We start from the raw sequence: 56,114 nt of genomic DNA, 5'->3' as shown, positions 1-56,114 counted from the left end.
TTGCTGCAGCTCTTGCGACAGAGTTTGCAGTTGGGTGGCGCTACTGGCTGTTTGCGCCGCAGTATTTCGGCTATCACTGGTAAGGTTACTAATTTGTGAGGCATTAGCAGCAATTTCTTGCGATACCTGCGCTTGTTGCTCGGTAGTAGCAGCAATGGTTTCCGACTGGCTAGCAATACTAGTAACTTGCTCGGTAATGCCATTTAAGGCTTCACCAGTTTGCGCTGCATGCTCGGTAAAAAACTCACCGCGTTTCTGGCTCTCGCTCATCATGCTCACCGCATTGCTAGTGCTTGATTGCAACTTGGCGATAATGGTTTCCACTTCTTTAACAGATTCTTGAGTACGTTGGGCCAGCGTTCTTACTTCATCTGCAACCACTGCAAATCCGCGCCCTTGCTCTCCGGCTCGCGCCGCTTCAATAGCTGCATTAAGTGCTAATAAGTTGGTTTGGTCGGCAATATCGTTGATCATTTTAGTGACATCTTGAATGTTGTTACTTTCTTTACCTACTAACTCAATGGCCTCTGCCGAGGATTTTAATTGGTCATTAAGTAAATCAATCTCTCCCACCATTCGAGCGACCAGTTTTGCCCCTTGCTGGGTATTACCGTCAGCAGCGCGCACGCTGCTAGCAATGTCTTCAACCTGTTCAGCTACCGACGCCGCAGAGGATGACATTTCTTCAATAGCCGCTGCTACTTGGTCAACCTGCGCTTGCTGATTATCCAACTGGCCTAGGCTATGCTCCGCATCTTGGTAAACACCACTGGAGCGCTCTTGCAGAGCACTACTGGTATTTCGAATACTTCCAACCAAGTCGTTTAGTTTACTAGCCATCTCTTTCGCGCCAGCACTTAACTGCTCAACTTCGTTGCTTGATTCTGCTCGGCCATCTTGAAAACTAACGCTAATTTCACCGTTACCCATGCGCTGCATGTTTTCGCTTAATACCTCTAAGGGTTTAGTCATTTGTTTTAGTAACAAGGCTAAACCCAGTAACACCACTACCGCTACCGAAACCGATACTAAAGCAATTAACACCAGTAAATCGCGGCTAGCTTTAGTGATTTCACTAACAAAGGTGCCACCCAGTATTTTCCAATTCCAACCTGGTACTTCGGCAAATACCAAGTATTTCTCACCCACTACACCATTGTATTCATAAGGGTAAAACAAACGACCAGAAGGCTGCTTAAAGATTTCTTTAAATGGCTGATTACCGTCGTAGTCACGGCGATCAATAATCGATTCACCTGGTTTAATTTCTGGGTGTAATAAGTAGTTACCAAGTAAATGGCTAGCATCGTTGTCTACCACAATGGTGTAACCAGTATCGCCCCATTTAATTTGTGAAAGATTATCGAAGATTTCTTCTGTGGCTTGGTCGATAGGTACCCCAATAAAACTTAAGGCGGCTACTTTGCCCTGTTGGTTTTTTATCGGCTTATAGTAGGTGAGATAGTCTTTTCCAAATAAAGTAACTTTTGCATGAAAGGCTTGGCCACTTACCAAAGTGCTATAGCCAGGGTGATTTAAACCCAACTTAGTGCCAACAGCACGCTGAGCTTGGCTATTTTTTAATGAGGTGCTCACCCGCACAAAATCGTCGCCAGAGGCACTAAACAAAGTAGCAACCGCGCCGGTATCGGCGGTAAAACGGTCCACATAGCGACTGTTATCAATCAGTGAGGCACCACGAATATGAACATCTTTAACGCTAAACTGCTCAAATTGAACAGTGCGTTCAGCCACTTCTACGCCACTCAAATAGCCATTTCGAAACGTAGCTTCTAAATCCTGAGCTCGCTCTAAATAAGACGCAAATTGCCCTTCAACCATAGAAGCAACCGCTTTTACTTTTGATTCATGATCAGCCATCGCTTGTTCAAACAGCGCTTTGGAGGCTTTGTTATATACCAGCGCCGCCATTAAACCCAAACCTAACAAAATGATCAGGCCAATAACTAACTGCAACTGCAATGAGATACTGCGACTTTTAAACCCACTAATCATGCCAAACTCCCTTTCTTAAAATTGACTAAAAAGTCAACAATTCACTTACTAAAGCTAATTTAAGCAAAACAACTGGTCAAGTAAATATCACAAAGGCATCACAAGAGCTTTCCTTGTTTTATATCAACAAGCGCTCTACACGGGCATTTTTTGTTAATAAGTGCAATATTTTATCGGCGAGAATGCTCACAAAAACGTTTATATGACAATTGCGTCACATAACGTTTTATTAACATATTTAAGGGAGTAAGAACCAAAGCAGCTGGATGCTACTTTGGCTAAGTAAGATAAAAGAATTAGTTAGCGGCTGCCTTGCTAATGCCCGCTAACGCACCAGCGATTTTACCAAACACCGGATCGCAACCAGCTACCTGGTGACGCTTAGCGAGATACTGAGGATCGTTATAAGAAATCCATACTTTCCCAGCTTCATCTTGCCAAATAAGTGCTTTTTGCGGCAAATCTAAGGCAATCAGCTGTTGGCACTTCATTAGAGGTGAACCGACTTTAGGGTTACCAAATATAATCAATTGAGTATCTCTAAGCTCAATACCCACTTTCTCTGCGCCATCAGAATGCTTAACTTGGTTAAACACTGTCATGCCTTTTTGCTCGAGTATGCTCAACATACGCTCTGCGGTTTGGTTTACATCATGCTGGCTGGCCACACTGATTACGCCATCACTAGCAGCATTTGCAGCAAATACACTGCAGTACATGATCAACAGCACGCTCATCTTACTGATAACGCTTTGCCCGACTTCCTTCATCTGCCCACATCCTAATTGATTAATAAATACTGGAAAAACAAGCTAGTGGCTGTTTTACCGTCCACCATCAAGTCTAGTGCATTATTTGTTTTGCAGATCCACAAGCGACTTTTTGCGCTGCTTTAAATGTTTACTGCGGCAAAAATGAATTTCTCTAATTCCCCAATTTCTTAGTTAAAGCCACTATTCTGAGGCCATCAATAGCTGGCCTCAAAAATAGATGCCAGCGAGAAATAGTTTAAGCCAGGAGAGTCTAGTATGTTCAATCTTAAAACCTTTAGAAGCACCACCTGTGTGGCAGCCCTTAGCTTGACACTGCTAAGCCCATCGCTTCTGGCCATTCAATCTAGCACCCAAATCCGCAATACTCCGACGCCGATTGGCGTATCGAGCACAATGGCAACAATAATTGAAAATCGTCAAGTTTCTAACAGTGAACTAAAAGCGCCAGATTCAACGAAAGCTTGGCTAGAGGTACAACAACAATTAAATAGTGAGTTTTCTAAACTTGCCCTAAAAGCCGCAGAAAGCCTACCTGTAAGCTATCAAAAAAAGACCATTGCTGGCGTAGATACTTTTGTAGTGACGCCAGATAAAATTGACCCTCGTTACGCTGGCCACTACTTCATGCACCTACATGGTGGAGCCTTTGTATTTGGCGGAGAAGAGGCAGCACTGCGCGAAGCAATTTGGATGGCAAACGGTCTTAATGTAAAGGTAATTTCGGTAGATTACCGCAAGCCTCCTTTACATCCTTTCCCCGCCGCCATCGATGATGCTGTTGCAGTTTGGAAAGAGATTACTCGCCAGCAACCTGCCAACAAAACGGTGTTATTTGGCACTTCTGCAGGCGGTAATTTAACCTTGGCGACAACCTTACGGCTAAAAGAGCTGGGCTTAGAACTACCTGGAGCGCTGTTTGCTGGTACTCCAGCCACCGATTTGGCTCACACTAGTGATAGCTGGCACACCTTAAAAGGACTTGATCCCTTAGGTAGCCGTGAAGGCTTAATTCAAGGCACTTTTGAGATTTATGTCCCTTCTAGCGATTTTAACAACCCTTTAGTGTCTCCTATTTATGGTGACTTAAGCGGCTTCCCACCAACCCTATTAATATCAGGTACTCGTGATTTACTGCTTAGTGACACAGTTCGTATGCACCGTGCTCTGCGCGCAGCAGAAGTAACCGCAGACTTACATATATACGACGGCCAATCACACGGTGATTACATGATGGGACTGTTTTATGACTTACCAGAATCTGATGATGCTCTGGCTGAGTTAGGAAGCTTTTTTGACACTCACCTTAACTAAATAACTGGCGAGCCTCATGGGGGGCTCGCGGGTCTTCTAATACACGGGGCATTGCTTAATATGACGCGCTTACTCATTGCTATTACCTTACTAAGCCTTTCAGTTTCAGCAATGGCGAGTGCTGCCTCAACAGAAGACCCAGTCTCAGCGCAACGCAGTATCGATTTATCCTCTCCTCAGCAAACCTTAGACAGTTTCCTTCGTAGTTCTAAGCAAGTTATTAGCGCATGGCGCTCCGAACAATTTAACTCTTTAGAAGGGCAAATTGCCTTTTACCAAGCCAGCAAAGCTCTCGACTTATCCACCACAGCCAACCGCAATCGAAATGTTGTAGTAATGGAGAAAATCGTATTACTAAGGGAAATACTTAATCGTATTGAATCCAGAGAGTCAGTTCAATTTACTCCCCTGCCCGCAGATGAAGCAGGCCTAAAGTCACGATGGCGCATTAGTGGCACCGACTTAATCATTGAAAAACAGCTAGAGGGTTTTAGAGCAGGCCAATATTTGTTTTCAGCCTTGTCAGTTAACCGCTTATCCCATCAATACTTTCTATTTGCCATTAGTGAGAAGCAAAACTTAGCGCACCAAGATCTCTATCAAGAATTTATCTTAAACCCTGGTCCGCTGCTATCACGAAGCTTAGTAATGTCTCTTCCCGCGTGGAGCCAAGAGTTGCTTGCGGGACTGCCTATTTGGCAATGGATAATGTTACTAAGCATGTCACTAGTAAGCTTTAAAGCGATTAGGTTCAGTTTTTTGTTAGGCCAGCTATGGAATGCGCGCTTTAACAATACCAAACGCCATTGGCAATTTGGTAAGCAACTGGCACTAATATTTAATATCTCGTGGATGATGTTGTTTAGCAAAATCATAGACGATGGTATCTGGCTCTATGGCATGGTCTACCAGATCAGTTCAAGCTTGATCCTTAGTGTACAGTTTGTGCTTGTTGCTTGGTTTGTCTTGTCTATTTTCATCTATATCGCAATCCTTATCACCACCAAAAAGTATCAAGATACACCCTTAGAATCATCCCCAGATTCCTCACTCATCTTGGTGCTAGCTAAAATTTTAGGCGGCATAACCATTGTGTTGCTTGGCTTGTACGTCTTGGAGTTTATGGGCGTATCTATATCTCCACTGGTTGCTGGTTTAGGTGTCGGTGGTTTGGCAATTGCCTTAGCCATTCGCCCACTACTTGAGAACTTAATTAACGGCTTAACTCTATACGCTGATGGCGGCATTAAAATTGGCGAGCTATGTCGCTACGGCGACAAGAACCTTTATGGTGTTATCGAGAATATTGGGCTGCGGGCAACTCGTATTAGAACATTAGAACGCTCAGTAATTACCATACCTAACTCTGAATTTGCCAATATGGAAATCGATAACCTAGAACGGCGAGACAGGCGCCGTATGGAGCACATACTCAAGCTAAGACCAGAAATAAGCGTAGAGCAACTGCAAGTACTGCTGGTGAATTTACGGCGCGACTTTTTGCGCCACCCCAAAGTAGAAGAGGAACCAACTCGCGTAAGATTTATGGGCTTAGGCAGCTATTCACTTAAAGTCTCGATCGTACTGTACATTCGCTGCCGAGATCACGACGAGTTTATGGCACTGCAAGAAGATTTATTATTTATGCTGTACAAAGCTGTTGATCAAGTTGGCGCAAAACTGGCGTTTTCAACCCAGCACCAATATGCCGGTCGGCTTAAAACTATTGAAGAAGAACAAGTTCTTAAAGCACAACAAACCGTGCAAAAATGGCATGAAGAGGAAAGCTTCCCCTTCCCTAACTTTAGTTACAGCTACCGTTATGAAATTAAAGACACCTCTATCTTTCCTGTCCTCACATCGGCAGTAAGAAAAGACAGCCAATTCAACTAAATATGTAGGCAAAGACGAGTATATGAATTGCTGAAATACATATACTCATTGCCCCATATAGGCAAAATAGAAGTCAAATATTTATCCTTAACTTCTATTTGGAACAACACCATGACAGCTTTCTTGAAACGCGAACACATACTAATTTTTGGGATGCTACTTGTTGCTTTTCTTAAGCTAGGTGGCGACAGCTTTCTGGCTCCCACTAGCGGCATTGTTGCTTACTCGTTCACTACACTTATTCTGTTCGGTATTGTATTGGCAGCTATCTTTGCGGTAGTTCGTCACTCCGATGCGCTAGCCATAAAACTGGGTGACCCCTACGGCACCTTATTGCTGACTCTCTCGGTGATTATTCTTGAAGTTGTGATGATTTCATCGGTGATGTTAACCGGAGACGCCAACCCTGTACTAGCCCGAGACACGATGTTTGCGGTGATTATGGCGGTACTTAATGGCTTACTCGGTATTGGCTTAGTGCTAGGCGGGCTGCGTTACCATACTCAAACCTTTAGCCGTGAAGGCATTACCTCCTATATGGTGGCCATTATTCCACTGTCGGTATTGTGTTTAATTTTACCTAACTTTATTCCCAGTAACAGCGCAGGCGCAATGCCACTCATTTTCACCATCGCACTAATTGTGGTGTCGGTCGCCTTGTATGCTGTTTTCCTTTACACCCAAACTAAAAGTCATAGCTACTTCTTTGTAGATGCTAAAAATGAAGACGAACACGAAGCGCACGGCCCATTAAAGAGCAATCTCTATCACTTCTTACTACTCGTGGGTTATCTAGCGGTGATTATCTTACTGGCTAAAAACTTAGCCATGCCTATCGACCACGGCATTAGCAACCTTGGTGCGCCAGCAGCACTAGGTGGTTTAATTGTTGCTTTGTTAGTGCTAGCGCCAGAAGGCCTTGGTGGGGTTAAAGCCATCATGAAAAACCAATTACAGCGCGCCATGAACCTATTCTTTGGTTCGGTACTAGCCAGTATTGCCCTCACGGTGCCTACAGTATTAGTGATTTCAAGCTTGATGGCTGAGCCAATTACTCTAGGTTTAGGGGCAATTGATACTACCTTGCTTATTGCTACCTTGTTAGCCACTTCTGTGAGCGTGGTGAGCGCCAAAACCAATGTACTTAATGGCGTTTCTCACTTAATACTGTTCAGCATGTATTTAGTACTGATTTTTGTATAAGGAGAGGTGCTAAATGCTTGAATTATTGTCGATGATTTATAACAGCGACTTTGAATCATTACGCGATATGAGCTCAACAAACTGGATATTGTTTTTGCTGTTCATGATCTTGTTTATTGAATCTAGCTTTATATTTCTGCCATTACCCGGCGATAGCTTAGTGCTATTTGCTGGAACCCTTATCGGCTTAGGCATACTGGATTTTACCAGTACCTTTGCATTACTAAGTTTAGGAGCAGGTTTAGGAACCTGCATAGCTTACTTACAAGGTCGTTACTTGCAAAAAACCAAGCTAATGAGCCATGCTAAGCGAGCAGTTCCTAGCGATACCATGCAGCGGGCAAATACCTTGTTAAGGCGTTTTGGTTTTATCGCCCTGCTGGTTTCTCGCTTTATTCCTTTTGTACGCGTGGTCACTCCCATGTTGATGGGAGCAGCAAGGTTTAAATCGTCAAAAACTGTGTTGATGAGCTTTACCAGTGCCTTAATGTGGGTTTGCCTGCTGCTCCTAGTGGGCAAATGGATCACCATTAACCCACTCGTAGATGCTTACCAACATCTACTCACTCGGATCTTTATCCTCAGTAGCCTAGTGCTTATGTTAGTAGCCATAGCGGGTACACTGTATCGCCTAAGCAGCCGAGGTAAGCGGATTAAGTCTTTGTAAAAGCTATTGATAGCAAGGGATTGCTTTCCTCTTCTTCCTATTCCACTAGCATTGCTAAGCTGTCTATTCGTGTTTATTATCACCCTATTGCGCTAACATTTTTGTAACCAGCAGGGTAAACATGGATAAACAACTGGCCGATCTTGATTTAAACCTCATAAAGTTACTCAAGGTAGTTGTAGAAACCAAGAATACCCACCAAGCAGCCAAAGTTTTAGGCATTTCTCAGCCCAGTGTCAGCCGAGGTTTAGCCAAATTAAAAGAAACCTTCGGCGAGCAATTAGTAATAAGAAAAGCCCACGGTATAGAACCCTCTGAGTTAGCCGAAAAGTTAGCTGAAGCCGCCGATGACATGCTGCTACCGATCAGTAAAGTTATACAAACTTACCAAAACTTTAATCCTTTGGAGTTTGATGAAGAGGTAAGCATAGCCCTTACCCCAACTTTGTTAGAAGTATTTGGCTCTGAGCTCTATCAGGCTTTAGAAAACGCTCTGCCTAAAGCAAAATTTCAGCTAGTTTTTATTAACTCAAATAGCTTAAATTACCTGCTCAATGGCAAGCTAGACTACATTGTCCAAATCGGCGAGCTTAGCTTACCGCAAGAGGTATACTCCCATGCTTTAAAACGCGTTAAATTAGCGATTGTTGCAAGAGAAGCTCACCCTGTACTCAGCCAAAGCTCGGAACTTGCCGATATTCACCACCTGCCTGTTGTACGTATGGCTCCAGAAAATCAAGGCTCAAAGCGCTCTGCTTTACATGAGTATTACGCAGCAAAAGGCTACTCAGCTCAGGTTATCTTAGATACTCATGAAATTGAGTTAATCACCGAAAAACTTAAGCGCTCAGACGCCATAACTTACTCTAGCAGCTTTATCACTTACAATAACCCTAAGCTAAAATGCTATCCACTTCCTAGTAATACTCCTCATAGCCAACGCGAGATATCAATTGTGGGGAACTACTTGCAAACCCGACGCGGCTCACCACTTAGCCAACTAATCCATCAGATACTTAGCAGCTGTTTTAATAGTTTTGAGCAACCCGAGAGCTAAATTTTTTTTCAGCACACACCACAGCCAAGGCTTTAACTGTTCACTTGCTAGATCTTGTTTTCTGACAAAAGACACCTGGTATACAAAGCTATAACTCGCCCAGCTAACTAAGGTAAATGAATCACTGTTATTCATCGCCTCCGCGCTTATCCCTCAATACACTGCTTATCAACTAAACGGGAATACTCTTTCACCTGTATCCCAATTTACCAACGCAATATAGCGGCAGTTGCTTAAGCCTTATCACTTAACGCTGCTCTCGGATACGACAACATAATCAGGTTCTAGAAAGATGAAGATAACAAAGGCTGTTAAACCAATAAGTGCCAGCTTAATCAGTTTGGCTATTGCCGGGGCAGTGTCTGCTGCACCTAATCAATACGGCATGTCTCTGCAACAAGAGCTTGTGACTACCGAAAATGGCGCTATTACTGCTCGCCCACAAGCCGCAGTGAATACCGCTTGGAATGTGGCCGAAAAACAAGTAAATCAAATTAGCGAGGGGGTGTATCGCATCGCCGGCTGGGGTATTGGCAACATCATTGCTTTAGAAGGTCCTAAAGGATGGATCATTATAGATACCGGAGACAACATTCAATTAGCAAGCGAGCAACGAGCAGCACTAGAGAGAAAAGTAGGCCAGTCAATTAAGGTAGCTGGCATTCTCTACACCCACTCTCATTATGTACATGGTGCTAAGGCTTGGCGGGATGAAAACACCCAAATTTTTGGCCATGAGGAACTCACCGCTAACTTACGAGCAGATGAGGGCATAAGCATATTAAGCGGTAACTTTAAAACCAGAGCCGCTATTCAGTTTGGCATGCTTCACCCTCAACAGGGTAAAGATGCGTTTCCCAGCATGTTAGGTTTTAGTCCAGAGAAACTGAGTGGTGAATCCGGGTTTATTCCACCTGACAAAACCTTTAAAGACGGCGTAATTGAAACTTACTCCATTGCAGGCCTTGAGGTAGAAGTACTGCCTAGCCAAACCGACGTGCTCGATTCTGTGGCATTCTATTTCCCACAGCATAAGTTGCTGGTTTCTAATGCGATGAATGATGACAGCCTATTTAATCTTTATACTCTGCGAGGCGATATCTACCGAGATCCTATGCGTTTAGTCAACGCGGCTGATTTAGCCTTGAGTCGCGATATAGAGCTACATATAGACATTCATGGAGCAGCTAACATTGGTAAAGACAAGGCCCGCCAAGCACTCGAGTATTTTAGAGACAGCATGCAACTCATCCATGACCAAACCTACCGCGGAATTGCCATGGGTAAAGATGCCCAAGAAATTGCAGAATGGATCTACATGCCCAAGCGCTTACGTGCTAATCAAGAAACCTATGGCCAGGTTGAAAGCTACGCCAAGCAAGTATACAACGCTCGAATTGGCTGGATGGGTTGGGATGTCTACGATATCAATCCACTTCCCAAACAGCTACAAGCGCAGAAAACCGTTGAAGCAATGGGCGGTGTAGATGCAGTTATTGCCATGGCACAACAAGCCCAGGCCAAAGGCGATATAAACAGTACACAGTGGAGCTTATTTTTAACCACGCAGTTGCAAAACATGGGAGCATTAACAGAGCTGGCCAAACAAACCCGAGCCGATAGCGCCCGAACACTTGGCCAACATACTAGCTCAGCTAACGCTCGTGGCTTCTACATTTCCGAAGCCTTATTACAGGAAGGAAGTCTTAGATTTGGTAAACACACCATCACAGACTATCAACAACTCAGTGATAGCTTCGCAGCATTAGATGCGCAAAAGCTCGCCAGCTCTCCATTAGATGATAACGTTCACTACCTACGTTATATGCTTGATACCCGCTTAGCCGAAGATAAGGCGCTACAGTTTAATCTTCATTTTGTAGATGAAGATGCACATTATGCGATTGCGCTAAGAAATGGAGTGATTGCGATTACCCAACAAGCGAATAAAGGCAAGACCTTTGAGCTAACAAAACAAAAGTGGGATCAAATGCTACTGGGTGAATTGACTTTCTCGCAGCTAGATAAAGAGCTAAAACTCGTTGACCAGGTTATCGGTCGCTAAGCCTTACTCGCCAGTTTATACTGCCTCCTTGCTCAGCCCACGCGAGCAAGGAGCTTAGCCCTCCCAGTAAGCGGAAACGCTGCTTCTTTGCTACAGCTCGATTCAATCACTTAAGTTTAATGCCTTGCACTAAGCGGCTCTATCCCATCTAGCCTCGCCCTATGAAATACACATATGAATTTTTGATATACCTGTGAGATTTATGGCTTAGTTACTAAAATTCTCTTCTTTTTATTAAGAGGAGAAACCATGATAAAGCCTGTTGCGGCGGCCCTTGCCTTAACATTTAGCACCACTAGTTTTGCCGAAAGCAGTTCAAGCAATCTATTTCCTGAAGTTACCTTGTTTAACGCTGCAAATGGCGAAGACCAAGAGCGTCTATGGTCACAAACTAAGTTAATGTTTGGGCTTGGAGCAGGCGTAATTGGTGCTTTATACCTAATGCCAGAGTCCGTGACCAACTGGGATAAATCAGAAATAGGCCGCGGCAACATGGCGCAGAAATGGTGGGACAATGTAAGACAAGGCCCAGTATGGGACGACGACCATTGGGCAATAAATTACATTGGCCACCCCTACTTTGGCGGGGTGTATTATCAAGTTGCCCGAAAAAGCGGTTACGACCAGTTCAACTCCTTTCTCTACACCACCCTCATGAGCACCTTATACTGGGAATATGGTATTGAGGCCTTTGCCGAAGTACCGTCTATTCAAGATCTAATTGTTACTCCCATCGGTGGCTGGTTATATGGTGAATGGGCCTATCAAACCGAGCAGCGCATTCGCGCCGGTGGCGGTGAGGTAATGGGTTCTACTAGGTTGGGGAACGCCTCCTTGTTTTTACTGGACCCAGTAGAAAGTATTGGTAAGGGGATTAACCGAGTTACAGGGAATGACACCATAAAAACAGGCATTACTTTTAACACCAGCAATCCAGTGCAAACGCCAAGTGAGGTTCGCGCTAAAGAATCCTACTACGGCTTCACCCTACATTTTCATTACTAATTAACACTAGCCATCTAACAGTCACGGACGACTTAAGTTCACTTTTCTCCACCTTCCCTTTGGTAATAAAGCCTAAATAAACTCGGCCTCATTGCTTGCCAATACCATTGCTTTCTCATTCATTTAAACCAGCTAGCGTCACTTTCAATTAGGCTTACTAGAGCTAAGTAAAACCGCAACAAAAAACGACACCCAAAGGGTGCCGTTAACGAAAACATCTCAGCTTAGTTAGCGCTAGCTTTCTTGAATTAGCTCAATGCTCAACTCATTACCTAGGCTAGGGTCAGGATTGACTAAAGAATGCGTCAGTCTTGGTAACACAATAAAAAGTAACAACATAAAGGCAATAAAATAGCTTTGTTTCATCTTTTATCCTCCAATCTTTAGCCAACTCGGCCATTTCTAGTTGGCTCTATAAGCTGATAGTCAGACGCTTGTAAGCCTAATACTTTTGGCAAGGTGGCACCAATGCCTACCGAGGAAAAGGTGCCTATAACAATTCCGCTAAATAAGGCGGTAGCAAAAGCTTGTAGCGGAGCGCCAGCCAATAACCAAATACAAGCAACGGTTAACAAAGTAGTACCAGATGTCACCAAAGTGCGGGTCATTGTCGACACCAAAGCACGGTCAATTTGGGTATCGAGTTCTATTTTGCTGCTGGCCCGTAAGTACTCTCTTATCCTGTCGCCAATCACTATCGAGTCATTCAGGGAGTAGCCTATCACCGCCAGAACAGCTGCCATTACCGTTAGGTCGAATTCAATCTGTAACCAGGCAAACAAACCTAATACCAGCAATACATCGTGAAAAAGCGCAATCACCGACGCTAAGGCTAATCGCCACTCAAAGCGGAACGACAAATAGATCATCATCGCCAGCAATGAAGCAAAAATTGCCAATCCGCCCATTTCAAACAACTCGCTACCTACCTGCGGACCAATAATCGAGCTACCCAGCAACTCAACTTGCCAAGCATCTGGTAACTGGCTGTGCCAATTGGCAGTAACCGCCTCGCTAATATCCAACCCTTGGCGAATGATCCAATGGTTGGAACCAGAGCGGCTCATTGAATACCCATCGACCAGCAGCAGGTCCAATTGCTTAGCCATTTGCTCTTGCTCCGGCGGGTAATGAGTAGCTAATTCGGTCACTACTCCGCCAGTAAAGTCGACGCCAAAGCTAATCCCTTTTGTGACCAACCCCACGACAGAAGCCAGTACCAAAACCACCGACAGGTTCAAAGCCCCTTGGCGCAAAGCCGTAAGCGAAAAACGGTTTATCCAAGCTTTCATGATGCAAGCTCCTGTAGTTGTCTTAGCGCAGCTTTTCGACGCCAAGCAAGTTGTAAATTGACCAAAGAGCGCGACACATACACGCCGGTAAACATGCTGGTTAACAAGCCAAGGCCGAAGGTAATGGCAAAGCCTTTAATCGGGCCAAAACCTACCGAAAACAAAATTGCTGCAATAATCAGTGAGGTAAAGTTGGCGTCAAAAATAGTGCTAAAAGCATTTTTGTAGCCATGATGTACCGCCATTTCTTCACTTAAACCACGGCGCCTTTCTTCTTTTATTCGCTCAAAAATGAGTACGTTGGTGTCGGTTGCCATACCAATAGTAAGCACAAGGCCCGCAATGCCCGGCAAAGTGAGTACAGCCCCCGGCACCAAAGAAAGTAAACCAATCAAACAAACTAAATTAAGCACCAAGGCGATGTTTGCAATTAAGCCAAGGCCTCGATACCACACCAACATAAAGGCCAGCATTAAGCCCATACCAAGGGCAAGAGCCGCAAAGCCATTGCTAATATTTTGCTCACCTAAACTGGGGCCCAATAGCCGTTCTTCGACAATTGAAATAGGTGCCGACAAACTGCCAGCTTTAAGCAATAAGGCTAAGTCTTGGGTAGCTTGCACACTGTCCATACCGGTAATGGTAAACCTAGATCCTAAATGCGCTTGAATGGTAGCAACACTAATTACCTTGCTATGTCGCTCCAATACGCCAGCTTCATTTTCTAGATACTCGGTATAGAGCGTGGCCATTGGCTGACCGATATTTTGTCGGCTAAAGTCAGACATTCGGTTGCCACCAGCACTGTCCAAATTAATCAACACTTCAGGCATGCCAAACTCACCAAACTGAGCACTAGCATTAGTAATTTTTTGACCAGTTAAAATGGGCCTAGTATCGATGCCAACAGGCTCACCAGAAACGTTTTGATGGACATCGCCGTTAGCACTAAGTGCGTGAAAGCTAATGGTAGCTGTGGCACCGATAACGCGTTTTGCTTGCGCGGGGTCTTGTACGCCAGGCAACTCAATTCTTATAAAGTTATGGCCCTGGCGCTGCACTACTGCCTCGGTAATGCCGAGGGCTGCTACGCGATCTCTCAAGGTTTGCAAATTTTGCATCATCAGCGCTTGATGAAAATCTTGATGACCAGCTAGGTTAATGGTGAACAAACCCGCTTGTTGCTGTCTCACTTCATGCTCTGGGAAGTTGCTTTGAAAGGCATTAAGTGCTGCCATTGTTTGCTCTGCCACTCTTGCAGGGAAGCTTAATTCAAGTTGTTGCTGCTCATTACTTAACACTCGTGCGCCACGCGCACCTTGTGTTCGTAGTAGCGTATTTAGTTCACCTCGTTGCTGTGCTAAAGACTCATTAATCGCTTGTTGAGTATCAACTTCTAGTAAGAATTGCACACCACCACGTAAATCCAAGCCAAGTTGCAACGGTGATAAACCTAAGCGCGCTAACCATGCTGGCCCACTAGACTGCATAGCAATAACTACTTCAGCATGCTCTCCGAGATGCTTGTTTAATACTGCTTGAGCGTGCTGCTGCTCGCTGGTATTCGCCAGAGTGAGCGTAGCTTGGCTATCACTTATTTCAGCAAAACTTATCTCTATACCTTCCTCGTTCAACCACTGGTAAAGCTGAGTCCCCACTAGCTCGCCAGACGCTGCTTGCTTATTAGTACTGACTTTAATCACTGGCCGTTCGGCATAAATATTAGGTAAGGCATTTAGCATCAAAAAGCCAAGGCTAATTAAGATGACCAAGTAGTGCCACAAGGAGTAGCGATTAAAGGCTCTTGTCTGTTTGCGCATTTAAATCTCAAAGATTAAGAAGTTGATATGCAGCTAAGTTATCGCGAACAAACTGGATTGAAGAGGTATTTCAGTGATTCATTAATGTTGCTTTTGGCGTCGAGACGTAGCCTAAAAGGTGAACAAAAACGAATCACTCAAATACATCGAGTTAAGCCAGAAATTCATCAACAATGCCTGCAACACGGTGGCTAACTCACCTAAACCTTAACGCAATCAACCCAAAGAGACTGATATGCAGATTGAAACTATTTTTACCGTAGCCGGCTTAACCATGCTGGCCTTACTCCCCATGGTTAACCCTCCCACCTCGGCCACCCTTTTGCTGGGTTTAAGTAAAGGACATGGTAAAAGCTATCTGTCGCGCCAAGCCAAGCTGGCCAGTTTGTTTTTGTTTATCGCCTTAACCGTTACCTTTTTTATCGGTTCTTCTATCTTGGAATTATTTAGTATTTCGATGCCTAGTTTACGTTTAGGCGGTGGACTGATAATTGGTGCAATTGGCTTTAAGATGCTATTCCCAGCACCGCCAGAAAAAATTGAGCTGCCCAAGCAAGACTCCATTGCATTTGTACCGCTCACCATTCCGTCTATGTGTGGCCCAGGTACCATGGCGCTAGTGATTAGTGGCGCGTCTGAAATTGCCAGCTTACCTGAGGATGTAAGCAAACCTAGCGTTTACTTAGGCAGCTTAATAGGCTTTGCTGGCGTGGCCTTGGTTGCATGGCTAGTACTTAGCATGGCTTATCCAACACTTAAATTACTAGGCAAAAACGGCATCGACGCCTTCACCCGTATTATGGGCTTCTTGTTGGTGTGTATGGGCGCTCAGTTCCTGGTTAACGGCCTCACCGAAGTTTATCAAACCATGGAGCTGGTGCTGTAAGCCCTACTCGCCGTCAAATAAAGAGATAGCCAATGAGCATAACAGTAATTAAAAAAACGGCCGGAGTGTATAAACAAGCGGGCCTTGAACTAGTCGCCAGCTTTAACCCAAGCATAGATGAGTTTTTGTGGATAGATATTTCGGGTGACGTATCTAAGGAGCTGCAACAACAATTGGTTCACCTTGGTTGTCATGAGCTGGCGCTTGCCAGCTACTTCCAACAAAAACAAACAGCCAGAGCCGAAGCATTTCCCGGCACTACCTTAATCCTATTTAAAGAAGCAGTTAGCCTAGCCGATGACTATGAACTACGTGCACAAAATATTGGTTTAATTTGTAAAAGCCGAATGATTGTTAGTCTGCATCCGCAACCTTCGCAAGCCATTGAAATGCTACAAGCTAACTTAAGTAAAGAGAACAATAAAACCACCGAGCACTTGGCGGTAGCACTAATGCAAAACGTGGCGAACAATTACTTACACAAGTTATTAGATTTTGACCAAGAAATCGAACGAGTAGAAGATGAATTACTCGCTGGCGATAAAGTTAACAGCTTAAAAAAGCTAGTTAATTATCGATACCATTTTCGCAAACTCAACCGCGTTCTAGAGTTTAATCAAAATGTTGTTGATCGCCTAAGCTCCGACGAACTGGCGTACTTTTCGACAAAATCAACCAAAGACCAACATGAATGGCTAAAACTATATGAACGCAGTAAGCGCATATATGGTTTGTCTAAAATGTATTACGAACTGTGTGGTGACTTATTAGACGGACATATTTCCATTAGCACTCACGACCTAAACAACACCATGAAAGTACTCACCATGATTACCGCCATCTTTGTTCCCTTAGGTTTTATCGCTGGGATCTACGGCATGAACTTTGAGAACATGCCTGAGCTCGCGTTCACCTATGGTTACTACTTCACCTTAAGTGGCATGGCGATTATTGCCGCATCGTTTTTTGCCATCTTTAAAGTGAAGAAATGGATCTAAGGCGGTACTTGGTCAACAAAGTGCAGCTTAAGTCATCTGGTTTAGGTTCCACACCATCACCTTTGCTAGCTTCTCAAATTCCTCAATTTGCTGTTCACTGAGGTTTTGACACATTTGGCTTTGCACTTTGCTTTGGGTCTCTTCAATTAAGCTTGCCAGCGCTTGTCCCTCGTTAGTGAGAGACAAGAGCTGGCTGCGTTTGTCTTCTGGGTTGGCGGTTTTTCTCAACCAATCTTTTTCAATCATTTCTTTTAGCAAACGGGCGATTTGCGCTTTATCACGAGAAAAGTGATTAACAATGTCGTTAGCCGTGCAATGGTGGCTTGCGGCAATAAAACTTAAACAACTCACATGCATGGCATTTAAGCCTAGTTGTTGGGCTTTTAAGCCAGAGCGCATAGCAATTCTATATGCTTGAACCAGAGCAAAAACCGAATCAGAAATTGATTGCTGTTTCATAAGACCTCAAATAATAGTTGACTAAGTCTACCTTTAAAAATATAGTTGATTTTATCAACCTATTAAACAATGTACAAGTCATTAGGAGTAACGATGAAGCCAAAAATGTATCCGGTTCAGGTATCACAGCTTATCCCACTCTCTCCTCACCTACTGCGGATTGTAGTAAAAGGCAGCAGCCTTAAACGCTTTCCTGAATCTAAGGAAGGGGCACACGTGAAGGTGATATTGCCAAACAGCGATGGTTCAAAACCTAAAATGCGCTCCTACACCATTCGTTGGTTTAACTCGGCGAGCCAAGAGCTTGCTTTGGATTTTGTAATAAATCGGCACAGCGGGCCAGCGACTAACTGGGCGAGCCAAGCAAAGCTAGGTGAGCACTTAAGCATTGCTGGCCCTGGGCAACTAAAGCTGACCCAGTTTAATCATCACAGTTATTTGCTACTAGGGGATATTACCTCGGTTAACGCCATTAATGGCTATGTGCCAAGGCTTAATCCACAAGCCGACCTTAGAGTAATAATCTCTGTTCCCACTCGCGCAGACATTATAGAGCTAGACTATCACGCTGCAGAGAACACCCACTGGTATGTTGAGGATGAAGCAACTATTAGCTTTGCAGAGCAAGTGCAAACAATCGCCGCAGGTATGGCTAGCGATAGTCACATATTTATGGGCTTAGAAGCCTCACAGATCCGCTCTTTACGGCCGATGTTGCAGCAAGACTTAGGTTTTGATCGCCTAAACACCTTTGCAGTAGGTTATTGGAAACAAGGCGTAGATGCTGATCGCTTTGGCGCACAAAAAAAAGCGGCTCCCTTATAGCCGCTTCCGTTTGCTCTATTGAAGTGATTCACTGAGCCTGCAAATTAATTACCAGTGCTTAGGGCGATTTACAGCTTTCTTCTAAGGTATTTGGCAAGCGGTAGATACGTGATGAATCAACGTCAAGCCCATCCCCCACTATCAGCCAGCCACTTTCAACAGTCACTAACTTCCATTGTATTTGTTGCCAACTTAACCAGCGTGGTGGCTGCGTAAGAGCTTGCTTAGCATCTTCTGGCAAAGTTTGGGCGAGTTGTAATTCCAACTGCTCAAATGAGTAAGCGCTTAGCGCTTGCTCCACACACTGCAGAACAGCATCGCTTACGGCTATAGCAACAGCATCAGACATCTCATCACTCGGCAAAGATGAGAATGCAGCTGGCTGCTCTTCAAGAGCGTAATGCTGCTCAGCAGACTTAGCGGCAATCTCTGTTTGCCTTTGTATTTTTTCAGCCTGCATAGTTGGTTTTTGCATGGCCTTCTGTTTGGCTAACTCTCTGCGCTCTCGCTCAACTGCTTGGGTATCTAGCTCTCGCTTACGCAATAGCTTTTCTGCTAGTTGCCGTTTTTGCTGGTCGAGCTCTTCGGTCGCCGGGTCATTAGCCTGTTGCGACGGGCTAATTAACTGCACATTGCTTTGATAACTTATTTCACTGGGTGGCACGCTAATTTCGGTAACCAACCACCAGCCTAGCACTCCCACACAAGCCAAAGACGCAGCGCTCGCCCACCAAGGTGCAGCCGCCCAAGAGTAAGATTTAGCCTTACGGGATTGCTTTGCCTGCTGCTTAGCCAGATTTTGAATACGTTTATCAAGCAGTTCAGAGGGCTCAAATTGGTTTAGCGCTTGCTGATAAGCTTGCTCAATTTGCTGATCGCTGGGCGCATTACCTTTAGGTGTATCAACCATGATGTTTCTCCCAGCACTCTCGCAATTGTTGATAAGCAACCCGTATGCGGCTTTTTATGGCATCAAAAGATGCATCAAGTACTTGGCTCATCTCGGCCACAGCCAGGCCCGATTGTTTTAGCATAAATACATCTTGTTGCTTACTAGGCAGTAACTCCACACAGCGTAATATCACTTGCTTATCAAGGCCTTGCTGATGCACTTTCTCGGGGTTTGAAAGAGATTCCAACTCATCTACTTCTTGTTCGTCGTTATGGCTTTGCTTGCCTTGCAAGCGCCAGTAATCGGCAATTCGGCGGCGTGTAATGGTATAAAGATAGCCTCGAAAGTGCGCGATATTTTGCTCGTCATCACTAGGTACCTTGTATTGGCTAGCTTGACTAATTATCGCTTCCCAAACTTCTTGAAATACTTCGTTACAGGCAGCCTCTGCCATTTTTTGCCGAATAAAACCAAACAAGGGTTTGCGATAGCGTTGATAAAGCTGGTCAAACGCGGCTACGTCACCACGCTGACCATAATCAAGCATCAGTTGTTCATCACTGACTAAGCTCTTCATTGTTCGCATCAATCCTTGCGGGTAGGGTTACCGGTAATGGTTGCACTGCATACTCTAACTCTGGCAATTGCTGCGGCTGTGGCGTAACGGGCGATTGCAAGGCTAAGGTATTGGTTAATCGCGCTAATTTAACAAACTCTGCGCGATAACCAAACTTATCTTGTCCTTTTGCAGCATTAGCCCAATCAATAATTTGCTGATAAGCAAGCTCATCCAGTTGCTCATTGGCACGTAGTTTTTGGCCAAAAGCTGCTACAGCAATCGCAAAGCGGTCGTCATTGTTAGCTTGCTCAAAATCAACCAAATCTTGGCTAAACACTCGCTGTGCATACTTTTCGGAAGCTTGCGATTGCGCTTTTTTGTAACGTACTCGCACTTCGGCCAGCGCTTCATTCACCTGTGGCTTAGCCATTTTGTTTTGCTTCTGCTGCTGAAATACCAAAGGGTCAATTAAACCTGGTTTACCCACTGGGGTTATCTCGTAAATAGCCGTTACACTGTGCCCCGCGCCCATGTCGCCAGCATCTTTTTTGTCATTGTTAAAATCGGCGCGCTCAAGTTGGCGGTTCTCGTAACCCAGTAAGCGATATTCCGACACCATACGAGGATTAAACTCTACTTGAAACTTCACATCATGCGCCACCGTATGCAAACTGCTGCCTAATTGATCTACCAGCAGTTTTTGCGCTTCGTGCAAGGTGTCAATATAACCCGCTACACCGTTGCCGTTATCGGCCAGTTTCTCCATTAAATGGTCGTTGTAATTGCCGGTACCAAAACCAATGGTAGAGAACTGCACGCCTGCTTTGCGCTTTTGAGTAATGCGATGTTTAAGCTCATCAATGTCGGTGATGCCTACATTAAGATCGCCGTCTGACATTAAATAAACATGGTTAATGCCGCCTTCAATAAAACCTTGCTGCGCTTGGTTGTAGGCCAACTCTATGCCAGCAGAGCCATTGGTTGAACCACCCGCTTGTAAGCCGTTAATGGCCGCTACAATTTTGTGTTTATCTTTTACGCTAGTGGCAGGTAAAGCCACTCCAGTACCACTGGCATAAGTCACAATCGCCACATTGTCGCTGGCTTTGAGGTTATTAAGCATCAATAACATTGATTGCTTTAACAGGGGCAGCTTTTCTTGCGATTGCATCGAGCCAGATACATCAACCAAAAACACTACATTAGCAGCTGGGCGGATACTGGTATCCGCTTTGTATGCGCTTACGCCAATGCGAATTAGTTGATTATTGCTGTTCCAAGGAGAAGCGGTAAGTAAGGTATCAATCGCAATAGGCTGCTCAATGCTCAGTGTGGCATCGTTGCCAGTCGCGTAATCGTAAGAAAAGTAGTTAACAAGTTCCTCCACACGTACCGCATCTTTTGGTGGAAGTTGGCCATTGTTGATAAAACGGCGCATGTTGGCGTAACTGGCACTGTCGACATCGGCACTAAAAGTAGAAACCGGTTGCTCTGCTACGGCCACTACCGATAAATCGGAAAACTTTTGGTAGTTTTCAGTGTTACCCTGCTCGTAGTAATACGAAGAGTCGGCAAGCCCCTGCGCCGCCGCAAAGTTTGATGTCCTAGCCATTTGCATTTGGCTAACTGCGCGCTTTTCTCGCTGATGCTTAGCGATGGGGTGCACTGCCTTAATAGATTGGTCTTGCTGCGGTCGTTGGGCTGGCTTGGTTTGCTTAACAGACTCATTCTGCTGTTGCGACTCTACTCGATCAACATTGGCCTGCTCATCAGCACTATATTGGCCACAGGCAACTAACGAAGAAAGGGTTAAGCCCACAAGCACTGCACGAGCAATAGGTGAATATGAAACATGTAACTTTTGCATTTTGAATACCTTGTTTAAATCAATCTCACACAGGTAATCGCAGCAAATAAAAAAACGAGGCTAAAAAAGTTTAAATTTTTTAGCCTCGTTAGTTTTTCTGATTCTAGATAAGGCTACATGCCTTAAAAAAGCTCAGCTTTATTCGACCCACTTCCCCAATACAGGCTCAGTTTCTGAGCTTATTCTTTTGGCTTAGCAACAAAGCTATATATTTGCTCACCAGAATCGCGAAGAGCATCTAGCGCTACATCACTGGCCCAAAACTCACCAATCTTGCCTGCGGGTATCCAACCCGTAAACATCTGGTGGGCTTTAAGGCTTTTACCATCGTGTACGTATGACGATGGGATATGAACTTCTAAGTCTTCAGCTAAATCGTTATTCAGCACAAATACGCTTTCTAGCTCCAGCATATTTAGCTCTTCGGTGCGGGCTTTTAGCCGCTTACGTAAGTTGTCGTCTAGCTGTAAACTAATATAACCCTGTTCGTTATTAGCAATAATCACCATGCCGGTTTTAGACTCAGGAGACTTTTTGTCTTGTATTGTATCTAGCACCACATCAACCTTGTAGTTGGCAGTATATTCCAAACCTAGATCATCATTCGCCTTACACGACACCAGCTCATGGTTCTGCTTAAACAAATTGAACATCAATCCATTAGCTTCGGCTAAACCGTCGCTTTCCACGCCCGTTTCGGGATGAAAACACCCATCCATTAAAGTGACATACATATTGGCACTAAGTACCTTGCCGTTGGAATCTGGGTTATTAATATCTGATGCGTTTAATTGGGTCACTAGCTCAGCCTTACAGCCAACTAACATTAATATTGGTAGCACTAGCAAGCATTTTAGATTCATGATTTGTCACTCTTTACTTAGGGTGCGCGCAGTGTAAGCAAGCACTATGAGAAAAATAGACAATTTACGAACTACCTACCTATTACCGCCACTAGAAACAACTAATCCTTAAGACAGAGAAACAGTAATCACCTAGTTAAATACCCTAGTAAATTAGCTATTTACCAAAATTTGTAGGGCTTAAGTGACTACTTTCTATGACTGACATTGAATTGTCTTATTAATGTCGCATATTTATCCGCGATCAAATATCAACAAAACATAAAAATATAGTATTCAGCAAAGTAGTGGCTAGGGTGTTGAAAAGTCTGGTTATTGAGACGAAGTGATTATGCCAATCACACCAAGTAAGTGACCATCAATAACGCCGTAAGAATACTCGAGAACAAGGCAGATTTTTTCGATAAGTCGTTATTCTACAAACAAAAATTCTAACGCAGTTATCGAGTATCTTAACCAGATAGTATGAACAGTTACTTAGTACGATTGGTATTCGTTCAGGCAAGGCAATCAAACACTAGCAACAAGTTATGGATGTTTAGGAGTAATAACTTAGATGACGGATCAACGCGTTAGGTTTGCCGACAGCGACAACCTTATATCAACCACCACAGCCGACAGCCACATTACCTATTGTAACGACAGCTTCTGTAAAGTAGCGGGTTACCAACAAGACGAGTTACTAGATAAACCACACAATGTGATTCGCCATGCCGACATGCCCAAGCCCGCTTTTGCCCAACTATGGCAACATATTCAAGCAGGTTCTAGCTGGATGGGATTAGTAAAAAACCGTTGCAAAGAGTCTGGCCACTACTGGGTATCAGCATTTGTTACTCCCATAATGGATAAAAATGGCGAAGTATTTGAATACCAATCAGTACGTACTCAGCCTAACGATGAGCAAATATCTCGGGCCAGCAAGCTTTACCAAAAACTCCAACAAGGCGAAGCAAAAGTAAGGCGACTGGCGCTTTGCAGCTGGCAGCAACTTGGCATCTTAGCCACCCTAGGAAGCTTGGTATTAACAGCTTGGGATGTGATTAGTTCAGCCACTTTACTCGCCACCGCCATTCCACTTTTGGTGATTAGTTTGCTGCTTAGTATTAAGTTTAAAGCTAGGTTAGCTACGCTTAAGCAAATTGCCCAACAAAACTACCACAACCCCTTGATGGAAATGCCCTACACCGGCCACTGCGACGATTTATCTTCCATCGAGCTAGCCATGCTAATGAAAAAGGCAGAACTGCGCGCTGTAACTGCCCGCGCTAACGAAACCTCCGACAGCATCCTAGATTCCGCCAAACAAGAAGTCGCTAACAGCCAAGCCATAGACGAAGAACTAAGCGAACAGAGCAATGCCACCGACGCCATGGCGGTATCGGCCGAGGAAATGCTTGCCTCAATTGATGAAGTCTCGCAACAAGCCAAACAGAGCAGCGAGTTTACTCAAGATGCCAGCATTACCGCGATGCAAGGGGCAAAAACCATTGATGAAGCGGTTGCCACCGTTAACTCATTAAGCCAGCAATTAGACGACTCTCGGCAAGCCCTTGGCCAGCTATACAACGATGTAGAAAGTATCGAAACAATTTTGGGGATGATTCAAGGCATCGCCGAGCAAACCAACTTGCTGGCGCTAAATGCAGCCATTGAAGCTGCTCGAGCGGGTGAACACGGCCGAGGTTTTGCTGTGGTGGCCGACGAAGTGCGCGCGCTATCGGGTAAAACCAGCAGCTCGGTAGACGACATTCGAAGCAAAATAGAAGTACTACAAGCCACAGTAAACAAAACCGGAAACTTAATGGAGCAAGGCATAGCCGCTTCTGATTCCAGCGTAGCTAAATCGCAACAAAGCAAACAGGCTTTTCAAGCCATTGTTAACGATTTACATGCCATTGGTGAGCAAAGCACTAGCACTTCACAGGCAATAGCCGAGCAAGTTCAGGTTACCCAAGGCATGACCGAACACGTACACCGAATGAAAGAAGCGGTAGATTCTACCAAGCTATTGTCCGACAGCTCGGTGGGGCGTACTCAAAAACTGGTAAGTAGCTTAGAAAGCTTACAGCGCTTGGTTAAACAGTTTAGCCAAGCCTAAGCACGCTTAAGTGCCAAGTACCTAAACGCTAAAACAAAACAGCCCGCAAAAGCGGGCTGTTTAACATCAATGTACTGTTTAGCTTAAATGCTAGTTAACCAGTTGTGCTGGTCTTGAGCTTTACCCCATTGAATATCGTTAAGCGCTTGGCGCAACTTCAAGGTGGTTTCACCGGCTTCGCCATTACCAACGGTGTGTTCTTTGCCGTTGTGGATAAGCGTACCTACTGGCGTTAATACCGCAGCAGTACCCGATAAAGCCGCTTCACAACCTGGCTTAGCTGCACGCTCTAATAGCTCGTCAACAGTAAGCTCACGCTCACTTACTTTTAAGCCCAAGTCACGCGCCAAGGTTAGAATAGAGTTACGAGTAACCCCATGTAAAAAGCTACTGTCGAGCGCTTTAGTAATTAGCTCGTCGCCGTCAATTAAAATAAAGTTGGCAGCGCCGGTTTCTTGTACGTCGCCACCTGGGCAAAACAGTACTTGGTCGGCGTCAACTTCGGTGCGCGCTTGGCTAATGGGCCCTAAAGCACTAGCGTAGTTACCGCCCGATTTAACCATACCCATATGCGGCGCACAGCGCATGCCGTTTTCTTCTAGCAATAAACGCAAAGGCTTAGCACCCACCGCAAAGTAATCGCCCACTGGCGATAGCAATACGTAAAGCAATGCCGAGCTAGTTGGCGCTGCCGCTTTACCAATGGCAGGCTCGGTGCCAATAAAGGTTGGGCGAATATACATAGATCCCGGAGCAGCTGGCACTTCATCGGCAAATTTTGCCACAATGTCTTTAACCATTTGCTCTAATAATTCGGGTTTAAAAGCAGGTAAGCTTAGTAACTCAGCAGATTGCGCCATACGCTTAATATTGGCGTCCATGCGGAAAATATGCACGCTGCCATCTTCGTGACGAAAGGCTTTAAGCCCTTCAAAACAAGTGCTTGAGTAATGAAGTACGTGCGCGCCAGGGTGCAAGCTAATACTGTCAGACGAGACAATTTCACTATCACCCCATTGCTGATCTTCGTATTTTGCTAATGCCATTTGTGGCATAAAAACCGTACCAAAAGCTGCCATGTTGTGTTCCTACTTATGTTGGGGCTTTAAGCCCTATTCTTTATTTTGATTGTCTGTTCTTTAGCGAAGTAGAAAACTGGTGGGACTGAACGAGTTCGTGCTTTTATCAAACCGAGGTACCTGAACGACCAATGCCAATTTTTCCATAAACTGGATTCGCAGAATGGTAAAAGAGTATGTGGTCTTATGGCACTGCGATCAAGCTTAAGAAACCCTCAATCTGCAAATATTCTGCAATAAATGTGTATGCGAAGAGATTTTGGCTGCCAACAAAGCAAATTTGTAAACTGGCTTTGCTTAAACTTTCCCATAGCCCGCCAGCAATCAGTAGAAGGAAAAGCTAAGCTTTACATAAAGATGAGCGCTAATTTTTGCTTGTAGCTTTACTCGGTCAATCACAGCTACCGCAAAACTACTTGTGACTCAGGCATTACCGAAAATTAGGTGATGCACTTTTGGTAACGCCCGCTTAAGCGGACAAAAACTATTGGTTATAATGTGGAGCGAAGCGGAACCTAACCAACTGTTTTAGTTACGTTTAAAGCTCTTGTTAAGTGCCTTTTTGAGCAAGACGATTAATACTAGATAATTCAGCTTGCCACCAAAGTAATGCATCTGACAATTGATCAAAAAGTTCATGACCGTCTGGAGTAATGTGAATAGTATTATCTATAACATCGTTCTTCTCTTCAGAATCGGTATCTATCCATTCACATTGATAAGTTATGAAATTAAGTTCATATTCTTTTAAAACAAGGTTTCTAGATTCATTAATAAACGTCCAAAAAATAGTTGGTTCTGGCTTGTTTTGATTAATTTCACTCCACCATTTATCAATTACAGCCTTATGAGTTATTGATAATTTAGAATCCACTTTATGGAGTACATGACCGATCATTCGAAGTAGACAAATAGTAGAAACCCAATGCACTCGCAATTCTTCATTATTTGAAGCTTTTTCCATTAAACTTAGTGATATCCAAGCGTCATCAAGAACTCTTTGGGATTTCATAAAGGCTCCATTGGCACTTAACGCCTTTAGCAGCGGCGGCCGTTAGGCCGTCCAGCCCGCGGGGCGTTGCTGCCTAAACTTGTTAAGGGCTTTTAATTTAAAGCAGTGAAGCATAACTTTTTAATACCTTCTCTATGCCATCTTGCTCAATGTGTTCGCCGTTCACTGCATCGTGGTATATGCGATACAGAGCGCCGTTTTCACCTTCCGTTGATCTGATGTAGTAATAATCGCCACTACCTGACAAGCACATCGCAACTGGCACGTAGCTTTCCTTTGCAGCCGCGATTCCTGGGTAACATTCAGTTGCTTCAGATATGCATTGTTCAATGCTCATTATTCTGAGATCAGCACCTAGCTCAGATAAATCATCGACTTCCAATATTTCAAAGTCACAGCCAATTATCTTATTTTTAGCTATGAAATCTTTCCAATACTCTGGAATCATGAATGGCCCTTAACGCCTCAAACACCGGCGGAGTTTTCGCCGTCCGTGTGATTTGACTTGTTAGCTGTGAATGCCAATATAGGTGCGATAATTGTTGCAATGACACCCACTATGGAAACCACACCAAGTAACTTAAATGTACCTGCATTGAGATCTAGGCTAGATATCATGGCAACTACAATTAGTGCAGCAATCACGCTTGCTGACATTGAAATAGCTCTTGCGGCTGAAATAGTTGAATTGTAGGTATTTACCAATAGCATTAGAGAACAGTGTGCAAAGCAGAGGCCAATGACTAACAAACTGAAACGAAACTGGAGAAATTCTCCAGCTTTAGGTGTTGCCCAGGTGGTAACAACAGCATAGAGCAACCCAATAAACGTGACACCTAAACCAAGCCTGCCAAAAACAGAATACTTACCTTCAACGATTGAGTTACAACATAAACCGATAATGCTATATACGGTAAACGCAAGAGTAGTAAACAGTATTTTAATTTGTAGTTCGTCGAACTTACCGCTCAACAATACGCCAATGCTCAGTAAACCAGCAATTACAATCGAGATAATTAGTCCATAAATAAAGTATTTCTTCATTCAGTCTCCTTTGCAGCTAACGTTTTTCGGTTGCGGTGAGGTTACGAATCCGCAACCCGTGTTTGTTAAGTGCTTTACCAAGGTGGTGGATTTTCTTCATAGCCAAATCTAGTTTTCACCTTTCCTTGTTCAAATATAATGAAACATGACTTCCAATCTTCGCCGCGACCCTTCATTTCTCTATGTAAATCATCAAATAAGAAATGTATTTTATGATCCTCGATTGAGCAATCTTCATGAAGCCCTTCATCATCGTGAAAAGTTAAGCTGCATTCCTTCATTCCAAGACCATCCCATCTCAAACATGAGTATTCAAATCTCAGATAATCAAAACCTTTCGAAGACAGGTCAGAATCAATTATTTCAAAAATCTTTTGTAGCAATTCAACGCTATTTTGATCCATATAAGCACTTAACGCCCGCAACACGGGCGAGGAGCGCAGCGACGAGTCCAGCCCGCTTGCGGGCGACCGTGCTTGCGATTGTTATGAGGCATATCGCCTAGTACTACGACCTTCACGATCCGGATTGTGCTGCCCGCACCAGCCTTTAATTTCCGAAGACCATTCCCGCCCGAGGTCGTCAGTAATACTCACACGACAAACGAACGGCTCACCCCAAGTGTATATATGTTCTACGTGCCATTTAGTCGGAGAAGTATTGAAGTTGATTAAAACTATTGCTTTTTTAGCCTGAACCTTTTCAAATCCTTTCCTTTCTAATTGAGTAAATAGAAAATCACGATATGATTTTGAAGCTCTTTCCGAATACTCAAAATATGGCCATGACTTGCCAGAAAGTAGATCCAACTCAAATCTGAAGTCTTCTCTCGCTGCGGCACACTGATAGAACAGACCCAAGGCCCAATACCCGTCAATATCATTATTCCTAGAGAGAAAGCTATTTATCAATCCCCCAGCAATACCTTTAAACTCTTTCCGCCTAGGCATGATTATGTTTTGCCTCATAACGAATGACATGGATTCCCCCTCCCGAGGATCTGCCACACTTACGTGGTACTTAAATACACTGGAGGCACCATGTCTGATTATTCATATTTCTGCGGTATCGACTTAGCTAAAAACCACTTTAGTCTTCATGCTGTTGACCAAAATGGTAAGGTCATTCTTCATAAATCTGTAACCCGCTCTAAACTACTGACTACCTTATCAAAGATGCCACTCATGCGTATAGGTGTTGAAGCGTGTGGTGGTGCACATTACTGGGCACGAACACTCAATAAAATGGGACACGATACCCGTATTATGGCCGTTAAATATGTGATCCCATATCGAACTAAAGGTAAGAACGACCTGAATGACGCCGTCGCTATATGCGAAGCAGTCCAGCGCCCTTCAACTCGCTTCGTACCCGTTAAATCACCTGAGCAACAAGCCATATTGTCTGTGCATAGGATGAGAGAGCATTGGGTTCGCGAGCGTACGGCGCTTATGAACCGCATGCGTGCCTTGCTTTCTGAGTTTGGGGTAGTCATACCGGTTGGCCGTTCTGCATTGATGAAGCACGTTCCGTTAATGCTAGAAGATGCAGAAAACGAACTGCCGTACCTTGCGAGAACAGTGATCGCTGATGCGTATCACCACCTGGACGAATTGAATCAACGTATTACCGATACAGAACAAATCTTCGATTCATTTGCTAAGGTCAGTGACAATGTTCAACGAGTAATGAAGGTTCGAGGCATTGGACCTCAAACCGCTACAGCGATACTCGCTTCAATAGGAAATGGATCTCAGTTTGACAAAAGCCGCGACTTCTCTGCTTGGCTAGGTTTGGTTCCTAAACAATATTCTACAGGTGGAAAATCTCGGTTAGGCCGGATCACTAAACACGGTGACAAATACTGACGAACGCTATTAGTCCACGGCGCGAGAACGGTGATTGCCAACCTTGGCGATAAGCAAGATAGGTTAAGTCAGTGGTGTAGAGGCGTCCTAGAACGGCGAGGAATGAATCGAGCGATCGTGGCTCTCGCGGCAAAAAATGCTCGAATTATATGGTCGCTTTTACACAATCAAACAGAGTATGAAAACTATGCAGCTTAAATAGCACCCCAAGCAGCATAAAGAGTTAACCCCACCGGGTCATTGCAGACGCTAATGATGGAGATAGGTTAAGACCACTTGCGGAGAGCCTGTTAATGCGGCGGACACACTAGATGTCATCTAACGAATAAGGCACCGCAGTCGCGCAAAGTCATCAGGGCCACGACGTATGCGAACCGTCGATAAATAGGCCGAATGTAGAGCGGCAGTCCAAAGCCCATCAACATAAGTTTAGCGGATGTTTGACAGCCGGGGGAATCCATGTAGCCCTGTTAAGGTGTGAGCAATGCAATACCGATGCTTCCGCATACCACCTTAAACACTAAACGCAACGCATAGCAAAAATGCCAAGCGTTGCGAATCACTCTTAAACAGTTTGTTATATCAATTTACAAGCACTTGATTAACTAAGATATGGAATCTAGCCGCTTTACTTGTGGTATCTTCATCAACAACAGCGAGTCTATGTGCGCTTGAATTCTTCCAAAACGATTTAAAGTACTCGTTATTTCGTTTACTTTCGATATGGAGCGTAAGTTGCGCTTCACTTATATCCCCGTTTTTAAACAGCATTTCCCAATTAGAAAGTATCAAATTCACATAGCTTAACTGCTTGAAACTCGGGTTATTAACTTCTTTGGTTGGTTTCCATACTTGCTGAAGTTCTTCATCCGACATAGCCATTTCCATCAATTTAACATGCAGACTACGTATTTGAGAGGAAACACCTTTAGCTACTTCTTCTCTATGAAGTTTCAACTCTTCTCTCTGAATTGAAATCATCTCATTCTGTTGGTAAAGCGTATACACCAAGCACACAAGTGCTAGTCCAGAAAAAAGGGAAGCAAAAACACCAAAACTACCACCAAAGTCGGAGGTGTTTTTTACAGCCAGATTTTCAAACAATTGTGGATAACTAACTATGGCTATTCCATAAGCAATAAACAAAAACACTAAAAATGTGCTTCCGATGAAAAGTAGATTTTTGTTCATTAATCCTCCATTGATATAACGCAGAGTGAAGGGGCAACTTTGCGGCGAAGCCGCGCTTAAAATTGTCCCGCTTGCACGTTTTGTTAGCAGTTGATCAGTGAGCCATAACTTGATGAACGATTTCATGCACACGCTCCATTGTGATACCAGACTGCTGCTCTATTGATAGTGGATGCTCAGTGGGCTCAAGTGAGATTAGCGGAACTTGGCCAACAGCTTGATACTGGACGCTAGTTTTAAGATGCAGGGTATCTGGATAGCATGGCAGAGAGGTTGATAGCCAACCAAAATATGGCTCACAGTTTTCCCGACCTTCAGTTTCCCAGTTCTCGCTCATATGCTCAAAACTCGACTCACTCAAAGATACCCATACAGACCAAATAAACACCTCTTCGCTATCAGTAATAGGAAGCTCAATGTGACCACGAACAAAATAGTGCTCTCCATCGACGATGCATTGGTCTGCATTCTCGGCCACCCGCTCATCAAATTCTTTGGGGGGCACAATATGTGCGGCTGGTGAGCCGCTACCAAAGCACATTGGCACTTCGCCTAGATCACAGTTGCATACTTTACATTTACTCATGACTTAAGACTGCTAACAGATAATTAGACTCCCTCCGCTCTCTGCTACGCTTTAGAGTCAGCATTAATATGTTAGGAGTCAATATATGCTTCATACTACCGTTATTGGTGTCGATTTGGCAAAAGACGCCATTCAAGTTTGTGTTGTTGCTCGCCAACAGGTGCTTTCTAACAAAGAAATGACACCGTCTCAATTTGCTACTTGGTTAGTCAAAACGAAGCCATCTACGGTTGTGTTTGAAGCATGTTCCACTTCTAATTATTGGAAACAAAAAGCGGAATCTCTAGGTCATGATGCTCGCTTGATTAGCCCACGCCTGGTATCCGCGGTTCGGCAAAGCCACAAAACTGATAAGAATGATGCCTTGGCCATTGTGCATGCAGCCATGCTACCTAACGTAAAATTTGTACATGCTAAAACCCCTGAACAACAGCAGCTGCAAACCGTTTTACGTTTGCGTGAGCAAACGATTAAGCAAAAAACCGCCATGAATAACCAACTTCTTGGCTTATTGCTTGAATTCAATATCCGGCCTTCTCCTAGAATGGGCGGCTTAAAATCTGCTGTAGCCAGTGCGCTCGAAGATGCCGACAATACGTTTACAGCACCTTTACGCGATGCTCTGCATAGTGCTTGGCTACTTTATCAAGCCGTCATTAGAACAATTGAACACTACGATGACGCACTCACCGCCTTAGTCGAGCGCATACCTGAATGTAAAAAACTCATGAGGCTTGAGGGCGTAGGGATAATTAATGCCATCAATTTATATAGCGCTATTGATTTAGCCGATGACCACATATTTAAGTCAGGAAAAGATGTCGCTGCCTGTATAGGGTTAACCCCTGTCCAGCACTCCTCTGGAGGGAAAACTAAGCTTGGGGCAATTAATAAACATGTAAGAAAAAGTACGCTACGTAGCCAACTCGTTACTGGTGCATTCACGTATATAAATAATGTTTGTAGAAGAACACCACGCACAGAAAAAGACGCTTGGATACAAGCTCTCGTCGCTCGTAGAGGAAAGAAATGCGCTGCAGTAGCGCTCGCCAATAAAACAGTTAGAACTGCCTATTCAATACTCACCAAAGGAACTGATTATCGAGTTAAAGCACTCGTTGCCTAGTAAATTCAACAACACATTGCTTAATCAGAGTCGAGATAGTCAGTAATAAGCTGAGAGATTTAATCTCGCCTAACAGATTTGACACTCGATACGCGTAATTATCTTTGAGCCATTTATAGAGCTCGTACATAAGTCAGCAATGATCTAGCCATGTGGGGTTGACAGGAGGGTCTACATAAGTTTATTAATAGGAATATTTCCTTGTTTAAACACGAAATTTTCCTCTTATCATACATTTGATAAAAATAAGGTTATCACCTTTCCTAAGCTACATCAGCCACCTAGCTCGAAAAATAACAAAAACATCAGCATGAAAGGAAACAAGCTATTGTGGAAGAAGTAACTGCAAGATAACTGCATAATTGAGCAGAAAATAGAGATTGCAAAGAGCTCACCTTATCTCAGCTATAGAAGAAAAAATGCGAACCAAACGTTTTAGGGAGTCCACTATTCGCAGCTACCGACAGTGGGTAAAACGCTTTATTTTATGCTTTCACAAAAGCCGGTGAAAACTCTACATCTGAATGTTGTACTAAGGTAGGCGTGGTTAAACTTAAGCATTGCTCAATGCTGACTTGCACAAAACGTTGTGCGCCCGGATAAGGTTTTACCTGCGACACATCCCAAATGATTGATGCCTTACCTTTAATCCAAAAACTACATCCGGTTTCAAAATCTGGTATGTACAAACCCACTCTTGGATCGGCCACTATATTGCCAAGGGTATTGAATAAATTGTTGCCCGAAAAATCGGGGAACACTAGGCTTGGCATTTTACCGTTACTGCTCTTAAGCACATGGATAAAGCCCGGCTTACCGCCGCGGTGAGAGATATCGACTCCATCGCTGTCTTCACTATTTAGCGCGGCAGCTCTAGAGGCAATAAAAAAGGTATCGCAATGCCTTAATACCTGCTCAAGCACTGCATCATTTGCCGCCAGCTCGTGAAAGTCTTCAGCTTTGGGCACAAAAGCATGGTTAAACACACTTGGTTTCAACTCGCGCTTTTGAATGTACTTGGGACAATTGCCAAAGCTTTGCTGTACCTCAAAACGCAGCGCTTGCTCTCTTGAGTACGCAACCAAACCATTCACACGATTACGCCTACGAGTAGTAAACTCCAAGCCCAACAAGCCTATGCTGTCGCCCACCGACAACCGAGCAACTTGCGCGTATTCGATTAGCGCCCTTGCCTCGATGGACAAGGTGGTAGCATTGGGCGAGCTAACAAAACCCTGCTCGCCCAAAATAGGAGTTGCCCAGGGGTGCCCTTGATTGTCTAGCACGCCGGCATACAACAAAGCTTGTTGGCTAAAAAACTCTCGGTGCTGCTCGGGCATATAGTTTCGAATGGCTTTATCACCAATGGCTCTTGCGATATCGGCCACGCCAACCTGTTGTTGTACGCTTAGCTCACCTTTGTGAAAAACAGCCATAAACTCACCCTCTCATGCTTTGGGCTTTAGCTACCACTGCCAAAGCCCCCTTTGCAACACCACCAACTCACCCAATAACCAACATCATTAAACCGGAGCAATACACTTCGCCCCTGCTTTGTTATAAACCCAAGTCACTCAAGCTTGGATGGTCGTCTGGTCTGCGCCCTTGCGGCCAATGAAACAGCCGTTCTTCTTCGCTTATTGCTAGGTCATTAATGCTGGCATGACGACTTTGCATTAAGCCATTTTCATCAAACTCCCAGTTTTCGTTGCCGTAAGCGCGATACCATTGGCCAGCTTTGTCTTGCCACTCGTAGGCAAATCGCACCGCAATACGGTTACCGCTATAGGCCCATAACTCTTTAATCAAACGGTAAGCTTGTTCTTTTTCCCACTTTTCGCTTAAAAACTGCTGAATTTGCTCGCGGCCCTTAATAAAGCTATCGCGGTTTCTCCACTGGCTATCTTTGGTATAGGCTAAAGCCACTTTTTCTGGGTTGCGTGAATTCCAACCATCTTCAGCCATGCGCACTTTTAGTGCAGCCGTGTCGGCATTAAACGGCGGTAGTGGAAGGCGTTGCTCTATGGTCATGCTGTTTTCCTATGTTTGAGTCGTAATTGATTGAATGCGTTCTGTTTAAGCAATTTTTAGGCTAGCTCGGCGTTTACATCGCTAAACACCGAGCTATTTGCACTAACTTAAACGGCTTCTTTTAAGGGAGTTTTTTGCATTGCAACAAATCCATCAAGCGCTTCTACATTCGCTAACCAGCGCAAAATATTTGGGTATGCATCTAGCTCAACCTTGCCTTCTGGTGCATGAGCGATGTAGGAGTAACATGCTACGTCGGCAATACTGGCTCGCTCTCCCACCATCCACGCTTTACCTTCAAGCAAACCATCAATAATCGACAACATTTGATGGCTGGCTTCAATGACTGCCTCTTGATCAAACTTGGCGCCAAATACCGTAATTAAACGAGCGCGAGCTGGCCCTTCGGCGAGGTTGCGTGCAGCTAGCGCCAACCATTGTTGAATTTGCGCTTGTTGTTCGCTGTTTTTGGGGTTCCAGCTCGGCGCATAGGTGTTGGCAAGGTGAATGATAATGGCGATGGAATCTCGAATCACCAGACCTTCATCGTCAAGTACCGGTACTTGAGTAAAAGGGTTAATCGAGCGAAAAGCGTCTTGTTTGTGCTCTCCTTGCGCTAAGTTTACTGGAATTTTTTGATACTGCAGTTTTAGCAAAGCCAGCATCAATCTCACTCGATGGGCGTGACCAGATAACTCGAAATCGTAAAGCTTTAACATAACCTTATCCTTAGTTGATTAAACATTCTTGGCTGACAACCCTGATGACTCTGCCTTAGCAAAGTAAACAAGTCTGTCTACTTGCCATTTAAATTAGGAGACAGATCTGTCTATGTCAATAAAAATATCACCCCAAGAGCAGCTGAAAACTTGGATAGCCAGCTAATAAGTTGTTTTAAAAAGAGAATTTAAATTTGAAAAATTTGTGAACCAGAGAGTTTGCCGAATCAGGAGACAGAGCGGTATACTTAACACGAAGCAATCAGGAAACATTATGGCCAGTACTAAACGCGATTTACTTATCGACACCGCCCAAGGGCTGTTTTACCAACACGGTTTTAGAGCTACGGGTATTGATACCATTTTGGCCGAATCTGGCGTGGCCAAAAAAACCTTGTATAACCATTTTAAATCGAAAGAAGATCTTATCGTTGCTTGCTTGTATCGGCGTGATCAGCAGCTATTGGAGCTATTAGAAAACAGCATTGAACAGCTTGCTCCCCAGCAAAAGTGCCAACCACAGTTTGCCCGCATCATGGCCTTTTTTGATGCTCTTGATAGCTGGATTAACTCAGATAACTTTTTTGGCTGCATGTTTATTAATGCCTCTGCCGAATACCACCAAGCGGATAATCCGGTACATATTGCCTGCACCGAACATAAAAATTTGGTGATAAAACTTATCGAACAACAGTTAAGTGAGTTAGCACTCACCCAACCTTTAGAGACGGCCAAACAGCTAGCTATTTTAGCCGATGGCGCGATAGTAGGCGCTCACACCACTAACGATTCGGCATCAGCCAAGCAAGCTAAAGCAGTGGCTGAAGTACTGTTAAACAGCTATGCCGTAGCGGCATAGCTATAGCGCTGGGCTAAGCTTGTAAATATTGCCGCTATCACCACTAAAATAGATGTTTCCTTGGCTATCGCTAAGTAGCGCGCGCACCCGTTCGTTCAAGTCTTCAAGTAAACGCTCTTCGCCAACGGGCATACCGTTTTCATCCATAATGATGCGGTTAATATGCTGTAGCTTTAATGCACCGCTTAGTAAGTCACCTTGCCAAGCCGGAAAAGCAGCACCGGAGTAAAGCATTAGTGAACCAGGCGCAATAGAAGGTACATACACTTTTAAGGGTGAGTTTATGCCTTCTTTAATTTCTGCTTCACCAACCTTTAGCGGCCCCCAATATTCCTTACCATGAGAGGTAATCGGCCAACCATAGTTAGCGCCTGCTTCAATTAGATTTAGCTCATCACCACCACGCGGGCCGTGCTCTATAGCCCATAGGCGCTGGTGCTTTGTATCATAAGCGAGGCCTTGAGGATTGCGGTGACCGTAACTATATATAGCGTCGGCTACTTTATTATTAGCTACAAAAGGGTTGTTGCTTGGTAGGCTACCATCAAGATTTATTCGAATGATGCTGGCTGCATGGTTAGCGGTATTCTGGCCATTGTCACGCTCCCCCCTATCACCAACAGAGAAATACAGATAAGAGTCATCGAACGCAATTCGACTGCCGTAATGACGATTAGTAGAACCCGCAGAGTCGGTAACGAGCACATCTTGCCAGTTACTCATCATCACTTGGCCAAATTCATTTTGCTTTATTTGCGCTTTGGCTAGGGTTGTTACGCCGCTGCCATTGAGTGGTTTGCTGTAGGTTAAATAGAAGCTTCCATCGGGACCACGCACAACATCTAACAATCCGCCTTGACCCTGCGCCCAAATTGCCGGTAAACCTGCAATACTTTTCCAAGCTTTCTTCCCTTGTTTAGCTTGAGTGAGGTTAACACTTACTAACTCACCATGGCGCAAAGTAACAATCAATGTATCTGCATTAAGCCAAGCCATGCCCCAAGGCACACCTGGCAGTTTAGTGAGAGTCTCTACTTCTAAGTTGTAATCTTGGCTGGTGAGCGTAGATAACTGCTCTGCGTTTACCACAGGCAAGCTTCCACCCATTAAACTAAATGCAATAAACCTAAAAAGTACTGCGAATTGCGAAGACTTTTTCATAACAAACCCCACCATTTCCAAGAACTACTAGTCATTCTTTACTAGAGATTATGTGAATTAAACACAACTTATAATAACTAATTAATCAATATGGTTTTATCGAAGCTATCTTTTTGTTAATTTAAAGAAATTATAAGGAGTTAGCATGATCAACATAACCTTTCGTAATCTAAAAAGTAATTACTCACCGAATTCTTACGATGCTCATGATTGTACAATGTATTTTCCAAATACATGTGCAATTAGAATGAGTGAAGCATTAGTTAAAACAAATAGCTTATTCTTATCTAGGTTTAAAGGCTCAGCAAAAAATAAATGCCCACATGGCTATTTACGAGGAGCTCAAGACTTAGCCTCAGTGCTCTCAAAGCCTAGTGTTTTAGGCTCAAGAACTAAGGGATGGAATGGTACGCCTAACGCTACTATCCCAGACAACATAAAATCAGAAACCGGTATTATTTGCTTTATGAACATTCCAGGTTTTGATGGGCAAGGACACATAGATTTATGGGATAAAACGGATGCTGTAGGAAACCACTATTGGGATGCTGAAACCATTTGGTTTTGGAGTTTAACTTAATGAAAAGAATCACACTCGGACTTATCACGTTTAGCTTCAGCTTAGTTAGTCACGCAGCTGCATTAGAAGTCTTTGATTCTAAAGTGGAATTATTAAGCAACTGCACACTGATAGTTGAAGTTAATGGAGAAAAACAAACAATTGAGCCTGAATTCTCTCAAGAAGGCCATTGTTCAATAATGACACATGGAAGAACTAACGTTCCTAAAATCTTATACGTCAATGGTATGTACGTTTTCTTCATAGAAAACAGCCTTAAATCAGAATCTTCATGTAATGCTCAAGCGACTTCAATTGGTATAGATAAACAAAATAACCTTTATCAAACTGACTACATAAAGCCGTTTTCAAGATGCGATTTGGCACTTGAAGCTAAAAGCTTTGAGATATTTTCATCCAAGATGAAAAGTAACTAAACGACAAAGGCTTAAAACCTGAAAAAGCCGACTAAGGTCGGCTTTCAAGGCTGCAATTTTACCTATTTACGCGTTTATAAAAACACACTTGGGATTTCGTTTGGATAGCGCTCTTGAGCAGGCTGGTTGTAATCGATGTCAGACACACCCAATAAGTTAAGCACTTGGTACAGCGTTTTAGCTACGTGGCCAAAAGCAATACCAGCGTGGTGCGGATAGCGTTTCTCAACCAATACATGGCGGTAAAAACGTTGCATTTCTGGGATACCAAAGGCAGCAATTGCACCAAACGATTGCGGATCGATATCTAAGATATCACCTTGAGCCACATAAGCACAAAGCTTGGTGTCGGCAGTTGACTGCAAGCGGAATAAAGTAACTTCACCCGGCTTAATTTGACCTTCTAGGGTACCGCGAGTGATATCCGGTTCTTTGCCTGGTTCCATTAAGCTATGCATAATTTTTTGGAAGCGCAGTTGCGAATTTTTCATGCAGCTTGGCGCAGTATTACCACAGTGGAAGCCCATGAATAAGTCTTTCGCCGTATAGTTACCCATTACCGCTGCGTTAGCCTCAACCATGTCTTGTGGCACAGTGTTGTTAATGTCTAACAAGGTGGCTGGGTGGTTAGTGGCACAGGTGATCATGTACTCAGACAAGGCACCGTAAATATCCACTTCACAAGCAACCGGAATACCGCGCTGCGCTAAACGTGCATTTACGTAACATGGCACGAAGCCAAAGAACTTCTCAAACGACGGCCAGCACTTATTGGCAAACACCCCAAAAGTAGACGCGCCCATATTAGCCGCATGAAAATCTAGCAAGGCCGCTTCATACTGAGCAAGCTTTGGTAACAAATCTGGGTATGGGTTGTTATCACCAAGTTCCGCTTCCATCTCGGCAACAATTTTAGGAATGTCGGCATGGCCTTCGGCAGCTTGATAGATATCCAGTAAATCAAGCTCACTGTTTTCCATGATCTCTACGCCAAGATCAAACAAGGCTTTAATAGGCGCATTACAAGCCACAAAATCTTGTGGACGCGGGCCAAACGAGAAAATCTTAAGCCCTTGTAAACCCAAAATTGTGCGAGAAACCGGTACAAAATCGCCAATCATTTTGGCTACTTCACTTGGCGTGCCAACTGGGTATTCTGGAATATGCACAGCCAAGTTACGCAAACCAGCACTGTAAGAAGCATTTAATACGCCGCAGTATGCATCGCCGCGTGCATCTTTAAGCCCTGCGGTGGCTTCTTCGGCGGCAGCTACAAACATGGTTGGGCCAGCAAATCGCTGCGCCATAATGCTTAGTGGTCCTTCTGGGCCAAAGTTGCCTAAATAAATAACCAGTGAATTAATGCCTGCTTGCTCGGCTTCAGCTAAGGCTTTCACTACGTCGTTTTCATTTTCGATAATGGTTTGTAGCTCAACCACTTGAATGTCTTTTTCAGTACACGCTGCAGCCACCGCTTTGCGGCGCTGCTCAGACAATGAAAGTGGGAAACAATCGCGGCTAACCGCAACAATACCTAATTTTACTTGTGGGATATTTATCATCACTCGCTCCACGGGTGTTTGGTCTTTGACCTTGGTTTTAGCTTTTGTTTTATAGTTGCCCTAGTGTGAATGAGAGCGGTGCAGTAGATGAATTGATACGGATCAACAAAGGTTTCGCTTGCGAAATAACGAAATACTCATATTAAAAAGCGTTAGTGAGGAAAGTGGTTTACGACATACCAGCAACAAATTTGTTAAGGCAAATTACGACGCCTAGCCACCTAAAAAATAAGCCTAGCCCAAAGACGATACTTATCTCTAATAGCAGTTTATTTGCTAATATTGGCGGGTAAAAAGTACGGTTATTTTAGCCGTCCAAATTGATTCAAGTACTCTGAGAAAAATAATGATTGTAGAAAATGTGCGTGCTGAAGATTACCCAGAAATGCTTAGTCTTTGGGAAGACTCGGTGAGAGTAACTCACGACTTTATTACAGAAGATGATATTGAGTTCTTTAAACCTATCATCTTTGAGCAGGCCTTTCCTGCTGTAGCCCTGCGCTGCGTTAAAGATGCCAACGGTGCTATTATTGGTTTTATTGGCGCTAACGATGAAAAAATAGAAATGCTGTTTACTGCCAACTCTGCACGTGAGCAAGGCATTGGTAAGCTGTTGCTGCAATATGCTATCGACACCTTAAACTGCACTAAAGTAGATGTGAATGAGCAAAATCCAGCTGCGGTAGGTTTCTATCAACACATGGGATTTAAGCTTGTATCTCGCTCTCCTCTTGATGACATGGGAAAGCCTTTCCCCATTTTGCACTTAAGCCTTTAACTCATTAACTCAGAAGCTAGTAACGCTCTGCAGATCCGAAAAGCCCCGTAGCAACTTTACTTCGGGGCTTTTTGATTAAGCGCTTTGTTTAATAGACAAACAAGATGTGTAGCGCGTAGCTTGCTACATCGTTAGCACAATTTTACCTAAGAATTTTTTCTCTAAGAAAGTGGTTTGCGCAGCCACTATCTCTTTTAATGGGTAAGTATGCGCAACTAGCGGCGCGATATCTTCCCGCTCGATGTGAGCAATTAAATTACCAAAAACCTCCGGCTCTATCACCGTACAACCAAAGAAACTTAAGTCTTTTAAGTACAAGGTGCGAACGTCTAATTCCACCATGGCTCCGCCAATCGCGCCCGATACCGCGTAACGGCCTTTTGGCCTTAGAACCTCAAGCAACTGAGGGAACAAACTACCGGCAACTAGGTCAATGACTACGTCGACACTGTTCGCAGACATCACATCGCTAAGCTTGTCACTGCGCAGTACCACTTCATCAACGCCTAGCTCTTCAATCATTTGCTGCTTGCTTGGGCTAGTGAGCGCAAGCACATACGCGCCACGTGCTTTAGCCAATTGAATGGCCGCCGAACCAACACCACCGGAAGCACCAGTAATTAGTACCTTGTCACCCTGTTTAACCTTAGCGCGGGTCAGTAAGTTTTCTGCAGTAGAGTAAGAGCAAGGAAAAGACGCGAGCTCTGCATCACTATATTTACTGGTTATTTTGTAGGCATGGCTAGCCGCTACTTTAGTGTATTCGGCAAAGCCGCCATCACACTCCGAGCCAAAGTACCAAGCTTGCTCTAGCGCTTTGCCATTCGCTTCCGTTAAACAAGGCTCAATAAGTACCCGTTCTCCTACTCTACTTGCATCAACCTGCTCGCCTACGGCCACAATATAGCCACACACATCGGCACCTTGAATACGCGGAAACTGCAAAGCCTCACTCGACCAAGAGGCGTCATCGGCCTTGTCACTTTTCGAATACCAACCAATGCGGGTATTAATATCGGTATTGTTTACCCCGGCGGCCGCGACTTTAATTAATACATCACGCGCGCCAATAATCGGCATTGCTACATCGCTGCGATAGCTCAGTTTATCGGTATCTCCGTGACCGGTCATATGCACGGCACACATTACATTTGGAAGAGTTGTCATTACGAATTACCTAAAAGTTGTTCTAAAGTGAGTTGAGCAGCTTCAAAGCTGGGAGCACCAATTACCGGCCAAGCAGCGCTTACCCCCTCGTGCAGCAAAAAGATTTGCATGGCTAGCGCTTCATCGCCACAGCACGTTTCAAACAGGGCTAACAAATCTTGCTTATGTTGCTTTACTGCCTCGCTAATTAAAGTGTTATCGGGATACGCTGCCAAAGCACTCATCGACATGCACCCGCTGGGTGCTTGAGTTTGCATCCACTGTTCTAGTTGCCTAAATATTGCCAACAGATTGTCTTTTCGCGAGTTTGTTTGCTCAGCTGAAAGCAACGCCAAATAGCGAGCATGTCTATGCTGCAAAGCGCCAATTACCATCGATTCTTTAGAAGGATAATAGCGATATAAGGTTCGCAAGCTTACCCCAGAGGCCTTTTGCAATTTAGCAACACTAGGCTCGGTAAACCCATAGTCGCTAAATGCCCGCTCAAGTTGTTCAGCAATTTGTTGTTCAAGCATTGACGTTCTCAAGTAGAGTGTTCATTCTACTGGCAATGGTAGAATAAACACTCTACCGAGGTCAACAGAACATTTAAGCCAGAGGCACTATTGGGGTCGGGGTAGAGGTGAAGGTAAAGGTGGTGCTTGCGTTAACTGATTGAGATAAAGGTGAAAAGCTGCAGCTTATTTAGGCTCGGGTAAAACTGGGGGCGTACTGTCCATATAAGTTAAAAAGTTTGACCAAATATCGTGAGTTCGCTGCTTAGTTAAGGCCGTTTTACAAGAGATAGCCATAACACCTCGAATCGAGCCTTCTCGCCATTGTGTATAAATAGAGTCACAATGAGAAGACATATAAGCTTCCCAATCCGTTTGAGCTGCCTTAATAGCAATTATCAACTCAGGATCATAAGCATTGTGCTTAAAGCTAGCTTGCAAATACTGGCTTAACTTTGCATCTGCTGCTTCCAACTCAATAGCAGCACACTTATTAGTGTAGAAGGTAGAAATAGCATTTTCACAATCAAGAGGTTCATCCGCTGCTCCAATGGCAAACGAAAAACTCAACAAAGTTAATAAGATGTACTTTTTCATCATTTTGTATTCAACCAATTCTTGTTTAACAAATCACATCGCTTAATAGACAACAGATATAAATTCGCGACACCGTTCGTCACGACAATCAATTACGCAATTTCCAGTGCTGACGAGTCATTCGGTACAAGCGCACCGGTCGCTTATGAAATTGCTGAAGACTGTATTCAACGAATCCAGCCTTTTCTGCCACCCTAATTGATCCAGCATGTTCTGGCTCGATAAGAACAACTACAGATTCACGCCTTTCTTGCTCGAAAACATACTCTATTACACCTTTAACCGCTTCTGTTGCAAAGCCGCGATGCCAATATGAACGTGCTAAACGGTAGCCTAAGTTGATCTCCTCAACGCCGCTGACTATCTCAGGTGAAACTCCACAAAAGCCTATAAACTTATCTGATATTTTCTCAACCAAAGCCCATGGGCCAAACCTATGAGACGAATAGCATTTTAAACACCAGCCTATAAAGTCTCGCGTAGCGTCTTCATCACAGACTCCACGAACTGAATACTTCATAACTTCTGGGTCACGTAGTATTTCAGCTAAAGCCGTAAGGTCTTGATAAGATAATGGCCTTACTACCAACCTCGGTGTTTCAAATGGTTTCACTAAGTTCTCTTTGAATATATCGCTGCAATTTGGAGGACAATTTTTTCATCTAAGAGCTTATCCTCATTCGGAACAAGCTAATAAAATGCAGATTATCACTTTTAATCTTTATCGGCTGCTTTAGCCAATAAAAAAGCCATAGTACTGTTAAGGCGTTATGGCTTAACAGCACTATGGCTTAGCTATTTGTGGTAGCGGGCCTACTTGTAAAACGCTTCCACTTCGCCTTTAAGTTTAATGAGCATTGGCTGGCCAAAACGGTCTTTAGCTTTAGTTGAAGGGATTTTTACCCAACCTTCGCTAATGCAGTATTCTTCAACGTCGGTGCGCTCTTTGCCATTAAGTTTAATGCCAATATCGTGCTCAAAACACTCTGCAACATGGAAAGGGCTGCGAGGGTTGCCCGCAAGATGATCTGGCAAAGCAGGTTTAGCGTTGTTGTCGCTCATGTTAACTACCTGAAATACGTAAAAAGTGCGTCATTGTAGACAATGCCAGCGCTAGACTCAATAAATGGAAACATCACGCTAAGCTCTCTTGCCAGTGCTAGCTGCCAGACTCTGACGCTAAGGAAGTTGGGTTACTAGAAGGTTTTTTAGCTGCAAAAAAATCGCAGGCTTGACGATCAGCCATGGTTGGCTGTTCCCATGCTCCACAAAAATCTTTTTGGTTTTCACGTGTTCGGGTAAATTGCCTGCATTGTCCGCACTTGCTCATACTCTATTCCTTGAGGTTAAAACACCCCAAGAGGCTAAGTAATAAAGCGCTATAAGCTTTTGATATGAGTCAACATATTCTTATTCAAGTAAAAGTGATTTAAGCGCCTTGCGAATAAGTGTGTCGGTTATTTCGCTGCTTACTACACGTGCAGCTAACAAACCCAGTACACCAGCTAAGGCTAAGATCCAAATGGTTAAACCAAAGAGTGCATAGCTGCCACCAAGCAATAGCAACAATAAACCTAAACGCACTAAATGAGTAATCAGCGGAAATACTGGTAAAGGACTGGAAGCATTAATCTGCTCACAAGCCTGCTCTAACAAGTCAAACTGCTTATCTCTTTCTAGATGAGCAATTTCTTCGAAATAATCTATGTAAGGTTTAACGTCCATGTTTACTCTAGCGATAGGGGTATAGAACCCATTTTACAATAAACTACGAGGATTATCGCCGCCTACGATTAATGTGTAAAAAGCAGTGTAGATGGTTGCACTTGAGTAAAATTTTTTACCAGCCTGCTAGTATCTAGTCACAGCCCAAACTAAGGTAAGCAAGGCAAAGAACTAAGCTTTGCCTTCTGCCATAAAATCACTTTTGAGTTTGATACAAAGCAACTCGTTGCTCGAGCGAAAGCATGGTATTAGCGACTTTCTCAGCGGTGTCGGCAAGCAACTGGCTTTGCTCAATTAACACGGTATTTTTGTCTCTTATCTCATTAATACTTTGTTCTATTTGGTTACAAGCATCGGTTTGTTCGGTGGTGCTATTAGCTATTTGGGTATTCACATCGCGCATATCACTTACGCTCTGATTAATCTGAGAAAGAGTGCTACCGCCAGACTCAATTTTGGCTTTAGACTCATCGGAATACACCAGCCCTTTTTGCATTGAATCCACCACTTGCGAAGCGTTAGTTTGCAAGGTATCGATGATTTGATTAACCTCGCCGGTCGATTGCTGGGTTCTAGCTGCCAATGCCCGCACTTCATCAGCCACTACCGCAAAACCGCGCCCTAACTCGCCTGCACGGGCGGCTTCAATGGCTGCATTTAAGGCCAGCAAATTAGTTTGTTCCGATATCGCTTTAATCACTTCGATAACTGCATTAATTCCCTGAACATTTTCGTTAAGTTGGCTGGTATAAACTTCCGAATCACTAAGCAAGCTATTTAATGTTTGCGTAGCAGCTACCGATTCATCTACATCTTTTGAGCCAGACTGAATTTGCGTCTCTACAGATTCCGCCGCATTTGCCGCATTGCTGGCATTATCAGACACGTTACGCGCCGAATGAGATAACTGCACAGAGGCGCTAGCGACAGAATCACTTTGCTGCATTTGCTGCATAACAATTTCTTTGGTTTCGCTACTTTGCTGGTTTAGCCCACTCACTAAATTATTTATATCCACAATAGACTGTTTTAAGTCGCTAAACAGCTCATTGAATTCGGTTATTAAAGTATTAAATGCAATCACTGTGGGGTGCTCAGTATTGCTGGTAATAGTGGCGGTAAGGTCTTTATTTTCGGCCAACTTATCGACGGCCAAAATAACCGAGTTCGATACCTTCGCATCCTTAGCCATGTTGATCGCGTAAAAAATCAGTACCCCGCTTTCTACCACCACAAAAGCTGCATGCACAAAAGCCGTTCCCCAAGAACAACCAGTGCTATATAAAATCACTGGTATACCGCCCAAGCTCGCATCATTTAGCTGTAAAGCAGTAAACACCAAGTGATGCACTGCAATTAATCCCGCTGCAGCCACCACCGGTAACCAATCTTTGTAGATCAATACAAACGCCAAGGCGGCAAAGATATGAAAATGCATTTCTAATCGGCCCAATTGGGCCTGAATCATTACCATGGAATACACCATCAGCAACATGGCATTTATGCAAGAAGACAAGCGAGTGCCGCGCATATACGTATAGTTAAGCAAGGCTACAATAGAGATGAGCACCGACATGGTTAGCGCAAAAGAATGGCTTGCGTAACCAATAGGTACCAGCAGCCCTACTACCGGTAAATGAGCCAGCAGAATATACAGCACCTGCTTGTCGGCTAGCTGTGCGGAGTTAGAAATCATAATAAATCACCTTGTTGCAATAACTTAAAATCGGTAACTACCTGGCTAATATCAAGGTTTTGCTGGGTATACACCAAGCTCACTTCACCTAGAGGGTTAAGCAGGTACAAGTATGCTGAATGGTCAACAACCTGCTGGTCGAAACTGGTTGAGACGTAACCTGGAAAGCGTTGTGAGACCTCGATTGATTGCTGAAAATCAGCAACCTGACGAAACTCCACCTTGTTTAACATCGCAGAGCTAAAGGTCTGGTGAGTGGCAGCCACGACTAAATCAATATACAAAAACTGGGCGCCCTGTAATGCAGCATCATCGGCTAAGGCTGCTAGATTGAGTAACTGGCGAGGGCACGCCTGACTACACCCCTGGAAGCCCAAAAACAAATAGGTATATTTGCCTTGGTAATCATTCAGCTCACCCTGCTGATTTAGCAAAATATTGTAAGCCTGAGCTTGGCTAAGTTGCCCATAAAAATCGCCAGTTTGGGAAACTGGTTTTACAAATGGCAACGCAAAAGCAAACATAACTGGGCAAACAGACAGTAAAAGTGCCCTAAATTTAACGAGATACTTGTTCATCATTTCAGCTTAGTTGCAGCCAGACTAGTAACCCAGTTATCAGTAAGCGAGTTTTTGAACTGTCTCTCATTTTTTAGCGAGGCAATAGCCATGCGAATAAAGGCCATAGAGAAAAGAAAAAGCGAATGTCCAGCACTCGCTTGTTAATGGAGACGTTGATTTAAACTATCGCTGCCAAGCACCTGCTGCATGAGCTTCCGCTGCATAGCTAGAAAATGATTTAGGTTTGCGCCCCAAAGCTTGCTCGACCCCCTTGCATAAATGGCTATTTCGACCATCCATTACCGACCCAAATAACTCCTTCATTAGCCATAGCATGTCTGCTGGCATGCCTTGGTTTTTTAGCGCTTCAACAAACTGACTTACGCTAATTTCGATAAACTCAATGGGCTTATTTTGCGCTTGAGCAACTTGCGTCACGCAGTCGCGCAGAGTTAATAACTCGGGACCCGTTACTTCATACAGGGTATTTGCTAAAGCAGGTTTAGTTAAACAAGCTACCGCCACCTCGGCAATGTCGTCTACATCAACAAAAGGTTCGAGCACGTCTGCGGCGGGTAAAGCAACTTGCCCAGCTAAAACAGACTCTATTAAAAAGCCCTCGCTAAAGTTTTGCGAAAACCAACTGGCTCGCACTACATTCCACTTTAAACCGCTATTAATAAGTTGCTGCTCTGCCTGCTCGGCGCCTTGTTCACCTCTTCCCGATAGCAACACTAGGTGTTTTATGCCGGCTTTTTTAGCCTGTACGATAAACTCCGCAATGTGTTGTTTCGCGGCGGGAACCGCCAGATCGGGTTGGTAAGTTACGTAAGCAGACTCGCAACCCTGCATTGCCTCTAGCCAAGTATCTGGTTTGAGCCAATCAAAAGCTGTAGAGCTTGAGCGGGAAACACCGCGAGTACTTATGCCTTTAGCTTGCAGTAGTGATTCTACGCGACGTCCGGTTTTACCTTTTGCGCCAATAATTAAGGTGGTTGCTGTCATCTTGTGCTCCTAAATACTTGTTGAAGACCTAGTGTGTTAATCACCTATTTAGTATTTGATAAAGCAACTGGATGTTTAATGCCCTTAAAGCTACAATTTTTAACTATTCGTCCAAATTAGCGAGATTAAGGGTTATGTCCATCAATCAGGTATTTTTTCCTACTGCTAACGACCCTTTGGGAGAAACGCTGCATCAACTGCGGGTAGATGGCGGTTTGTATTGTCGCTCGGTGTTGCGCGGGGACTGGTCTATCTCTATGCCGCTTTTGCCTGGCAAGTTGATGTTTCACATAGTGACTAAAGGCCAGTGCTGGTTGTGTATTGCCAATCAAGCTCCGCAACAACTAAAACAAGGCAGTTTGGTATTAATACCGCATACACTTGGTCATACCTTAACGAGCAATCCTCAACTAAGCCCCACGCCATTGTTTGAGTCTGGGGTAAAACGCCTAAGTGAGAGATACGAAACCTTAGAGATTAACCTAAGCGGCGAGTTAACAGAGGTAACCTGTGGTGTGCTCGGCTTCGACCAGCTGGCGGCGCAACAACTCATTCAGCAATTGCCGCCAGTATTAAGCCTGCACCAAAGTGAGTTAGAACACCCGCAATGGCTTACCAGTACCCTTGACCTTATTACCGCTGAAGCGCAGCTACTTAAACCAGGCGGGGAAACCATCATTACCCACTTGGCCGATATTTTGGTGATACAGCTCATCCGCCATTGGCTTGAGCAAGCGCCACAAGCCAGTGAAGGTTGGTTGGGAGCATTACGCGATAAACAAATAGGCATCGCCTTACGGGCGATTCACCACCAACCAGAAAAAAGCTGGACGGTGGCTAGCCTAGCTCAAGAGTGTGGTATGTCGCGCTCAGGGTTTTCTGCCCGCTTTAGCCAACTCATTGGCAACAGCGTTAAAAACTACCTCACTCAATGGCGAATGAATCTCGCTCATCAGCGCTTACAGCAACAGCATGTTCCTTTAATTGAACTGGCCGAAGAGCTCGGCTATAACTCTGAAGCGGCATTTTCTCGGGCGTTTAAGCGGGTAATTGGTGTCTCTCCCGGTAAAGTGCTTTAACTAACGTAAAGGTTTGTTGACTCTAGTATTACGTCACACTATCGCCAGAGATTAGGCAGGTTTACACATCTTTACACTGCAGCTGTTAGTTTAAAAAAAAGGAATTTTTAAGGTACACGTCAGTGATGATAAAACAGTTTGCTACTCAACTTGGTTTGGTACTTTTGCTCGGTGCTTGTGGTGGCGATGGTGAAACAAGCTCAAGTGAAGATAATACAGAAGTTGCCCCTCCTATCACCGAGCCAGAATCGGCACTAAACTTACCCGAAGCGCATTTTAATTACGCCAATATTGCCCTACCCACTCACTACACTGAAAACAACTTTCCGGCGCAATCTCAGTTTCAACATGCCGCCATCGAGTTTGACAATACACCGGTAGACAACCCCGTTACCGATGCTGGCGCCACCTTAGGCCGAGTACTTTTCTACGATAAAAAGCTAAGTGCCAACGGCACGACAGCCTGCGCATCTTGTCATTTAGCGGAACATGGCTTCTCAGACCCGCGAGTGCAAAGCATTGGTTTTGATGGCGAACTAACCCGCCGTCATTCAATGAGTATTGTTAACGCACGTTTTTACTTTAGTGGCACGTTCTTTTGGGACGAGCGAGCAGCAACTTTAGAAGAACAAGTGCTTATGCCATTTCAAGATCCAATAGAAATGGGGCTGATCCTCGCAGAGCTAGAAGAAATAGTTTCCAACCAAACATACTACCCTGCACTGTTTAACGATGCCTTTGGTGATGAGAGCATTTCCAGTGACCGTATTGCTAAAGCCTTAGCCCAATTTGTAAGAAGCATGGTAAGTACTACTGCCAAATATGATGTAGCCAGAAGTGAGGTGCTATCACCACGTGTTGATTTCCCAGGTTTTAGCGCCCAAGAAAACCTGGGTAAAGATCTCTTCTTGTTACCGAGAGAAAATGAAAATGGAGATAGTGCCAATTGCGCGGGTTGCCATGTTAGTGAGGCATTTGTAGGCCCAATACCCAATGGCCCAGTACTTAGAACTACCGCCACGGTAAATGGACTAGATGCGATATCCACCGATGATTTAGGTATTGCAGAAACAACCGGCAATACCAACGACAGCGGAAAATTTAAAGCGCCTTCACTGCGCAACATTGCTATTCGTCCGCCCTATATGCACGACGGCCGTTTTGCTAACTTAGAGCAAGTGATCGATCATTACAGCAGCGGCATTCAACTACACCCAAACCTAAGAGCACCACTGTTAGACTCAAATGGCCAAGCCTTCCAATTCAACTTTGATGAAGAGGAGAAGCAAGCTCTCATCGCCTTCTTAAATACCCTTACCGACCATGAGATGTTGGCTGATGAAAAATACAGTGACCCATTTAATTAGGCACTAAATGTTTACATGGCGCGCATTGTAGATATAAGCATTCTGGTATTCACAACATCACTCACTGCTATATACTGCGCGCCCTTATTGATTGACAACTGCCTTGGTAAAACCACTTATAATACCAATGCAGCTAATGGAGATTTACCTTTGAAAAGATTCATTTCAGCTATCGCGCTTAGCGCCCTAATTTCTGCTCCTGCCTTTGCCGAATCCCCCGTAATGTTCTCAACTATTAACGGCTACAACGCGCCTGATTCAGATGCTGTTGGCGGCGTACGTTTATCAGTACTTCATGGTCAAGTAGACGAAGTAAGAGGTGTAGACTTCTCGGTATTAGGTATGTCTGAAACCAAGCGCACCATCGGCATTAACTTTGGGCTATTTTTTGGTGGCGCTAAAGTAACCGAAGAAATGAAAGGAGCATCTTTAGGTTTATTTAACTGGAATACCGGCTCAACTACCGGTGTTAACTTGGCCGCAGTAAACATTACTAACGATGTAAACGGCCTAAACTGGAGTGCGGTAAACGTATCAGAAGGGTACACCAAAGCAGACTTAGGTTTGGCCAGCATTTCAGAAAAGTCTAACTTCCAGTTAGGTGTATTTAACATGACCAAAGAAATCGACGGCGTTCAAATTGGCTTAATCAACTGTGCCGACAATGGCTTCTTTAAGTGCTTCCCAATCTTGAATTTTGCTAAATAAACTCTGCAAAGCTTAATAGCCAAGTTTAATCCTAGGCCAGCCTATTTGCTGGCCTTTTTATTTCCGTGAATCTCACATCACATAATCCAATAATATTCTGTATTACTTGTATTCCAATCAGTAACATACACGCTTGTGTAAACTAAAAAATAAACCCCACTTGCCTAAGCACTAAGCGCCTTAGGCTCGGATAACGGCCAGCATGTACTTACACTTAGGGATTAAGAAACGAAACGCCAAACGGATTGGCTACAGCCGAGATTACTGTAATTACTGTGAGAAACCAGTGATTGCCGAGCTGTGGCGTTATCGCGCTTGGCTAGGTTTGTTTTGGATCCCCATTTTACCGTTAAACAAAAGGCAGCATTGGCTTTGTAGCGAATGTAATAATCAAACCGATAGCCGCTACACCAATGGTTTAGTTTCAAAAGTGGTGATTTTGTTATTTTCGCTGTTCGTAACCGGCTTACTATTTGACCCAGAAGCACCGCAATACAGTGACTATATTTGGTGGCTGCGTGGCTTAAGCTTTGCCATCAACATCTTATGCTTTGTTTGGTTGCTTAAACACAAAAAGCGCCCTAGCCACAAACAACGTCGAGCCAAGCTAGAACCACTAAAGGCTGCCCATTGCCACTTCTGCCAAGGCCCTTTGTACATTGGTTTAGAAACCCGCTGTGATGCCTGCCAACTAAAGGTTTACAAAACCGTTAAAGACGCAACAAAGTTAAGTGCTAAGCGCCCTTATTAAACCTGCTTAACAAGGCTTACAAAGTGACAATTGTTACACACTTCAAAGACTAAGCTTTGCTATTCTAAGCACTTGAAGTCATCGTTATATGAGCAGCACTATCAAGCTTATATTGGGCTTAATCACGCAGTACAAAATAGTTAGCGAAACGCTGGCTACAACCAAGGCTCAGCAATGCAAACGCAAACAAACAACCATGCGCACAACGCCACCCCAAACTCTGCGCAGCCACAGAAAAAAGCTAAAAACCTGCGCATATTGTTTGAGTTAATTGCTTTTATTCGCCCCTATAAAGTTAAGGTGGCAGGGGCTTTACTTGCGCTAATCTTCACCGCCTCTCTCACCCTCTCGGTGGGTTACGGGGTGCGCATTTTAATTGATGAAGGCTTCGCCCAGCAGTCGCAACAAGAGCTGGGTAATGCCATTCAATTTATACTTATGGTCACCCTGCTCATTTCTATTGGCACCTTTTTTCGTTTTTACTTAGTGTCTTCGGTGGGAGAGCGAGTAAGCGCCGACATAAGGCTAGCCGTGTTTAACCACGTAATTACCTTGCACCCAAGCTACTTTGAAACCAACGGCAGCGGCGACATTATGTCGCGCATCACTACCGACACCACCTTATTGCAAAGCATTATTGGCTCGTCATTTTCCATGGCTATGCGCAGTGCCTTAATGTGTGTGGGCGCAATAATCATGCTGTTTGCCACCAATATAAAGCTCACCCTTATTGTATTAGCCTCGGTGCCCTTTATCTTGGTTCCTATCCTGATTTACGGCCGACGTGTTAGAGCCCTCTCACGCCAAAGCCAAGACTCAATGGCCGATGTAGGCAGCTACGCAGGCGAAGCCATTGAGCAAATAAAAACGGTGCAGAGTTACAGTAACGAAGCCCAAGAAAGCGCGCTATTTTCAAAAGAAGTAGAAAAGGCCTTTGAAGTAGGCAGACAGCGAGTTAAACAACGTGCCATCTTAATCTCTGGCGTCATCGTGATTGTATTTGGTGCCATTGCCGGCATGTTGTGGGTAGGCGGAAGCGATGTAATAAACGGCGTGATGTCGGCTGGAGATTTAGCCGCCTTTGTGTTTTATGCCATTATGGTTGCGTCTTCCTTGGCGACCATTTCAGAAGTATTAGGCGAATTACAACGCGCCGCAGGTGCCACCGAACGTTTGATTGAAATTCTACAAGTAAAAAGCCACATTACCGCACCTAGTCAAGACCTTACCTCAGCTAACGGGTTAAGCGCCGAAGTGGCCTTTAAAGATGTCACATTTCACTACCCTTCTAAGCCCGATATTGCAGCAACAGAGCAACTCACATTAAAGGCAGATAAAGGCAAAGTACTGGCACTAGTTGGGCCATCGGGCGCTGGTAAAACCACCCTGTTTGAACTGCTGCAACGCTTTTACGACCCGCAAATAGGCGAGGTAAGTTTAGGCGGCGTAAACATTCGCCAACTAGAACCTGCAGCGCTACGCCAACACATGGCCTTAGTGCCACAACACCCAGCCCTGTTTAGCAGCGACGTATTCCACAACATTCGTTATGGCAATCCCGATGCCAGCGACGAACAAGTATTAGAGGCAGCAAAAAAAGCCCACGCTCATGAATTTATTAGCCAATTACCACATGGCTATAACAGCTTTTTGGGCGAGCGAGGCGTGCGATTATCTGGCGGCCAACGCCAGCGTATTGCTATCGCCAGAGCCATATTAAAGAACCCAAGTATATTGTTGCTGGACGAAGCCACCAGCGCTCTAGACAGCGAAAGCGAACACCACGTTCAGCAAGCCCTGCAAGAGTTAATGAATAAGCGAACCACCTTAATTATTGCTCACCGCCTCTCAACCATTCAGCACGCCGACAAAATCGCAGTAATGGACCAAGGCCGCTTAATTGATGTTGGCGATCACCAATCTCTGCTGCAAAGCTGCCCGCTATATCAACGCTTGGTAGAGTTGCAGTTTAAGCATCAACTGTAACTAAATTAGCTAAGCCCTAGCCTTAGGAAAAACTTATAGGCTCACACAGTGTTATTGGTTTTAAGCCATTTTTAAGCCTTTAGTGCGCTAAGTTTTACGTTTCTAGACTTGATGTGAACAAATTTCAAGCATATTATCAGCCACTTAAACTTATTGATAAAACACGCATTATATTAATAATACATGCGGATTCGACTCAAAAGTGTATTGAGTCGTACTCGTTTATCTTCAATAAATTCTAATAATTAGTCGCGCGAGTTCTCACTTATTTAAGGTGATAAACACGCATGGGGCTAAGCAAATGTAATTTGACTAAATTTAGGCTTTACGAATAGGGTTATTAATGAATCACTTGTCACCAAAATCACTTCTAGTAGTTGTTTCACTTCTATTTGTCGGCACTTCCTATGCTGAAGTATTCATGTGGACCGATAGCCAAGGTGTAGTTCACTTTGGGGGGCAGTCGCCTAGTGAAGGAACATCAGAAAATGTTGTCGTCGATGTTGTGAAACCCTCATCAGTCGAGAGTAACGAGCCAAAAATCAAGCAAAAAGAAATTGTAATGTATGGAGTTAAATGGTGTGGGTACTGTGAAAAAGCTAGAGCTTACTTTAAGCAGGAAGGCCTTCAATTTGTCGAGTATGACGTAGAGAGCCGCCCAAGTAAAATGCGTGAATTTAAGAAGCTAGGAGGAACCGGGTATCCTCTGATCTTAATAGGAGAAGATGAGCAAATGACTGGGTTTAGTGTTTCTCGTTTTGAGCGTATCTACAAAATATAAACAGTAAGCGTAAAGATCTATATTTGGCACTTCAAGTACGCTATATTTTGCGCGTTAATCCTTGAGATGAAAAATTGAGACACAATATCAAACACTTATCCTAGCACTTAGTTAGATAATAGGTTTGTTAATTGTGCATGCGCACTATATAAATGTTATTAGGTAAAGATGATTAACCTCAAAAAACACTATTTAGCTTTAATGTCGTTATCTGTCTTATCGGTTTTAAGTGTTTACTACTGGTCCATTAAGTACCATTTGGCAGCCGGAAGTCCTAACAGGCACGAATTGCTTCAAGGTGAAGCCATTGTGCAATTATACACTGCGCCGTTTTGGTTGGGGTTAATTGGAATTGTTTTAATTAGTTTTCGCCAGTTTTCAATAGCTAAAATAGCACTTGGTTTCCTGCCGTTTACATTAATAGTTTTACCTACAATTTTACGTGCGCTTTAGTTGCCCTACAACAAGCAGTTGTAGTTAAAGTTCAAATCTCTTGCTTCGAACGTGAGCTTTGGACTCATAAACTAGCTTCAAAAAATGGACGTTACGGATTTCCATATGACACACTCTATTTTAACAATCTTGATTAGTTTGATGTGCAGCTTAGCTGGTTTTTATTTGGGGCCACAGGCCATCAAATTTAGGCTTTTAGCCTATAAAGAATCCTCACTAATTAAATCTGCCGTTGGCCAGCTATTTGCTCTTGCATTCGGGTTTAGTTTATATGTTCCTGTATTTTACGCTTTAAGAGCTGAGCCTAAAAGTTTAGCTCTTATTTTGGGTATAGGTATATGGGTCATCGTCACTTCAATCTGCATGATGAAAACATATACTAAATACAAGCGAGTATTTAAATTTTTACAGAAAAAGAAACCCTAAAAAAGCCGTTAAAGGTGGCCTTGTTAACATTACTCTTTCTTTACGCTTTAACCTAAACTCTACAAACCAAGTGTTCATTCTTTGCTATAACCTCGTTGGCCCAAAGTCTTATAAGCTCACTTCATCTACCAAATACAATATCGATTGATACACCACACCGCTGTGTTGTGATAAGCCTATTTCGCAAGTTCGGCTATTGCTGTAGCCGCGGGTGCAGCCTTCTGGTACTTGTGCTTTAAGTGGGGCTAGCGCCGCTTGGTTTAACTCGGGAGTGGTAAAGCCTTTGTCCCCGGCCCAGCCGCAGCAATAGATATGCTCAGGCAGTATCGCTTGCTTAGCACAGCGCTTGGCAATGCTTAACAATGGGTCGAGCATGTCCATTCGCCGTGAACTACAAGTTAGGTGCAGCATAACCGGTTCATCAAGTTGGGCAATCTCTAACTTGTCTAGCGCGTGCTGGTGAATAAAACCAATGGGTTCGTGAATATCCAGATCACGCTCAAACTGTTCTTTACTGCGTTTAGCACAAGGGCTAGTGTCCATAAGTACTGGCCAACGGCCATGTTCACTTAACTGCCATATCGTGTCTTCTAATTGCTGTGATTTACTGCTAGCAAGATCAAACATGCCTTTACTGTGATAAGGCATGCCGCAACATAGCTCGTCACCATTACCGGGAATAAGCACTTCGTAGCCAGCTTTTTCTAGCACACTGCAAGTCACTTCCAGCAAGGGGCGTGGGTCGATAGCATCGG

General features: G+C 44.1%; 58 protein-coding genes and 1 pseudogene (2 of these 59 cut by a window edge). 25 read left to right on the top strand and 34 right to left on the bottom strand.

Annotation, left to right across the window (positions count from 1 at the left end):
- Both OAG1_RS06295 and OAG1_RS06290 read right to left on the bottom strand, forming a co-directional pair.
- Positions 1 to 2,016, bottom strand: the 5' portion of a protein-coding gene (locus tag OAG1_RS06295; RefSeq protein ID WP_221074331.1) for a methyl-accepting chemotaxis protein. 21 nt of this gene lie to the left of the window's left edge; only the first 2,016 of its 2,037 coding nucleotides appear in the window; its start codon is at positions 2,014 to 2,016; its stop codon lies off the left edge, out of view.
- A gap of 296 nt (positions 2,017 to 2,312) precedes the next feature.
- The gene (locus OAG1_RS06290; protein WP_338624968.1) at positions 2,313 to 2,786 is read right to left on the bottom strand and encodes a DUF302 domain-containing protein; all 474 of its coding nucleotides are present in this window, start codon (positions 2,784 to 2,786) and stop codon (positions 2,313 to 2,315) included.
- A 258-nt stretch (positions 2,787 to 3,044) separates the two neighbouring features.
- Here OAG1_RS06290 and OAG1_RS06285 point away from each other — a divergent pair, with 258 nt between their 5' ends.
- The 7 genes from OAG1_RS06285 to OAG1_RS06255 all read left to right on the top strand — a co-directional run bounded on the left by OAG1_RS06285 (position 3,045) and on the right by OAG1_RS06255 (position 11,990).
- Positions 3,045 to 4,100 carry an alpha/beta hydrolase gene (locus OAG1_RS06285; protein ID WP_338624966.1) on the top strand — a complete coding sequence of 352 codons (1,056 nt, stop codon included), beginning with the start codon at positions 3,045 to 3,047 and terminating at the stop codon, positions 4,098 to 4,100.
- A gap of 60 nt (positions 4,101 to 4,160) precedes the next feature.
- The gene (locus OAG1_RS06280) at positions 4,161 to 5,993 is read left to right on the top strand and encodes a mechanosensitive ion channel family protein (RefSeq protein ID WP_338624964.1); all 1,833 of its coding nucleotides are present in this window, start codon (positions 4,161 to 4,163) and stop codon (positions 5,991 to 5,993) included.
- 111 nt (positions 5,994 to 6,104) lie between these two features.
- Positions 6,105 to 7,196 (top strand): calcium:proton antiporter, encoded by a 1,092-nt coding sequence (locus OAG1_RS06275; RefSeq protein ID WP_338624962.1) that lies wholly within the window; start codon positions 6,105 to 6,107, stop codon positions 7,194 to 7,196.
- Between the two features lie 13 nt (positions 7,197 to 7,209).
- Positions 7,210 to 7,863, top strand: a complete 654-nt coding sequence (locus OAG1_RS06270) for a DedA family protein (RefSeq protein ID WP_338624960.1) — start codon at positions 7,210 to 7,212, stop codon at positions 7,861 to 7,863.
- A 121-nt stretch (positions 7,864 to 7,984) separates the two neighbouring features.
- Positions 7,985 to 8,920: a LysR family transcriptional regulator gene (locus OAG1_RS06265; RefSeq protein WP_338624958.1), complete on the top strand. Its 936-nt coding sequence runs from the start codon at positions 7,985 to 7,987 to the stop codon at positions 8,918 to 8,920.
- 292 nt (positions 8,921 to 9,212) lie between these two features.
- Positions 9,213 to 10,985 carry an alkyl sulfatase dimerization domain-containing protein gene (locus OAG1_RS06260; protein WP_338624956.1) on the top strand — a complete coding sequence of 591 codons (1,773 nt, stop codon included), beginning with the start codon at positions 9,213 to 9,215 and terminating at the stop codon, positions 10,983 to 10,985.
- A 249-nt stretch (positions 10,986 to 11,234) separates the two neighbouring features.
- The gene (locus OAG1_RS06255) at positions 11,235 to 11,990 is read left to right on the top strand and encodes a DUF3943 domain-containing protein (RefSeq protein WP_338624954.1); all 756 of its coding nucleotides are present in this window, start codon (positions 11,235 to 11,237) and stop codon (positions 11,988 to 11,990) included.
- Between the two features lie 234 nt (positions 11,991 to 12,224).
- Here the strand turns inward: OAG1_RS06255 and OAG1_RS06250 are convergent, their stop codons facing one another.
- The 3 genes from OAG1_RS06250 to secD are packed head-to-tail and all read right to left on the bottom strand — an operon-like array spanning position 12,225 to position 15,102.
- The gene (locus tag OAG1_RS06250) at positions 12,225 to 12,356 is read right to left on the bottom strand and encodes a hypothetical protein (RefSeq protein WP_016402905.1); all 132 of its coding nucleotides are present in this window, start codon (positions 12,354 to 12,356) and stop codon (positions 12,225 to 12,227) included.
- A gap of 17 nt (positions 12,357 to 12,373) precedes the next feature.
- Positions 12,374 to 13,282, bottom strand: coding sequence for a protein translocase subunit SecF (gene secF, locus OAG1_RS06245; protein WP_338624951.1), 909 nt, complete (start codon positions 13,280 to 13,282; stop codon positions 12,374 to 12,376).
- Entirely contained in the window at positions 13,279 to 15,102 is a 1,824-nt protein-coding gene (gene secD / locus OAG1_RS06240) for a protein translocase subunit SecD (protein WP_338624949.1), read from the bottom strand. The genes secF and secD overlap by 4 nt, the downstream gene beginning before the upstream one ends.
- A 235-nt stretch (positions 15,103 to 15,337) precedes the next feature.
- On the opposite strand from secD, the gene OAG1_RS06235 reads away from it, so the two are divergent.
- Positions 15,338 to 15,988: a MarC family NAAT transporter gene (locus tag OAG1_RS06235; protein WP_338624947.1), complete on the top strand. Its 651-nt coding sequence runs from the start codon at positions 15,338 to 15,340 to the stop codon at positions 15,986 to 15,988.
- Between the two features lie 32 nt (positions 15,989 to 16,020).
- On the top strand, positions 16,021 to 16,986 hold the full coding sequence (locus OAG1_RS06230; RefSeq protein ID WP_338624945.1) for a magnesium transporter CorA family protein: 966 nt from the start codon (positions 16,021 to 16,023) through the stop codon (positions 16,984 to 16,986).
- A 27-nt stretch (positions 16,987 to 17,013) separates the two neighbouring features.
- On the opposite strand, the gene OAG1_RS06225 is transcribed toward OAG1_RS06230, so the two are convergent.
- Positions 17,014 to 17,445 (bottom strand): MarR family transcriptional regulator, encoded by a 432-nt coding sequence (locus tag OAG1_RS06225; protein ID WP_338624943.1) that lies wholly within the window; start codon positions 17,443 to 17,445, stop codon positions 17,014 to 17,016.
- 93 nt (positions 17,446 to 17,538) lie between these two features.
- On the opposite strand from OAG1_RS06225, the gene OAG1_RS06220 reads away from it, so the two are divergent.
- Positions 17,539 to 18,270, top strand: a complete 732-nt coding sequence (locus tag OAG1_RS06220; protein ID WP_338624941.1) for a siderophore-interacting protein — start codon at positions 17,539 to 17,541, stop codon at positions 18,268 to 18,270.
- Positions 18,271 to 18,328: 58 nt separating this feature from the next.
- On the opposite strand, the gene OAG1_RS06215 is transcribed toward OAG1_RS06220, so the two are convergent.
- The 4 genes from OAG1_RS06215 to OAG1_RS06200 form a co-directional block, all read right to left on the bottom strand.
- The gene (locus tag OAG1_RS06215; protein ID WP_338624939.1) at positions 18,329 to 19,180 is read right to left on the bottom strand and encodes a hypothetical protein; all 852 of its coding nucleotides are present in this window, start codon (positions 19,178 to 19,180) and stop codon (positions 18,329 to 18,331) included.
- A complete protein-coding gene (locus tag OAG1_RS06210) occupies positions 19,173 to 19,739 on the bottom strand; it encodes a sigma-70 family RNA polymerase sigma factor (RefSeq protein ID WP_338624937.1) in 567 nt (188 codons plus the stop codon). The genes OAG1_RS06215 and OAG1_RS06210 overlap by 8 nt, the downstream gene beginning before the upstream one ends.
- A complete protein-coding gene (locus tag OAG1_RS06205) occupies positions 19,720 to 21,588 on the bottom strand; it encodes a VWA domain-containing protein (protein WP_338624935.1) in 1,869 nt (622 codons plus the stop codon). Before OAG1_RS06205 ends, OAG1_RS06210 begins: the two co-directional genes overlap by 20 nt.
- A 179-nt stretch (positions 21,589 to 21,767) precedes the next feature.
- Entirely contained in the window at positions 21,768 to 22,388 is a 621-nt protein-coding gene (locus OAG1_RS06200) for a hypothetical protein (protein WP_338624933.1), read from the bottom strand.
- 619 nt (positions 22,389 to 23,007) lie between these two features.
- Between OAG1_RS06200 and OAG1_RS06195 the strand changes: the two genes are divergently transcribed.
- Positions 23,008 to 24,552, top strand: coding sequence for a PAS domain-containing methyl-accepting chemotaxis protein (locus OAG1_RS06195; protein WP_338624931.1), 1,545 nt, complete (start codon positions 23,008 to 23,010; stop codon positions 24,550 to 24,552).
- Between the two features lie 83 nt (positions 24,553 to 24,635).
- Here OAG1_RS06195 and OAG1_RS06190 read toward each other — a convergent pair whose 3' ends face one another.
- The 6 genes from OAG1_RS06190 to OAG1_RS06165 form a co-directional block, all read right to left on the bottom strand.
- Positions 24,636 to 25,631, bottom strand: coding sequence for a branched-chain amino acid aminotransferase (locus OAG1_RS06190; RefSeq protein WP_016404026.1), 996 nt, complete (start codon positions 25,629 to 25,631; stop codon positions 24,636 to 24,638).
- Between the two features lie 550 nt (positions 25,632 to 26,181).
- Positions 26,182 to 26,643 carry a hypothetical protein gene (locus tag OAG1_RS06185; protein WP_338624928.1) on the bottom strand — a complete coding sequence of 154 codons (462 nt, stop codon included), beginning with the start codon at positions 26,641 to 26,643 and terminating at the stop codon, positions 26,182 to 26,184.
- Positions 26,644 to 26,740: 97 nt separating this feature from the next.
- The gene (locus OAG1_RS06180; RefSeq protein ID WP_338624926.1) at positions 26,741 to 27,091 is read right to left on the bottom strand and encodes a hypothetical protein; all 351 of its coding nucleotides are present in this window, start codon (positions 27,089 to 27,091) and stop codon (positions 26,741 to 26,743) included.
- Between the two features lie 17 nt (positions 27,092 to 27,108).
- A complete protein-coding gene (locus OAG1_RS06175; protein ID WP_338624924.1) occupies positions 27,109 to 27,687 on the bottom strand; it encodes a hypothetical protein in 579 nt (192 codons plus the stop codon).
- 74 nt (positions 27,688 to 27,761) lie between these two features.
- Complete coding sequence (locus OAG1_RS06170; protein WP_338624922.1) at positions 27,762 to 28,091, bottom strand: hypothetical protein; 330 nt, start codon at positions 28,089 to 28,091, stop codon at positions 27,762 to 27,764.
- 81 nt (positions 28,092 to 28,172) lie between these two features.
- Positions 28,173 to 28,667, bottom strand: a complete 495-nt coding sequence (locus tag OAG1_RS06165; RefSeq protein WP_338624920.1) for a hypothetical protein — start codon at positions 28,665 to 28,667, stop codon at positions 28,173 to 28,175.
- A 60-nt stretch (positions 28,668 to 28,727) separates the two neighbouring features.
- Here OAG1_RS06165 and OAG1_RS06160 point away from each other — a divergent pair.
- A pseudogene (locus OAG1_RS06160) lies at positions 28,728 to 29,753 on the top strand (IS110 family transposase).
- A 384-nt stretch (positions 29,754 to 30,137) separates the two neighbouring features.
- Here OAG1_RS06160 and OAG1_RS06155 read toward each other — a convergent pair.
- Entirely contained in the window at positions 30,138 to 30,872 is a 735-nt protein-coding gene (locus OAG1_RS06155; RefSeq protein WP_338624918.1) for a DUF6082 family protein, read from the bottom strand.
- The gene (locus OAG1_RS06150; protein ID WP_338624916.1) at positions 30,841 to 31,332 is read right to left on the bottom strand and encodes a DUF2199 domain-containing protein; all 492 of its coding nucleotides are present in this window, start codon (positions 31,330 to 31,332) and stop codon (positions 30,841 to 30,843) included. Before OAG1_RS06150 ends, OAG1_RS06155 begins: the two co-directional genes overlap by 32 nt.
- Before the next feature lie 85 nt (positions 31,333 to 31,417).
- Between OAG1_RS06150 and OAG1_RS06145 the strand changes: the two genes are divergently transcribed.
- On the top strand, positions 31,418 to 32,458 hold the full coding sequence (locus OAG1_RS06145) for an IS110 family transposase (RefSeq protein ID WP_338624914.1): 1,041 nt from the start codon (positions 31,418 to 31,420) through the stop codon (positions 32,456 to 32,458).
- A 485-nt stretch (positions 32,459 to 32,943) separates the two neighbouring features.
- Here OAG1_RS06145 and OAG1_RS06140 read toward each other — a convergent pair whose 3' ends face one another.
- From OAG1_RS06140 to OAG1_RS06130, 3 genes are all read right to left on the bottom strand, one after another.
- Complete coding sequence (locus OAG1_RS06140; protein WP_338624912.1) at positions 32,944 to 33,894, bottom strand: pyridoxamine 5'-phosphate oxidase family protein; 951 nt, start codon at positions 33,892 to 33,894, stop codon at positions 32,944 to 32,946.
- A 121-nt stretch (positions 33,895 to 34,015) separates the two neighbouring features.
- Positions 34,016 to 34,483, bottom strand: a complete 468-nt coding sequence (locus tag OAG1_RS06135; protein WP_215426505.1) for a nuclear transport factor 2 family protein — start codon at positions 34,481 to 34,483, stop codon at positions 34,016 to 34,018.
- A 113-nt stretch (positions 34,484 to 34,596) separates the two neighbouring features.
- Positions 34,597 to 35,208, bottom strand: a complete 612-nt coding sequence (locus tag OAG1_RS06130) for a glutathione S-transferase (protein WP_338624910.1) — start codon at positions 35,206 to 35,208, stop codon at positions 34,597 to 34,599.
- A gap of 274 nt (positions 35,209 to 35,482) precedes the next feature.
- Between OAG1_RS06130 and OAG1_RS06125 the strand changes: the two genes are divergently transcribed.
- Entirely contained in the window at positions 35,483 to 36,067 is a 585-nt protein-coding gene (locus tag OAG1_RS06125; protein WP_338624907.1) for a TetR/AcrR family transcriptional regulator, read from the top strand.
- Here the strand turns inward: OAG1_RS06125 and OAG1_RS06120 are convergent, their stop codons facing one another.
- Positions 36,068 to 37,228 carry a PQQ-dependent sugar dehydrogenase gene (locus OAG1_RS06120; RefSeq protein ID WP_338624905.1) on the bottom strand — a complete coding sequence of 387 codons (1,161 nt, stop codon included), beginning with the start codon at positions 37,226 to 37,228 and terminating at the stop codon, positions 36,068 to 36,070.
- A 145-nt stretch (positions 37,229 to 37,373) separates the two neighbouring features.
- On the opposite strand from OAG1_RS06120, the gene OAG1_RS06115 reads away from it, so the two are divergent.
- Positions 37,374 to 37,808, top strand: a complete 435-nt coding sequence (locus tag OAG1_RS06115; protein WP_338624903.1) for a T6SS effector amidase Tae4 family protein — start codon at positions 37,374 to 37,376, stop codon at positions 37,806 to 37,808.
- Complete coding sequence (locus tag OAG1_RS06110) at positions 37,808 to 38,224, top strand: hypothetical protein (RefSeq protein WP_338624900.1); 417 nt, start codon at positions 37,808 to 37,810, stop codon at positions 38,222 to 38,224. The genes OAG1_RS06115 and OAG1_RS06110 overlap by 1 nt, the downstream gene beginning before the upstream one ends.
- 74 nt (positions 38,225 to 38,298) lie before the next feature.
- Here OAG1_RS06110 and OAG1_RS06105 read toward each other — a convergent pair whose 3' ends face one another.
- A complete protein-coding gene (locus OAG1_RS06105; RefSeq protein ID WP_338624898.1) occupies positions 38,299 to 39,786 on the bottom strand; it encodes a fucose isomerase in 1,488 nt (495 codons plus the stop codon).
- Between the two features lie 346 nt (positions 39,787 to 40,132).
- Here OAG1_RS06105 and OAG1_RS06100 point away from each other — a divergent pair, with 346 nt between their 5' ends.
- The gene (locus tag OAG1_RS06100; protein WP_338624895.1) at positions 40,133 to 40,564 is read left to right on the top strand and encodes a GNAT family N-acetyltransferase; all 432 of its coding nucleotides are present in this window, start codon (positions 40,133 to 40,135) and stop codon (positions 40,562 to 40,564) included.
- 123 nt (positions 40,565 to 40,687) lie between these two features.
- Here OAG1_RS06100 and OAG1_RS06095 read toward each other — a convergent pair whose 3' ends face one another.
- The 10 genes from OAG1_RS06095 to OAG1_RS06050 all read right to left on the bottom strand — a co-directional run bounded on the left by OAG1_RS06095 (position 40,688) and on the right by OAG1_RS06050 (position 47,808).
- A complete protein-coding gene (locus OAG1_RS06095) occupies positions 40,688 to 41,731 on the bottom strand; it encodes an alcohol dehydrogenase family protein (RefSeq protein WP_338624892.1) in 1,044 nt (347 codons plus the stop codon).
- Positions 41,731 to 42,246 carry a TetR/AcrR family transcriptional regulator gene (locus OAG1_RS06090; RefSeq protein WP_338624889.1) on the bottom strand — a complete coding sequence of 172 codons (516 nt, stop codon included), beginning with the start codon at positions 42,244 to 42,246 and terminating at the stop codon, positions 41,731 to 41,733. The genes OAG1_RS06095 and OAG1_RS06090 overlap by 1 nt, the downstream gene beginning before the upstream one ends.
- A gap of 165 nt (positions 42,247 to 42,411) precedes the next feature.
- Positions 42,412 to 42,825, bottom strand: a complete 414-nt coding sequence (locus OAG1_RS06085; RefSeq protein ID WP_338624887.1) for a lysozyme inhibitor LprI family protein — start codon at positions 42,823 to 42,825, stop codon at positions 42,412 to 42,414.
- Between the two features lie 85 nt (positions 42,826 to 42,910).
- A complete protein-coding gene (locus OAG1_RS06080; RefSeq protein WP_338624884.1) occupies positions 42,911 to 43,435 on the bottom strand; it encodes a GNAT family N-acetyltransferase in 525 nt (174 codons plus the stop codon).
- 200 nt (positions 43,436 to 43,635) lie between these two features.
- Positions 43,636 to 43,884, bottom strand: a complete 249-nt coding sequence (locus OAG1_RS06075) for a DUF3297 family protein (protein ID WP_338624882.1) — start codon at positions 43,882 to 43,884, stop codon at positions 43,636 to 43,638.
- A gap of 97 nt (positions 43,885 to 43,981) precedes the next feature.
- Positions 43,982 to 44,152, bottom strand: a complete 171-nt coding sequence (locus OAG1_RS06070; protein ID WP_338624879.1) for a hypothetical protein — start codon at positions 44,150 to 44,152, stop codon at positions 43,982 to 43,984.
- Between the two features lie 80 nt (positions 44,153 to 44,232).
- A complete protein-coding gene (locus tag OAG1_RS06065) occupies positions 44,233 to 44,547 on the bottom strand; it encodes a hypothetical protein (RefSeq protein WP_338624877.1) in 315 nt (104 codons plus the stop codon).
- Positions 44,548 to 44,743: 196 nt separating this feature from the next.
- The gene (locus tag OAG1_RS06060) at positions 44,744 to 46,243 is read right to left on the bottom strand and encodes a methyl-accepting chemotaxis protein (RefSeq protein WP_338624874.1); all 1,500 of its coding nucleotides are present in this window, start codon (positions 46,241 to 46,243) and stop codon (positions 44,744 to 44,746) included.
- Positions 46,240 to 46,821: an SCO family protein gene (locus OAG1_RS06055; RefSeq protein WP_338624872.1), complete on the bottom strand. Its 582-nt coding sequence runs from the start codon at positions 46,819 to 46,821 to the stop codon at positions 46,240 to 46,242. The genes OAG1_RS06060 and OAG1_RS06055 overlap by 4 nt, the downstream gene beginning before the upstream one ends.
- A 165-nt stretch (positions 46,822 to 46,986) precedes the next feature.
- Positions 46,987 to 47,808, bottom strand: coding sequence for an NAD(P)H-binding protein (locus tag OAG1_RS06050; RefSeq protein ID WP_338624869.1), 822 nt, complete (start codon positions 47,806 to 47,808; stop codon positions 46,987 to 46,989).
- Between the two features lie 134 nt (positions 47,809 to 47,942).
- On the opposite strand from OAG1_RS06050, the gene OAG1_RS06045 reads away from it, so the two are divergent.
- The 8 genes from OAG1_RS06045 to OAG1_RS06010 all read left to right on the top strand — a co-directional run bounded on the left by OAG1_RS06045 (position 47,943) and on the right by OAG1_RS06010 (position 55,359).
- Positions 47,943 to 48,887 carry an AraC family transcriptional regulator gene (locus OAG1_RS06045; RefSeq protein ID WP_338624866.1) on the top strand — a complete coding sequence of 315 codons (945 nt, stop codon included), beginning with the start codon at positions 47,943 to 47,945 and terminating at the stop codon, positions 48,885 to 48,887.
- A gap of 125 nt (positions 48,888 to 49,012) precedes the next feature.
- Positions 49,013 to 50,254, top strand: coding sequence for a cytochrome c peroxidase (locus OAG1_RS06040; protein ID WP_338624863.1), 1,242 nt, complete (start codon positions 49,013 to 49,015; stop codon positions 50,252 to 50,254).
- Positions 50,255 to 50,404: 150 nt separating this feature from the next.
- Entirely contained in the window at positions 50,405 to 50,962 is a 558-nt protein-coding gene (locus tag OAG1_RS06035; protein ID WP_338624860.1) for a phaC PHA synthase, read from the top strand.
- Between the two features lie 202 nt (positions 50,963 to 51,164).
- Positions 51,165 to 51,713 carry a hypothetical protein gene (locus OAG1_RS06030; RefSeq protein ID WP_338624858.1) on the top strand — a complete coding sequence of 183 codons (549 nt, stop codon included), beginning with the start codon at positions 51,165 to 51,167 and terminating at the stop codon, positions 51,711 to 51,713.
- Positions 51,714 to 51,887: 174 nt separating this feature from the next.
- Complete coding sequence (locus OAG1_RS06025; RefSeq protein ID WP_338624855.1) at positions 51,888 to 53,699, top strand: ABC transporter ATP-binding protein/permease; 1,812 nt, start codon at positions 51,888 to 51,890, stop codon at positions 53,697 to 53,699.
- A 343-nt stretch (positions 53,700 to 54,042) separates the two neighbouring features.
- Positions 54,043 to 54,480 (top strand): glutaredoxin domain-containing protein, encoded by a 438-nt coding sequence (locus tag OAG1_RS06020; protein WP_338624852.1) that lies wholly within the window; start codon positions 54,043 to 54,045, stop codon positions 54,478 to 54,480.
- A gap of 168 nt (positions 54,481 to 54,648) precedes the next feature.
- Positions 54,649 to 54,933, top strand: a complete 285-nt coding sequence (locus tag OAG1_RS06015) for a hypothetical protein (RefSeq protein WP_338624850.1) — start codon at positions 54,649 to 54,651, stop codon at positions 54,931 to 54,933.
- A gap of 105 nt (positions 54,934 to 55,038) precedes the next feature.
- Entirely contained in the window at positions 55,039 to 55,359 is a 321-nt protein-coding gene (locus OAG1_RS06010; protein ID WP_338624848.1) for a hypothetical protein, read from the top strand.
- Positions 55,360 to 55,467: 108 nt separating this feature from the next.
- Here OAG1_RS06010 and OAG1_RS06005 read toward each other — a convergent pair whose 3' ends face one another.
- Positions 55,468 to 56,114: the end of an FAD-binding and (Fe-S)-binding domain-containing protein gene (locus OAG1_RS06005; protein WP_338624846.1), read on the bottom strand. Its footprint extends 2,182 nt past the window's final position; 647 of the gene's 2,829 nt are visible here — the last part of the coding sequence; its start codon lies off the right edge, out of view — the gene reads right to left on this strand; the stop codon is at positions 55,468 to 55,470.

The sequence above is a fragment of the Agarivorans sp. OAG1 genome (assembly GCF_037076485.1).
GTDB classification, from domain to species: Bacteria; Pseudomonadota; Gammaproteobacteria; order Enterobacterales; family Celerinatantimonadaceae; genus Agarivorans; species Agarivorans albus.
This window is presented reverse-complemented; position numbering and strand designations above follow the sequence as displayed.

What these genes read in the sequence shown, in the direction of transcription:
- OAG1_RS06220 (WP_338624941.1), top strand. Translation starts at nt 17,539, where the DNA reads ATGAAGCCAAAAATGTATCCGGTTCAGGTATCACAGCTTATCCCACTC.
- OAG1_RS06100 (WP_338624895.1), top strand. Translation starts at nt 40,133, where the DNA reads ATGATTGTAGAAAATGTGCGTGCTGAAGATTACCCAGAAATGCTTAGT.
- OAG1_RS06025 (WP_338624855.1), top strand. Translation starts at nt 51,888, where the DNA reads ATGCAAACGCAAACAAACAACCATGCGCACAACGCCACCCCAAACTCT.
- OAG1_RS06180 (WP_338624926.1), bottom strand. Translation starts at nt 27,091, where the DNA reads ATGATTCCAGAGTATTGGAAAGATTTCATAGCTAAAAATAAGATAATT.
- OAG1_RS06045 (WP_338624866.1), top strand. Translation starts at nt 47,943, where the DNA reads ATGTCCATCAATCAGGTATTTTTTCCTACTGCTAACGACCCTTTGGGA.
- OAG1_RS06090 (WP_338624889.1), bottom strand. Translation starts at nt 42,246, where the DNA reads ATGCTTGAACAACAAATTGCTGAACAACTTGAGCGGGCATTTAGCGAC.
- OAG1_RS06225 (WP_338624943.1), bottom strand. Translation starts at nt 17,445, where the DNA reads ATGAAACAGCAATCAATTTCTGATTCGGTTTTTGCTCTGGTTCAAGCA.
- OAG1_RS06015 (WP_338624850.1), top strand. Translation starts at nt 54,649, where the DNA reads ATGATTAACCTCAAAAAACACTATTTAGCTTTAATGTCGTTATCTGTC.
- secF (WP_338624951.1), bottom strand. Translation starts at nt 13,282, where the DNA reads ATGAAAGCTTGGATAAACCGTTTTTCGCTTACGGCTTTGCGCCAAGGG.
- OAG1_RS06190 (WP_016404026.1), bottom strand. Translation starts at nt 25,631, where the DNA reads ATGGCAGCTTTTGGTACGGTTTTTATGCCACAAATGGCATTAGCAAAA.
- OAG1_RS06290 (WP_338624968.1), bottom strand. Translation starts at nt 2,786, where the DNA reads ATGAAGGAAGTCGGGCAAAGCGTTATCAGTAAGATGAGCGTGCTGTTG.
- OAG1_RS06115 (WP_338624903.1), top strand. Translation starts at nt 37,374, where the DNA reads ATGATCAACATAACCTTTCGTAATCTAAAAAGTAATTACTCACCGAAT.
- OAG1_RS06010 (WP_338624848.1), top strand. Translation starts at nt 55,039, where the DNA reads ATGACACACTCTATTTTAACAATCTTGATTAGTTTGATGTGCAGCTTA.
- OAG1_RS06020 (WP_338624852.1), top strand. Translation starts at nt 54,043, where the DNA reads ATGAATCACTTGTCACCAAAATCACTTCTAGTAGTTGTTTCACTTCTA.
- OAG1_RS06095 (WP_338624892.1), bottom strand. Translation starts at nt 41,731, where the DNA reads ATGACAACTCTTCCAAATGTAATGTGTGCCGTGCATATGACCGGTCAC.
- OAG1_RS06265 (WP_338624958.1), top strand. Translation starts at nt 7,985, where the DNA reads ATGGATAAACAACTGGCCGATCTTGATTTAAACCTCATAAAGTTACTC.
- OAG1_RS06105 (WP_338624898.1), bottom strand. Translation starts at nt 39,786, where the DNA reads ATGATAAATATCCCACAAGTAAAATTAGGTATTGTTGCGGTTAGCCGC.
- OAG1_RS06195 (WP_338624931.1), top strand. Translation starts at nt 23,008, where the DNA reads ATGACGGATCAACGCGTTAGGTTTGCCGACAGCGACAACCTTATATCA.
- OAG1_RS06230 (WP_338624945.1), top strand. Translation starts at nt 16,021, where the DNA reads ATGAGCATAACAGTAATTAAAAAAACGGCCGGAGTGTATAAACAAGCG.
- OAG1_RS06140 (WP_338624912.1), bottom strand. Translation starts at nt 33,894, where the DNA reads ATGGCTGTTTTTCACAAAGGTGAGCTAAGCGTACAACAACAGGTTGGC.
- OAG1_RS06155 (WP_338624918.1), bottom strand. Translation starts at nt 30,872, where the DNA reads ATGAAATCGTTCATCAAGTTATGGCTCACTGATCAACTGCTAACAAAA.
- OAG1_RS06205 (WP_338624935.1), bottom strand. Translation starts at nt 21,588, where the DNA reads ATGCAAAAGTTACATGTTTCATATTCACCTATTGCTCGTGCAGTGCTT.
- OAG1_RS06120 (WP_338624905.1), bottom strand. Translation starts at nt 37,228, where the DNA reads ATGAAAAAGTCTTCGCAATTCGCAGTACTTTTTAGGTTTATTGCATTT.
- OAG1_RS06085 (WP_338624887.1), bottom strand. Translation starts at nt 42,825, where the DNA reads ATGATGAAAAAGTACATCTTATTAACTTTGTTGAGTTTTTCGTTTGCC.
- OAG1_RS06210 (WP_338624937.1), bottom strand. Translation starts at nt 19,739, where the DNA reads ATGAAGAGCTTAGTCAGTGATGAACAACTGATGCTTGATTATGGTCAG.
- OAG1_RS06280 (WP_338624964.1), top strand. Translation starts at nt 4,161, where the DNA reads ATGACGCGCTTACTCATTGCTATTACCTTACTAAGCCTTTCAGTTTCA.
- OAG1_RS06145 (WP_338624914.1), top strand. Translation starts at nt 31,418, where the DNA reads ATGCTTCATACTACCGTTATTGGTGTCGATTTGGCAAAAGACGCCATT.
- OAG1_RS06255 (WP_338624954.1), top strand. Translation starts at nt 11,235, where the DNA reads ATGATAAAGCCTGTTGCGGCGGCCCTTGCCTTAACATTTAGCACCACT.
- OAG1_RS06060 (WP_338624874.1), bottom strand. Translation starts at nt 46,243, where the DNA reads ATGATTTCTAACTCCGCACAGCTAGCCGACAAGCAGGTGCTGTATATT.
- OAG1_RS06125 (WP_338624907.1), top strand. Translation starts at nt 35,483, where the DNA reads ATGGCCAGTACTAAACGCGATTTACTTATCGACACCGCCCAAGGGCTG.
- OAG1_RS06030 (WP_338624858.1), top strand. Translation starts at nt 51,165, where the DNA reads ATGTACTTACACTTAGGGATTAAGAAACGAAACGCCAAACGGATTGGC.
- secD (WP_338624949.1), bottom strand. Translation starts at nt 15,102, where the DNA reads ATGCGCAAACAGACAAGAGCCTTTAATCGCTACTCCTTGTGGCACTAC.
- OAG1_RS06130 (WP_338624910.1), bottom strand. Translation starts at nt 35,208, where the DNA reads ATGTTAAAGCTTTACGATTTCGAGTTATCTGGTCACGCCCATCGAGTG.
- OAG1_RS06235 (WP_338624947.1), top strand. Translation starts at nt 15,338, where the DNA reads ATGCAGATTGAAACTATTTTTACCGTAGCCGGCTTAACCATGCTGGCC.
- OAG1_RS06275 (WP_338624962.1), top strand. Translation starts at nt 6,105, where the DNA reads ATGACAGCTTTCTTGAAACGCGAACACATACTAATTTTTGGGATGCTA.
- OAG1_RS06070 (WP_338624879.1), bottom strand. Translation starts at nt 44,152, where the DNA reads ATGAGCAAGTGCGGACAATGCAGGCAATTTACCCGAACACGTGAAAAC.
- OAG1_RS06285 (WP_338624966.1), top strand. Translation starts at nt 3,045, where the DNA reads ATGTTCAATCTTAAAACCTTTAGAAGCACCACCTGTGTGGCAGCCCTT.
- OAG1_RS06175 (WP_338624924.1), bottom strand. Translation starts at nt 27,687, where the DNA reads ATGAAGAAATACTTTATTTATGGACTAATTATCTCGATTGTAATTGCT.
- OAG1_RS06215 (WP_338624939.1), bottom strand. Translation starts at nt 19,180, where the DNA reads ATGGTTGATACACCTAAAGGTAATGCGCCCAGCGATCAGCAAATTGAG.
- OAG1_RS06110 (WP_338624900.1), top strand. Translation starts at nt 37,808, where the DNA reads ATGAAAAGAATCACACTCGGACTTATCACGTTTAGCTTCAGCTTAGTT.
- OAG1_RS06170 (WP_338624922.1), bottom strand. Translation starts at nt 28,091, where the DNA reads ATGGATCAAAATAGCGTTGAATTGCTACAAAAGATTTTTGAAATAATT.
- OAG1_RS06055 (WP_338624872.1), bottom strand. Translation starts at nt 46,821, where the DNA reads ATGAACAAGTATCTCGTTAAATTTAGGGCACTTTTACTGTCTGTTTGC.
- OAG1_RS06260 (WP_338624956.1), top strand. Translation starts at nt 9,213, where the DNA reads ATGAAGATAACAAAGGCTGTTAAACCAATAAGTGCCAGCTTAATCAGT.
- OAG1_RS06165 (WP_338624920.1), bottom strand. Translation starts at nt 28,667, where the DNA reads ATGTCATTCGTTATGAGGCAAAACATAATCATGCCTAGGCGGAAAGAG.
- OAG1_RS06250 (WP_016402905.1), bottom strand. Translation starts at nt 12,356, where the DNA reads ATGAAACAAAGCTATTTTATTGCCTTTATGTTGTTACTTTTTATTGTG.
- OAG1_RS06185 (WP_338624928.1), bottom strand. Translation starts at nt 26,643, where the DNA reads ATGAAATCCCAAAGAGTTCTTGATGACGCTTGGATATCACTAAGTTTA.
- OAG1_RS06150 (WP_338624916.1), bottom strand. Translation starts at nt 31,332, where the DNA reads ATGAGTAAATGTAAAGTATGCAACTGTGATCTAGGCGAAGTGCCAATG.
- OAG1_RS06075 (WP_338624882.1), bottom strand. Translation starts at nt 43,884, where the DNA reads ATGAGCGACAACAACGCTAAACCTGCTTTGCCAGATCATCTTGCGGGC.
- OAG1_RS06050 (WP_338624869.1), bottom strand. Translation starts at nt 47,808, where the DNA reads ATGACAGCAACCACCTTAATTATTGGCGCAAAAGGTAAAACCGGACGT.
- OAG1_RS06270 (WP_338624960.1), top strand. Translation starts at nt 7,210, where the DNA reads ATGCTTGAATTATTGTCGATGATTTATAACAGCGACTTTGAATCATTA.
- OAG1_RS06040 (WP_338624863.1), top strand. Translation starts at nt 49,013, where the DNA reads ATGATAAAACAGTTTGCTACTCAACTTGGTTTGGTACTTTTGCTCGGT.
- OAG1_RS06065 (WP_338624877.1), bottom strand. Translation starts at nt 44,547, where the DNA reads ATGGACGTTAAACCTTACATAGATTATTTCGAAGAAATTGCTCATCTA.